The sequence below is a fragment of the Pseudoalteromonas sp. NC201 genome, assembly GCF_002850255.1.
Lineage (GTDB): Bacteria > Pseudomonadota > Gammaproteobacteria > Enterobacterales > Alteromonadaceae > Pseudoalteromonas.
In genome coordinates, this window is record NZ_CP022522.1 from 1,455,686 (window position 1) to 1,513,356 (window position 57,671).

At 43.9% G+C, this 57,671-nt stretch carries 55 protein-coding genes (1 of these 55 cut by a window edge); 43 read left to right on the forward strand and 12 right to left on the reverse strand.

Going from position 1 to position 57,671, the window contains the following annotated elements; all coding sequences use genetic code 11:
* Window positions 1-9: 9 nt before the first annotated feature.
* From PNC201_RS05925 to PNC201_RS06065, 29 genes are all read left to right on the forward strand, one after another.
* Window positions 10-1,110 (forward strand): sensor histidine kinase, encoded by a 1,101-nt coding sequence (locus PNC201_RS05925; protein WP_095728221.1) that lies wholly within the window; start codon window positions 10-12, stop codon window positions 1,108-1,110.
* Window positions 1,107-2,486: a sigma-54-dependent transcriptional regulator gene (locus tag PNC201_RS05930; protein WP_102056484.1), complete on the forward strand. Its 1,380-nt coding sequence runs from the start codon at window positions 1,107-1,109 to the stop codon at window positions 2,484-2,486. Before PNC201_RS05925 ends, PNC201_RS05930 begins: the two co-directional genes overlap by 4 nt.
* A gap of 257 nt (window positions 2,487-2,743) precedes the next feature.
* Window positions 2,744-3,076 carry a flagellar hook-basal body complex protein FliE gene (gene fliE, locus PNC201_RS05935; protein WP_010369155.1) on the forward strand — a complete coding sequence of 111 codons (333 nt, stop codon included), beginning with the start codon at window positions 2,744-2,746 and terminating at the stop codon, window positions 3,074-3,076.
* 20 nt (window positions 3,077-3,096) lie between these two features.
* A complete protein-coding gene (gene fliF, locus PNC201_RS05940) occupies window positions 3,097-4,815 on the forward strand; it encodes a flagellar basal-body MS-ring/collar protein FliF (protein WP_086003757.1) in 1,719 nt (572 codons plus the stop codon).
* The gene (gene fliG / locus PNC201_RS05945; RefSeq protein ID WP_095728224.1) at window positions 4,808-5,848 is read left to right on the forward strand and encodes a flagellar motor switch protein FliG; all 1,041 of its coding nucleotides are present in this window, start codon (window positions 4,808-4,810) and stop codon (window positions 5,846-5,848) included. The genes fliF and fliG overlap by 8 nt, the downstream gene beginning before the upstream one ends.
* A 3-nt stretch (window positions 5,849-5,851) precedes the next feature.
* A complete protein-coding gene (fliH, locus tag PNC201_RS05950) occupies window positions 5,852-6,667 on the forward strand; it encodes a flagellar assembly protein FliH (protein ID WP_102056485.1) in 816 nt (271 codons plus the stop codon).
* A 72-nt stretch (window positions 6,668-6,739) separates the two neighbouring features.
* Window positions 6,740-8,071 (forward strand): flagellar protein export ATPase FliI, encoded by a 1,332-nt coding sequence (fliI, locus tag PNC201_RS05955; protein ID WP_102056486.1) that lies wholly within the window; start codon window positions 6,740-6,742, stop codon window positions 8,069-8,071.
* Window positions 8,071-8,517, forward strand: a complete 447-nt coding sequence (gene fliJ / locus PNC201_RS05960; RefSeq protein WP_010606358.1) for a flagellar export protein FliJ — start codon at window positions 8,071-8,073, stop codon at window positions 8,515-8,517. Before fliI ends, fliJ begins: the two co-directional genes overlap by 1 nt.
* Before the next feature lie 142 nt (window positions 8,518-8,659).
* Window positions 8,660-10,747, forward strand: coding sequence for a flagellar hook-length control protein FliK (locus PNC201_RS05965; RefSeq protein WP_102056487.1), 2,088 nt, complete (start codon window positions 8,660-8,662; stop codon window positions 10,745-10,747).
* A 43-nt stretch (window positions 10,748-10,790) separates the two neighbouring features.
* Complete coding sequence (gene fliL / locus PNC201_RS05970) at window positions 10,791-11,315, forward strand: flagellar basal body-associated protein FliL (RefSeq protein ID WP_010606360.1); 525 nt, start codon at window positions 10,791-10,793, stop codon at window positions 11,313-11,315.
* 10 nt (window positions 11,316-11,325) lie between these two features.
* Window positions 11,326-12,420 carry a flagellar motor switch protein FliM gene (gene fliM / locus PNC201_RS05975; RefSeq protein WP_010606361.1) on the forward strand — a complete coding sequence of 365 codons (1,095 nt, stop codon included), beginning with the start codon at window positions 11,326-11,328 and terminating at the stop codon, window positions 12,418-12,420.
* A 72-nt stretch (window positions 12,421-12,492) separates the two neighbouring features.
* Window positions 12,493-12,891: a flagellar motor switch protein FliN gene (gene fliN / locus PNC201_RS05980; protein WP_010369124.1), complete on the forward strand. Its 399-nt coding sequence runs from the start codon at window positions 12,493-12,495 to the stop codon at window positions 12,889-12,891.
* On the forward strand, window positions 12,891-13,349 hold the full coding sequence (gene fliO, locus PNC201_RS05985; RefSeq protein WP_102056488.1) for a flagellar biosynthetic protein FliO: 459 nt from the start codon (window positions 12,891-12,893) through the stop codon (window positions 13,347-13,349). The genes fliN and fliO overlap by 1 nt, the downstream gene beginning before the upstream one ends.
* Window positions 13,342-14,079 (forward strand): flagellar type III secretion system pore protein FliP, encoded by a 738-nt coding sequence (fliP, locus tag PNC201_RS05990; protein WP_010606364.1) that lies wholly within the window; start codon window positions 13,342-13,344, stop codon window positions 14,077-14,079. Before fliO ends, fliP begins: the two co-directional genes overlap by 8 nt.
* Before the next feature lies 1 nt (window position 14,080).
* Window positions 14,081-14,350: a flagellar biosynthesis protein FliQ gene (gene fliQ / locus PNC201_RS05995; RefSeq protein WP_010369116.1), complete on the forward strand. Its 270-nt coding sequence runs from the start codon at window positions 14,081-14,083 to the stop codon at window positions 14,348-14,350.
* Between the two features lie 2 nt (window positions 14,351-14,352).
* The gene (gene fliR, locus PNC201_RS06000; protein ID WP_010606365.1) at window positions 14,353-15,132 is read left to right on the forward strand and encodes a flagellar biosynthetic protein FliR; all 780 of its coding nucleotides are present in this window, start codon (window positions 14,353-14,355) and stop codon (window positions 15,130-15,132) included.
* Window positions 15,133-15,141: 9 nt separating this feature from the next.
* The gene (flhB, locus tag PNC201_RS06005; protein ID WP_010606366.1) at window positions 15,142-16,272 is read left to right on the forward strand and encodes a flagellar biosynthesis protein FlhB; all 1,131 of its coding nucleotides are present in this window, start codon (window positions 15,142-15,144) and stop codon (window positions 16,270-16,272) included.
* Between the two features lie 83 nt (window positions 16,273-16,355).
* Window positions 16,356-18,458, forward strand: a complete 2,103-nt coding sequence (gene flhA / locus PNC201_RS06010) for a flagellar biosynthesis protein FlhA (protein WP_102056489.1) — start codon at window positions 16,356-16,358, stop codon at window positions 18,456-18,458.
* Window positions 18,459-18,477: 19 nt separating this feature from the next.
* Entirely contained in the window at window positions 18,478-19,953 is a 1,476-nt protein-coding gene (gene flhF / locus PNC201_RS06015; protein WP_102056490.1) for a flagellar biosynthesis protein FlhF, read from the forward strand.
* On the forward strand, window positions 19,946-20,806 hold the full coding sequence (locus PNC201_RS06020; protein ID WP_010606369.1) for a MinD/ParA family protein: 861 nt from the start codon (window positions 19,946-19,948) through the stop codon (window positions 20,804-20,806). The genes flhF and PNC201_RS06020 overlap by 8 nt, the downstream gene beginning before the upstream one ends.
* 2 nt (window positions 20,807-20,808) lie before the next feature.
* A complete protein-coding gene (locus PNC201_RS06025) occupies window positions 20,809-21,543 on the forward strand; it encodes an RNA polymerase sigma factor FliA (RefSeq protein ID WP_010369105.1) in 735 nt (244 codons plus the stop codon).
* A gap of 42 nt (window positions 21,544-21,585) precedes the next feature.
* A complete protein-coding gene (gene cheY / locus PNC201_RS06030; protein WP_010369104.1) occupies window positions 21,586-21,969 on the forward strand; it encodes a chemotaxis response regulator CheY in 384 nt (127 codons plus the stop codon).
* A 20-nt stretch (window positions 21,970-21,989) separates the two neighbouring features.
* Window positions 21,990-22,766, forward strand: a complete 777-nt coding sequence (locus PNC201_RS06035) for a protein phosphatase CheZ (RefSeq protein ID WP_010606370.1) — start codon at window positions 21,990-21,992, stop codon at window positions 22,764-22,766.
* A gap of 13 nt (window positions 22,767-22,779) precedes the next feature.
* Window positions 22,780-25,005 (forward strand): chemotaxis protein CheA, encoded by a 2,226-nt coding sequence (locus tag PNC201_RS06040; protein ID WP_010606371.1) that lies wholly within the window; start codon window positions 22,780-22,782, stop codon window positions 25,003-25,005.
* A gap of 74 nt (window positions 25,006-25,079) precedes the next feature.
* Window positions 25,080-26,222, forward strand: a complete 1,143-nt coding sequence (locus tag PNC201_RS06045; RefSeq protein ID WP_010606372.1) for a protein-glutamate methylesterase/protein-glutamine glutaminase — start codon at window positions 25,080-25,082, stop codon at window positions 26,220-26,222.
* Window positions 26,223-26,352: 130 nt separating this feature from the next.
* The gene (locus PNC201_RS06050; RefSeq protein ID WP_010606373.1) at window positions 26,353-27,123 is read left to right on the forward strand and encodes a ParA family protein; all 771 of its coding nucleotides are present in this window, start codon (window positions 26,353-26,355) and stop codon (window positions 27,121-27,123) included.
* Window positions 27,124-27,131: 8 nt separating this feature from the next.
* The gene (locus PNC201_RS06055; protein WP_102056491.1) at window positions 27,132-27,893 is read left to right on the forward strand and encodes a chemotaxis protein CheW; all 762 of its coding nucleotides are present in this window, start codon (window positions 27,132-27,134) and stop codon (window positions 27,891-27,893) included.
* A 24-nt stretch (window positions 27,894-27,917) separates the two neighbouring features.
* Complete coding sequence (locus PNC201_RS06060) at window positions 27,918-28,415, forward strand: chemotaxis protein CheW (RefSeq protein WP_102056492.1); 498 nt, start codon at window positions 27,918-27,920, stop codon at window positions 28,413-28,415.
* Entirely contained in the window at window positions 28,416-28,847 is a 432-nt protein-coding gene (locus PNC201_RS06065) for a DUF2802 domain-containing protein (RefSeq protein WP_102056493.1), read from the forward strand.
* A 290-nt stretch (window positions 28,848-29,137) separates the two neighbouring features.
* On the opposite strand, the gene PNC201_RS06075 is transcribed toward PNC201_RS06065, so the two are convergent.
* A complete protein-coding gene (locus tag PNC201_RS06075) occupies window positions 29,138-29,434 on the reverse strand; it encodes an EscU/YscU/HrcU family type III secretion system export apparatus switch protein (RefSeq protein ID WP_010369096.1) in 297 nt (98 codons plus the stop codon).
* Between the two features lie 4 nt (window positions 29,435-29,438).
* A complete protein-coding gene (fliK, locus tag PNC201_RS06080; RefSeq protein WP_102056494.1) occupies window positions 29,439-31,892 on the reverse strand; it encodes a flagellar hook-length control protein FliK in 2,454 nt (817 codons plus the stop codon).
* A 103-nt stretch (window positions 31,893-31,995) separates the two neighbouring features.
* On the opposite strand from fliK, the gene ccmA reads away from it, so the two are divergent.
* From ccmA to PNC201_RS06130, 10 genes are read left to right on the forward strand one after another with little or no spacing between them, the layout of a single operon-like run.
* The gene (gene ccmA, locus PNC201_RS06085) at window positions 31,996-32,619 is read left to right on the forward strand and encodes a cytochrome c biogenesis heme-transporting ATPase CcmA (RefSeq protein WP_081489968.1); all 624 of its coding nucleotides are present in this window, start codon (window positions 31,996-31,998) and stop codon (window positions 32,617-32,619) included.
* Complete coding sequence (gene ccmB / locus PNC201_RS06090; RefSeq protein WP_102056495.1) at window positions 32,619-33,305, forward strand: heme exporter protein CcmB; 687 nt, start codon at window positions 32,619-32,621, stop codon at window positions 33,303-33,305. Before ccmA ends, ccmB begins: the two co-directional genes overlap by 1 nt.
* A 1-nt stretch (window position 33,306) precedes the next feature.
* Entirely contained in the window at window positions 33,307-34,044 is a 738-nt protein-coding gene (locus PNC201_RS06095) for a heme ABC transporter permease (protein ID WP_010369087.1), read from the forward strand.
* A 2-nt stretch (window positions 34,045-34,046) separates the two neighbouring features.
* The gene (ccmD, locus tag PNC201_RS06100) at window positions 34,047-34,250 is read left to right on the forward strand and encodes a heme exporter protein CcmD (protein WP_010606378.1); all 204 of its coding nucleotides are present in this window, start codon (window positions 34,047-34,049) and stop codon (window positions 34,248-34,250) included.
* Window positions 34,247-34,726 carry a cytochrome c maturation protein CcmE gene (gene ccmE, locus PNC201_RS06105; RefSeq protein ID WP_010606379.1) on the forward strand — a complete coding sequence of 160 codons (480 nt, stop codon included), beginning with the start codon at window positions 34,247-34,249 and terminating at the stop codon, window positions 34,724-34,726. The genes ccmD and ccmE overlap by 4 nt, the downstream gene beginning before the upstream one ends.
* A gap of 1 nt (window position 34,727) precedes the next feature.
* On the forward strand, window positions 34,728-36,686 hold the full coding sequence (locus PNC201_RS06110; RefSeq protein WP_010606380.1) for a heme lyase CcmF/NrfE family subunit: 1,959 nt from the start codon (window positions 34,728-34,730) through the stop codon (window positions 36,684-36,686).
* 1 nt (window position 36,687) lies between these two features.
* Window positions 36,688-37,260, forward strand: a complete 573-nt coding sequence (locus PNC201_RS06115) for a redoxin family protein (protein WP_102056496.1) — start codon at window positions 36,688-36,690, stop codon at window positions 37,258-37,260.
* Window positions 37,257-37,721 carry a cytochrome c-type biogenesis protein gene (locus PNC201_RS06120; protein WP_102056497.1) on the forward strand — a complete coding sequence of 155 codons (465 nt, stop codon included), beginning with the start codon at window positions 37,257-37,259 and terminating at the stop codon, window positions 37,719-37,721. Before PNC201_RS06115 ends, PNC201_RS06120 begins: the two co-directional genes overlap by 4 nt.
* A gap of 26 nt (window positions 37,722-37,747) precedes the next feature.
* Window positions 37,748-39,001 carry a c-type cytochrome biogenesis protein CcmI gene (gene ccmI / locus PNC201_RS06125; protein WP_211200860.1) on the forward strand — a complete coding sequence of 418 codons (1,254 nt, stop codon included), beginning with the start codon at window positions 37,748-37,750 and terminating at the stop codon, window positions 38,999-39,001.
* On the forward strand, window positions 39,002-39,733 hold the full coding sequence (locus PNC201_RS06130) for an MlaA family lipoprotein (protein ID WP_102056499.1): 732 nt from the start codon (window positions 39,002-39,004) through the stop codon (window positions 39,731-39,733). It abuts the gene before it with no gap.
* A gap of 47 nt (window positions 39,734-39,780) precedes the next feature.
* Here PNC201_RS06130 and PNC201_RS06135 read toward each other — a convergent pair whose 3' ends face one another.
* Together PNC201_RS06135 and PNC201_RS06140 are read right to left on the reverse strand one after the other, a co-directional pair.
* Window positions 39,781-41,799, reverse strand: a complete 2,019-nt coding sequence (locus PNC201_RS06135) for a TonB-dependent copper receptor (protein ID WP_102056500.1) — start codon at window positions 41,797-41,799, stop codon at window positions 39,781-39,783.
* Between the two features lie 89 nt (window positions 41,800-41,888).
* Window positions 41,889-43,109: an EAL and HDOD domain-containing protein gene (locus PNC201_RS06140; protein WP_010606386.1), complete on the reverse strand. Its 1,221-nt coding sequence runs from the start codon at window positions 43,107-43,109 to the stop codon at window positions 41,889-41,891.
* Window positions 43,110-43,428: 319 nt separating this feature from the next.
* Here PNC201_RS06140 and putP point away from each other — a divergent pair, with 319 nt between their 5' ends.
* Window positions 43,429-44,910, forward strand: a complete 1,482-nt coding sequence (putP, locus tag PNC201_RS06145; RefSeq protein WP_102056501.1) for a sodium/proline symporter PutP — start codon at window positions 43,429-43,431, stop codon at window positions 44,908-44,910.
* Between the two features lie 85 nt (window positions 44,911-44,995).
* Here putP and bcp read toward each other — a convergent pair whose 3' ends face one another.
* Both bcp and PNC201_RS06155 read right to left on the reverse strand, forming a co-directional pair.
* Window positions 44,996-45,469 (reverse strand): thioredoxin-dependent thiol peroxidase, encoded by a 474-nt coding sequence (bcp, locus tag PNC201_RS06150; RefSeq protein WP_102056502.1) that lies wholly within the window; start codon window positions 45,467-45,469, stop codon window positions 44,996-44,998.
* Window positions 45,470-45,478: 9 nt separating this feature from the next.
* On the reverse strand, window positions 45,479-46,012 hold the full coding sequence (locus PNC201_RS06155; protein WP_010606389.1) for a glycine cleavage system protein R: 534 nt from the start codon (window positions 46,010-46,012) through the stop codon (window positions 45,479-45,481).
* A gap of 332 nt (window positions 46,013-46,344) precedes the next feature.
* Between PNC201_RS06155 and bamC the strand changes: the two genes are divergently transcribed.
* Together bamC and PNC201_RS06165 are read left to right on the forward strand one after the other, a co-directional pair.
* Complete coding sequence (gene bamC / locus PNC201_RS06160) at window positions 46,345-47,403, forward strand: outer membrane protein assembly factor BamC (RefSeq protein ID WP_102056503.1); 1,059 nt, start codon at window positions 46,345-46,347, stop codon at window positions 47,401-47,403.
* A 65-nt stretch (window positions 47,404-47,468) separates the two neighbouring features.
* The gene (locus PNC201_RS06165; protein ID WP_010606391.1) at window positions 47,469-48,839 is read left to right on the forward strand and encodes a YjiH family protein; all 1,371 of its coding nucleotides are present in this window, start codon (window positions 47,469-47,471) and stop codon (window positions 48,837-48,839) included.
* Window positions 48,840-49,286: 447 nt separating this feature from the next.
* Here the strand turns inward: PNC201_RS06165 and PNC201_RS06170 are convergent, their stop codons facing one another.
* The 6 genes from PNC201_RS06170 to pabB all read right to left on the reverse strand — a co-directional run bounded on the left by PNC201_RS06170 (window position 49,287) and on the right by pabB (window position 56,203).
* The gene (locus PNC201_RS06170) at window positions 49,287-49,811 is read right to left on the reverse strand and encodes a hypothetical protein (RefSeq protein ID WP_010606392.1); all 525 of its coding nucleotides are present in this window, start codon (window positions 49,809-49,811) and stop codon (window positions 49,287-49,289) included.
* A 14-nt stretch (window positions 49,812-49,825) separates the two neighbouring features.
* Entirely contained in the window at window positions 49,826-52,168 is a 2,343-nt protein-coding gene (locus tag PNC201_RS06175; protein ID WP_102056504.1) for a S8 family serine peptidase, read from the reverse strand.
* Between the two features lie 229 nt (window positions 52,169-52,397).
* Window positions 52,398-52,628 carry a hypothetical protein gene (locus tag PNC201_RS06180; protein ID WP_102056505.1) on the reverse strand — a complete coding sequence of 77 codons (231 nt, stop codon included), beginning with the start codon at window positions 52,626-52,628 and terminating at the stop codon, window positions 52,398-52,400.
* A gap of 130 nt (window positions 52,629-52,758) precedes the next feature.
* Window positions 52,759-54,135, reverse strand: coding sequence for an L-serine ammonia-lyase (locus tag PNC201_RS06185; protein ID WP_010606395.1), 1,377 nt, complete (start codon window positions 54,133-54,135; stop codon window positions 52,759-52,761).
* 168 nt (window positions 54,136-54,303) lie between these two features.
* A complete protein-coding gene (locus tag PNC201_RS06190; RefSeq protein WP_102056506.1) occupies window positions 54,304-54,864 on the reverse strand; it encodes a CoA pyrophosphatase in 561 nt (186 codons plus the stop codon).
* Window positions 54,854-56,203: an aminodeoxychorismate synthase component I gene (gene pabB, locus PNC201_RS06195; protein WP_102056507.1), complete on the reverse strand. Its 1,350-nt coding sequence runs from the start codon at window positions 56,201-56,203 to the stop codon at window positions 54,854-54,856. Before pabB ends, PNC201_RS06190 begins: the two co-directional genes overlap by 11 nt.
* Before the next feature lie 164 nt (window positions 56,204-56,367).
* Here pabB and PNC201_RS06200 point away from each other — a divergent pair, with 164 nt between their 5' ends.
* Window positions 56,368-57,671, forward strand: the 5' portion of a protein-coding gene (locus tag PNC201_RS06200; RefSeq protein ID WP_102056508.1) for a fumarate hydratase. Its footprint extends 223 nt past the window's final position; only the first 1,304 of its 1,527 coding nucleotides appear in the window; it begins with the start codon at window positions 56,368-56,370; its stop codon lies beyond the right edge, outside the window.

Genomic DNA, 57,671 nt, shown 5'->3' on the forward strand with positions numbered 1-57,671 from the left:
AGCGGAAAAATGGCATTAGCACATGTTATTAATCCACAATTTGTACCAACGACGAATCGCTACAATCCCTGTTTGCTGCAAGAAGCCTACGTTGGTGAATTGAGCGACCTTAGACAGCAGGCGAGTTGGTTAAGTCATCTAGTTGATACTATGCCTGCAGGTGTTGTGGTACTTGATGGTCAAGGTATGATTGCCAAGGCGAATCAAATCGCGATGGATATGTTGGGTGAACCACTCGAAGGTGAAAAGTGGTTTAGCGTTATTCAGCGTTCATTTCGACCACAGCAGGACGATGGTCATGAAGTCTCTCTTAAAGATGGCAGAAGAATTAAGTTAGATATAACCGCGCTAACACCGGAACCTGGGCAACTCATTTTGATGACAGATCTTACCGAAACGCGCCGACTCCAAAGTCGTGTTGCGCATATGCAAAGGTTAAGTGCGTTGGGAAAAATGGTTGCTTCATTGGCGCATCAAGTGCGTACGCCGTTATCGGCTGCGATGTTATATGGTGCAAATCTAGGTGCGGCTAATCTTCCTTCGGCTTCTCGAGAAAAGTTTCACGATAAGTTGATGTCTCGGTTAAAAGACTTAGAAAGCCAAGTTAATGACATGCTGCTGTTTGCTAAAAGCGGTGAACAACAAGTGGTTGAGCGAGTGTCAATGCAACAGTTATTGAGTGAAGTCAAAGCGGGTGCTGACGCTATGGTTGAGCTTAACCAAGCAAAGTTGGAAGCATTTTTACCCGAGCCAGATATCGAAATATTAGGTAATCGTACTGCGCTTGCAAGTGCGATCCAAAACCTGATCCACAACAGTATTCAAATAATTGGCAGTGCGGCACACATTGAACTTAATGCAGAGCGCGAGCCGTGTGGCGAGTATGTACGTATCTCAGTTGTTGATAATGGACCTGGCATCGATGAAACCTTAGTAGACAAGTTGTTTGAACCATTTTTTACAACTAAGTCGCAGGGGACTGGGCTAGGACTTGCGGTGGTTAATTCGGTCGCTAACGCGCACAAAGGATTTGCGCAGGCAGACAATGTTGAAGGTAAGGGCGCACGTTTTAGTTTGGTACTACCACTAATTGAGGCGGAGGAACTATGAGTAACAGAGTTTTAGTTGTTGAAGATGATGCTGGTTTAAGAGAAGCACTCATTGATACATTGCAGCTTTCAAATATCGAGTGCGTAGAAGCAAGTTGTGCGGAACAAGCCGTTTTATTGCTAAAGCAAGAAGCCTTTTCTTTGGTTGTGAGTGACGTGCAAATGGGTGCCATGAGTGGGCTTGACTTGTTAAAGACCATTAAACTCAACTATCCCGAATTACCGGTATTGATGATGACAGCATACGCGACCATTGATGATGCGGTTGAAGCGATGAGATTGGGTGCCATCGACTATATGGCTAAGCCATTTGCGCCTGAAGTATTGCTCAATATGGTTGGACGTTATCTACCTGAGAAGGAAAAAGAGACAGACGGCCCCATTGTTGCCGATCCAAAGAGTATTAAACTACTTGAACTGGCTGCAAAAGTAGCTAAGTCGGATGCCAGCGTTATGGTACTTGGACCGAGCGGTTCAGGTAAAGAAGTGTTGGCTCGCTATATTCACGATAAATCCGACAGAGCAGATGAGCCCTTTATCGCAATTAACTGCGCTGCAATCCCAGAAAATATGCTCGAAGCGACCCTGTTTGGTTACGAAAAGGGGGCATTTACAGGTGCCATTCAGGCGTGTCCTGGAAAATTTGAGCAAGCACAAAAGGGAACGATTTTGCTTGATGAGATCACAGAGATGGATTTGGGATTACAAGCAAAATTACTTCGCGTGTTACAAGAGCGCGAGGTAGAGCGTTTAGGTAGCAGAAAAACCATTTCACTGGACGTCAGAGTGTTGGCAACCAGTAACCGCGATTTAAAAGAAGCGGTGGAGGATGGGGTATTTAGAGAAGATTTATATTATCGCCTCAATGTTTTCCCACTAGAGTGGTTGCCACTGAAGGACAGAGCGGGTGATATCGCAGTGTTAGCCGAGCATTTGTTGGTAAGACATACGCAAAAAGCAGGCAAGCCAACACCTATATTAAGCAGCGGTGCAAAGCGCAAGCTCAGTTCACACAGTTGGCCTGGAAACGTAAGAGAGCTAGACAACGTTATTCAACGTGCCCTGATTTTGTTCCAAGGTAATGAAATTCAAGAAGATGATATTTTTATCGAAAATTTCTCACCGATGGCTTTGATTGAGTCTGCACCACTTGTAAATCATGAAGCATCAGCTTTAATGGAGCGCTCTCAAGGTGAGGATGAAATCATTAGCTATAAAGATGAGTTACAGGATAAAGAACACCAAATTATTTTAGATACGCTAGCAAAGTTTAATGGTAAACGTAAAGAGGTGGCGGAGGTGTTAGGTATGAGTCCTCGCACACTTCGCTATAAGCTGGCAAAAATGCGAGATTTAGGGATTGCACTACCCGCTTAACCTAAGTTAGCTGAGCTTAAAAACAATGAGTTAGCTCATTGCTTATCCAAACCTCAGGTTAAGCTTTATCTGTTAATTCGAATTTAATTAGGTGCCTATAAAGATCAGCAGATCTTAGGCGCCTAGTTTTCACTTCTATGCACTGCCAATTTTTCGACATGCTAAAAATATTTCAACATACTGAAAATTAACGATTTTAAGTTGGCACGTTTTCTGCTTTATTACAGGTAACTAAGAGTTATTTTGAGTAAAGCATCATGAAAGTACAATCATCAGCGCTATTTCAAGAAATGCAGGCAATGGCTGCAGAAGCGACGAGAAACACACAGCCATCAGTGCAGCCGGTTAAGACGGCGGCATCTTCGTCGGCTCAGTTTGGCGATTTACTCTCAGACGCACTTAATACGGTTCATGGCTTACAACAAGAAGCGAAACAAAAAGTCACCGCTGTTGAAATGGGTGACAGAAGCGTTTCTCTAGCAGAAGCCATGATAGCGAAACAAAAATCGTCGGTCGCTTTTGAGGCAACAGTGCAAGTTCGTAATAAACTTGTTGAGGCCTATAAAGAAATCATGAGCATGCCAGTTTAATTGAGTGACTGTGGAGAGTAATCGTGGCTACTAATCAATCAACAGATCTTACGCTTTCCGATGCAGCGCTGAATAATGACAGCGGATCGGATGAGCAACAAGAGCAAAAATCAGGCTACTTCAGTGCGCTAAGCGGTGTTGATATGTTGCGCCAGGTTACTCTGGTTATTGCCCTTGCTATTTGTTTAGCAATCGCAATCTTTATTATCATTTGGGCGCGCCAACCAGATATGCGCCCACTTGGTAAATACCCAACAGAAGAACTCGTCGAAACGTTAGACTTTTTAGACCAACAGAAAATTGAATACCAATTAGATGGTAATATCATTTTAGTCGCTGAGTCGGACTATCAAGACATAAAACTACGCATGGCGCGTGACGGTTTTACCCAGTCTCCGAGTTCTGGCACTGATATTCTGATGCAAGATATGGGTTTTGGTGTTAGCCAACGTCTTGAAAGAGAGCGCTTAAAACATAGCCGTGAGCAACAACTTGCGAGAACAATTGAAGAGTTACAAGACGTAAATCGTGCAAAAGTGTTACTTGCAATTCCAAAAGAAAACGTCTTTGCACGTCGCGAGAAAAAGCCCTCTGCAACCGTAGTTATTACCCTTAAACGTGGCAAAACGCTTGGCGGCGAAGAAGTTGATTCAATCGTAGACATTGTGGCATCAGCGGTACAAGGCCTAGAGCCTTCACGCGTGACTGTCACCGATCAAAACGGTCGTCTACTCAACTCTGGTTCTCAAGACTCTTTAGCTGCGCGCTCGAGAAAAGAGTATGAAATCGAACGTAAGCGTGAACAAGAATATCTAGAAAAAATTGATAGCATCCTGATCCCAACTGTAGGTCTTGGTAACTTTACCGCGCAGGTCGACTTAACGATGGACTTCAGCGCAGTTGAAGAAACGCAAAAACGTTATAACCCAGATTTACCTGCGGTTCGCAGCGAAACAACGTATGAAGAAAATAATATTGGTGGTTTAGCTGTCGGTATTCCGGGTGCGCTGACTAATCAGCCTCCAGTGAACTCAAATATCCCAGAGGTTGCTGGGCAAGGCGGCAATGGTCAAAGTGCAACACCAAGCAGTAATCAAAAAGAAGCAACCCGTAACTATGAATTAGACACCACTATTAGCCATAAACGTCAGCAAACAGGTGTTATTCGCCGGATCAGTGTGAGTGTGGCCGTTGACTACCTCGCAAAACCTGATGCTGAAGGTAACATGGCAATGGCGCCGCGTACGCAAGAAGAGCTAAATAACATCCGTCGTTTGCTACAAGGTGGTGTGGGCTTTGATATGCAGCGAGGTGATGCACTAGAGGTAGTGACTGTGCCATTCGTGCGTGAAGACCTCACTGAAATGCAAGAGATACCACTTTGGGAGCAAGATTGGTTCCAAAAGACAATCCGTCTTGCAGCAGGTACCTTAGTGATCATTGTGCTAATCTTAGCGGTAGTAAGACCTATGCTTAAGCGTCTAATTTACCCAGATGATACGCTTGAAGATTTTGATGAAGATGCGTTGACCAGTGGTGTAGATTTAGGTGACAGTACACTCGATATGCTAAATAACGAATTCGATGAGTCTGCGGTTGGCTTCTCTTCTGACGGTAGATTACAATTGCCAGACTTACATGGCGACGAGGACTTACTCAAAGCAGTACGTGCCTTAGTTGCTAACGAACCAGAACTCTCATCACAAGTTGTGAAAGCGTGGTTGACAGAAGATGACTGATCAAGAACAAAAACAATTGCCCGCAGCCTTTGACGTTGACAAGCTAGATGGCGTCGACAAGGCTGCCATCTTACTGCTTAGTTTGACTGAAGAAGATGCGGCTCAGATTTTGAAACACTTAGAGCCGAAGCAAGTGCAAAAGGTCGGTATGGCGATGGCCTCCATGGATGACCTATCTCAGGCTAAAATTGCAGCTGTGCACAATTTGTTTATCGAACAAATTCAAAGTTTTAGTACAATTGGTTTCCAATCGGAAGATTTTATTAAGAAGGCGCTAACCGCAGCACTTGGTGAAGACAAAGCGGCAAGCCTTATTGACCAAATCGTTATGGGCTCTGGTGCAAAAGGGTTGGATTCGTTGAAGTGGATGGACTCGAAGCAAGTTGCCAATATTATCCGCAACGAGCACCCGCAGATCCAAACGATTGTATTGTCTTATCTCGAGCCTGAGCAATCCGCCGAAATTTTGTCTCAGTTTCCTGAGAAAGTACGCTTAGATTTAACTATGCGTATTGCAAACTTAGAAGAAGTACAACCGGCGGCACTACAAGAACTCAACGAGATCATGGAGAAACAGTTCGCAGGTCAAGCTGGTGCACAAGCGGCGAAGATGGGTGGCTTAAAAGCCGCTGCGGATATCATGAACTACCTAGACACCAATGTCGAAGGCCAGTTGATGGATTCAATCCGAGAACATGACGAAGAAATGTCGCAACAAATTCAAGACCTCATGTTCGTGTTTGAAAACTTGATGGATGTAGAAGACAGAGGGATCCAAGCCATACTGCGTGAAGTGCAGCAAGACGTACTGATGAAAGCAATTAAAGGCGCGGACGAATCTTTAAAAGAAAAGATTATGAAGAATATGTCCAAACGTGCTGCTGAGATGATGCAAGATGACCTTGAGGCTATGCCTCCAGTGCGGATCAGTGAAGTCGAAGCTGCACAAAAAGAGATTCTGGCAACGGCTAGACGTTTGGCTGACTCAGGTGAAATTATGCTTGGTGGCGGCGGTGGTGAGGAGTTCCTATAAACCATGGTCGATAAAAAGTTGTATAAAGGCCGCCCAGTCAGCACCGAAGCACTGGATGAGTTATTAGAAAACTGGCCCATTCCAGATGTTACGGATAAGCCCGAAAAATACCGAGGTCGTTCTACGGCCTTCGGTACGCCGTTGGAAGAGTTGTATACTAAGAGAGAGGTGAGCGCAGAACCTGAGCCGCAAGAGCCTGAATTCCCTACTTTGACCATTGAAGAATTAGAGCAGATCCGTCAGGATGCCTACGACGAAGGAATAAAGCAAGGCCACGAACAAGGCTATATTGAAGGCTTTGACAAAGGAGTTTCTGAAGGTAAAGAAGCCGGTTATAAAGAAGGCGTAGAAATAGGTAAAGAAAAGGGGCTTGAGGAAGCACAACCTCTCATTGAAGAAAGGATGAAAGCGCTATCCACTATTTTAGATGGCATGCAAACGCCACTGAAAAAGGTTGATGATGAGTGTGAAAAGCAGCTGGTTGTACTCGTCAATTTATTGGCAGAGCAGGTTATTTTTAAAGAGCTCAAGACCACGCCTGAGCTCATTTTAAACGCGTTGAAAAAAGCGATGGACGCGCTGCCTGTCAAAGATCAATCAGTACGCATCCATTTGCACCCCGAAGATTTAGCTTTAGTGCAAGCCATGTACGGCGAGGAACATATACAATCACAGCATTGGCAGTTACTTCCAGAGCCGACGTTGGACAGAGGTGGCTGCGAGGTGAAAACACCACAGTCATCCATTGATATGACGCTTAAAAACCGTATTAGCGAAGTGTTGGAATCATTTTTGCAGGATAGCGGTATAAACCAATAATACTGCACTGTTATCAAGATAAGCGAAGCAATCAAATCAAGATAACGATGCCTTCCTAAGGTAATTGCGAACATGTCGACATCTGCTGCTATGAGCGAGCGCATCAGTAAGTATCAGAAATTTATCAAACCATATGGGGTTGCGGTTGCTGGCAGCCTCACCCGTGTGGTTGGCCTCACCCTTGAAGCTAGGGGGCTAAGTGCTCCCGTCGGCAGTCAATGTAAAATCGAGACGCTGGGCGGTTTTATTGATGCAGAAGTTATCGGTTTCAATCAAGAAACGCTTTATCTTATGCCAAACGACCATATTACAGGCGTCCTTCCTGGAGCGCGAGTGATCCCAAAAGTTAAGGATGCTGGATTACCTGTCGGAATGGGTCTACTTGGCCGCGTGGTTGACGGACTTGGTAGGCCACTAGATGGCCTTGGTGCCATTGACGCTGAGAAACACCTGAAATTTGCCGCAGCGCAAATCAACCCACTTGCAAGGCGTCCAATCGACTCACCAATGGATGTAGGCGTGCGTGCGATAAATTCGATCGTGACAGTGGGTCAAGGCCAACGTATGGGGCTGTTTGCAGGGAGTGGTGTGGGTAAATCGGTACTGCTTGGCATGATGACACGAGGCAGTGAAGCGGATGTTATTGTCGTTGGCTTGGTCGGTGAGCGCGGTCGTGAGGTGAAAGAATTTATCGATGAGATTTTGGGAGTCGAGGGTAGACGCCGCTCCGTAGTGGTTGCCGCTCCCGCCGATGCCTCACCGCTGATGCGCTTAAAAGGCTGTGAGAGTGCTGTGACTATTGCGGAGTATTTTCGCGATCAAGGGTTAAATGTACTGTTGTTACTGGATTCGGTGACGCGCTATGCCATGGCACAACGTGAGATAGCGCTTGCTGTAGGCGAGCCGCCAGCCACAAAAGGGTATCCGCCTTCCGTGTTTGCAAAGCTCCCAGCGTTGGTTGAGCGCGCAGGTAATGGTGGTGAGGGACAAGGCTCAATTACCGCATTTTTTACGGTATTGAGTGAAGGTGATGATATGCAAGACCCTATTGCCGATGCCGCGCGAGCTATTTTGGATGGTCATATTGTGTTATCACGAGAGCTTGCCGATAGTGGTCATTACCCAGCGATAGATATTGAAAAGTCCATTAGTCGAGTCATGCCGCAAGTGGTATCAGAGGCACACATGCAGCAAGCCAGAGTGCTCAAGCAAGTCTATTCAATGTACCAGCAAAATAAAGACATGATCACCTTAGGTGCTTATCAACGCGGCAGTGACCAGATGCTAGATCAGGCGATAAACATGATGCCTGCTGTGAATAACTTCCTTCAGCAAGGCATGAAAGACGTGATCAATTATGACGAGTGTTTACAAGGCCTCGCTAAGCTACTAGGACAAGCATAATGGCAAATAACAAACTGACTTTATTGCTTAAGCTAGAAAAAGACAAAGAAGATAGCCTTCGAGCGAATTTTGTTCAAGCGCAGCAGCACTTAGCAACAAACCAACAACGGTTATCGGGACTAAACGATTTCCGTCTGGAATACAGCATGCAGCTTCATAGTAAAGCACAAGTTGGTCTGTCTAGTGGCGGTTTCAATCAATACCATAACTTTATTAATAAGATTGAGCAGGCTATTGATCAGCAAGCAAAAACGGTCAACACAGCCAAGCAGGTGGTTGAACAACGCCGCAAGCTATGGCTAGCACAGCAGGCTAAAACGAAGGCAATTGAAAAGCTTATCGAGAAGCAAGCCCTCGCGAAGCAAACTCGTCTTGCCAAAGCAGAGCAAAAGATGCTTGATGAGTTTGCAACGAATCAGTTTGTACGAAGAGAGCGTGCTTGGTAAGTTGGCTCGAAATATGCTTCGTAATAATTAGCGTTTTATTATTTAGGTAGTTCACTCGTAAAAGTCACTAATATTCATAGTGTTGGTTTTTAACGGTGTATTACAACGGCAGGACATTGCCACTTTATGAGGTAGCTTTAAGATGAATCTAATGCTTGCATCCATGCTGCAACGAGGCAGTAACGAGGTTGATATTAAAGAAAAATCCCAAGATATGGATGCTGAGGGTTCTGAGGGGGGCTCTGGGTTTAGTGCTTTAATGGCTGAGTTAGCGGAACAAGAGAGTGCAAGCAAGCAGGTAATAGAATCTGCAGATCCAGTAACCTCAGATCTGGATACGCCAATAGATAGCGAAGTCGCATCAGATGATGCTCCGCAGTCTGATAGTAAAGCACAAGCCTCTTCTTCTAAGCTGCAAGGGGAAGTACCAACTTCTACTGTTAGCTACACAGACAAAGGTCAGGTAGTTGCGGACAAACCGCTTCCTGATCCCCCGGATAATGACTTATATGCTCAGATCAACGCTGCAAAACAGCAGAGTACTTCATTGAGCCAAACCCCAACAGCAATTGCGCAATCAGTCAAAGAAGCATTGGGCAATGCTTCTGCGGCTGATGAAGAGGTTGTATCTAGCGATAGCGCACTATCTCAGGAGCAGCTACAAGACGAAGCCAGTCCACTCATTCGAGGGGGGAAAGGCCAAACTGAAAACGCCGGCACTAAGACAACCTCGTTATTACAGCAGGCAACTTCTTTGGACAGCCAAGACTCAGAAGGTGAGGTTGCTAAACCTTCGTTATTGAATGACAGTTCAGAAGCTAAAGAACAAACATTACAGCCTAAGTTGCAAAAGGATACTAGCACTCAAGCCTTGGTTACCAATACAAACATAGAAAAACGGGATCCAAGCGCTAATAAGCCAGTCGAGTCTCAAGTTGAAAGTGAGTCTGAAACCGCGCAACAGAAAGAACTCTTAGCCGCTAAGAAATCAGAGCTTGCTCAATCTGTTTCCTCATCTGAAGCTAAGCAATCAGAAACAAAGCAAATCATTTCTGAGGCGAGTACACAAACCGCGAAAGACAAAAACGCAGTAAGTACAAAAAACACTACAGATGTGCAAACCATGGTAGAAAAGTTGACCGTACAGCAACAACAAGAATTAAAAGCCGTGATGGCTGGTAAGCTGGATATTTATGATGCGTCACCAAGTGTACAAAAAGCCGTAGCTCAATTAATTGGTAAAGGTGTTGATATCGAAAATGTACAGCAATTTAAAGCATTTGTGCCATCCTCTGTCGTAACACAAACTTCAACAAACACCCCGCAAGAAGCTGCTACGGATGTTAAAGATACTACCCAAGCGTCTTTTAATGTAAATAGCGCGCAAGAAAAGCCTAACAATAGTGAGCAGCAGGCCGTGGTAGTTAAAGAGGGTGAACGTGCTGAAAAAAATATAGCTGTGAATAAATTGACTAGCGATGAAAAGTTAGCAGTAGAGAAGCAAAGTTCAGAAAAACAGAACTTAGAAAAGCAAATAAGTGAAAAGGTAGTTGATAAAGAAAATAGTAAGCTGATGCAAGCGGAAGCAAGCATCGCGAAAGAGGCGGTTAAAAATGAGCGTCAATCGGCTAATACTGCAGCAGCGATACCAAATCAAGTTAAGCCTGAAGCAAGTCCTGTAAGTATATCGCAAGACACTAGCTCACTAAACCAAACACTGAAAGAAGTTCAGCAAATTCAACAGTCTCAGCCAACAAACCAAAGCACAACACAGACAAAGCAAGCGACAGATGCTAATCTTCAACAGGCGATTAACATAGCACGTCAAGATGCCGCTAAAGAGCTGCATCAACGGGTAGGGTTGATGCTTAACCTTAACAATAAGGAAGCTGAGATTCGCTTAGACCCGCCAGAGCTTGGGGCGATGCAAATTCGAATAAAAAGCGATGCAGAGCAGGCTCAAGTGAATATTGTGGTGCAAAATCAGCAAGCTAAAGAATTGCTAGAGCAATCACTGCCAAGACTAAGAGAAATGTTAGCTGAGCAGGGTATTGAACTGGGTGACAGCCAAATATCACATCAGCAAGGTGGAAATACTGAATCAGAGTCGCAAACTGCTGGTGGCAATACGAGTGGACAGCAAACTCTAGGTGATGAATCGGGGGTTTCTGACAATCCACAACCATCACAAAAGAGAAATACTGATTCTGCAATAGATTACTATGCCTAACACCTGCTATTATTGTAATTAATAAAGATCATAAGGGCTTGCTATGGCTGAAGAAACCGACTTAGAAATAGAAGAAACGGGTGGTTCCAAGAAAAAGCTGATTATCATTATTGTCGCTGCGGTATTGGTGCTCGGCGGTGTCGCAGGATTTTTCTTATTTTCAGGCTCAGATGCGCCAGAAGAATCCTTAGCAGAAGAAACGACAGCAAGCGAAGTTAAAGCGGAGCAAGGTAGCGCTGCGCAAATGGGGAGTGCACTGTACGTTGCCATGCCCCGTCCCTTTGTTTTCAATGTACCTGGTGCAAGTCGCGATAGAATTGTGCAAATTAAAGTTCAGCTGCTGGTTCGCGGTGATGTTAATGAAGAAGTAGCAAAGAAGCATATTCCCTTGATTGAAGGTACTTTACTTAGCGTGTTTTCAACGACTACCGCTGATGAGTTAAGCACAAGTGCAGGTAAAGAAACTTTGCGCTTAACGGCGCTAGATAAAGTCCAAGCTGCGATGGAAGGGGTTGAAGGTAGCAAAGTAATCGAGCGTGTGTTGTTTACTGGCTTTGTAATGCAATAAGGTAGTATTTGTGAGCGATTTATTATCCCAAGACGAAATTGATGCGCTACTCCATGGTGTAGATGAAGTCGAAGAAGACGAAATCGGTGATAGTGGTGACGGCGAAGGCGCTGGTGCCTTACAGTATGACTTTTCGTCTCAAGATAGGATTGTGCGTGGGCGGATGCCGACGCTTGAAATCGTTAATGAACGATTTGCCCGCCATATGCGGATAAGCCTTTTCAACATGATGCGCCGCACCGCTGAAGTGTCTATCAATGGTGTGCAAATGCTTAAGTTTGGCGAGTATATTCATACTCTATTCGTTCCTACCAGCTTGAATATGGTGCGCTTTAGGCCACTAAAAGGTACTGGCCTGATAACCATGGAAGCCCGGTTGGTTTTTATCCTTGTAGACAACTTTTTTGGTGGAGATGGTCGTTATCATGCCAAGATCGAGGGGCGTGAGTTTACACCAACAGAACGTCGTATCGTACAGATGCTACTTAAGATCATCTTTGAAGATTATAAAGAAGCCTGGGCACCGGTTATGGATGTGTCGTTTGAATATCTTGACTCCGAGGTTAACCCCGCGATGGCGAATATTGTATCGCCAACTGAAGTGGTAGTGATTAGCTCTTTTCATATTGAATTAGATGGTGGAGGGGGCGATTTCCATATTTCATTGCCTTACTCTATGTTGGAACCTATTCGAGAGTTACTCGATGCCGGTGTTCAATCAGATACTGAAGATACCGATCTGCGTTGGAGTAAAGCGCTTCGTGATGAGATTATGGATGTTGAAGTTGAGATTTCTTCCCAGTTACTGGAAGTTGACTTATCACTTGAGCAAATAATGAAACTTCAAGCTGGTGATGTTATTCCTGTGGAAATGCCAGAGCATGTCACCGTATTTGTAGAAGAGCTGCCAACCTTCAGAGCTAAAATGGGTCGTTCTCGTGACAATGTTGCTTTACAGATCAGTGAAAAAATTAAACGGCCAGAATCAGTGAAGTCTGAGCTTCATGTGTTTACCAAAGGTGGTAAAAAACTCGATTCAGATGCTGAGCTGGCAGAATTAGAAGAAGATCTGCATCTTTCCGAAGGTGTGGATTTAGATTGGTAGTCGTGAGGTTGTATAAGCAACGTCATGAGACTAATTATGGACAACAAATTAACTTAATCAGGTAGTAATCCAATGAGCGATGATCAAGATACTATGGACGAATGGGCGGCAGCACTAGCTGAAGCCGAAGGTGCCGAAGGTGGCAGTGAGCCAGAAGTTGCAGAGTTAGATGAACTCAAAGATTCAGCGCCTGCATTATCGTCAGATGAAAAACGTAAACTCGATACCATTTTAGACATTCCAGTTACCATTTCGATGGAAGTTGGCCGCTCTAAAATTAATATTCGTAACTTATTACAGCTAAATCAGGGCTCTGTTGTTGAGCTGGATCGAGTAGCTGGTGAACCACTAGATGTACTTGTTAACGGTACGTTGATTGCACACGGTGAAGTAGTTGTAGTAAACGACAAGTTTGGTATTCGCTTAACGGACGTTATTAGTCAGGTTGAGCGTATTAAAAAGCTACGTTAATGCGCTGGGGTTGGTGTGTAGCTTTGTGTGGCTCCGCTTCATACGCGAGTGCTGCCGTTGCAACGACTTCAGGAGTAGTACCTAAGTCTTCTGTAGGGGCAGGTACTGCGGGGTTAAGCTCGGAACTACTCTCCATGGGATTGTCCTTGGTGTTGGTGATCGTACTTATTCTGGGGTTAGCATTTGTGCTGAAGCGTTTAAATCCCAACATCGTAAACCAAAAGGACTTTAAGGTGATCCGCAGTATATCGCTCGGTACGAAAGAACGCTTGCTGGTTGTAGAGTTGGATGATAAACAGCATTTACTCGGAGTAACACCAAATAATATCAATTATTTATATCAGCTAGAAACACCACTGGATGATGTTAGCCGAACGCCATTTGCAAATGAGCTACAAAAGTTTTTAACGGGAAAAGGGCAAGTAGCCAATAACCAAAATAAGAAAAGCCATGACTAGATTGCTGATACTCTGTTTATTACTGTTTTCTGGGGTAGCTTCTGCAGAAGGGATAGAAGCAATAAACGTTACAACAAACCCTGATGGCTCGCAAGAGTACTCAGTGACACTTCAAGTGCTCGCCATTATGACGGCGCTGAGTTTTATTCCAGCCGCTGTTATCATGATGACTTCGTTTACTCGAATAATTGTTGTACTTGCGATTTTGAGACAAGCGATTGGTCTACAGCAATCGCCATCGAATCAAATTTTACTCGGTTTATCGTTGTTTTTGACGCTATTTATAATGGCACCTATATTTTCGCAGATAAATGATGAAGCGGTGCAGCCATATATAAAAGAAGAAATCACATCAATCCAAGCACTTGAACGTGCCAAAGAACCCATGAAAGCTTTCATGTTGTCACAAACCCGAATTAAAGACCTGGAAACCTTTGCTAAAATAGCGGGCTATGACAAGCTTGATAGCCCTGAGGATACGCCGTTTATCGTTATTATTCCGGCCTTCGTTACATCTGAGCTGCAAACGGCTTTTATTATCGGCTTTATGTTCTTTATTCCATTTTTGATAGTCGACTTAGTTGTAGCCAGTGTCTTGATGGCCATGGGTATGATGATGTTATCGCCAATGATAGTTTCCTTGCCGTTTAAGATTATGCTTTTTGTGCTCGTCGACGGTTGGAGTTTGGTCATGGGGACACTGGCCAGAAGCTTCGGATTGGGGGTGTAATGTGGAACCAGAAGTCTTTGTCGATATCTTAAGTGATGCATTGTTTTTAGTCATCAAGCTGGTGGCGGCGATTGTAGTACCTGGGCTTCTAGTTGGTTTAGTTGTTGCTGTGTTTCAAGCTGCAACATCAATTAACGAGCAAACATTAAGCTTTTTACCGCGTTTAATTATCACGATTCTGGCCCTTATTTTTGGTGGCCATTGGTTAACTCAAGAACTGATGGACTATTTTAACCTCGTGGTTATGCGAATTCCTGAAATCGCAGGTTAGCCATGGAGTTCACCTTTGCGGTAATCATGCAGTGGCTAAGTGATTTTTTACTTCCACTGGTGCGGATAAGCTCAATGATAATGGTAATGGCGGGGCTTGGGGCACAAAGTGTGCCGGCTCGAATTAAGTTTGCGCTCGCTGTGGTTGTTACTTTCGCCGTGGTGCCCGTTTTGCCCAAATCAGAATTTACCGATTTGTTCTCCTTTTCGATGATTTTGGTTGTTATTCAAGAAATGATGACCGGAGTCGCAATTGGTTTTGGCTCTCTATTGCTTTTAAATACTTTTATCATTGCGGGTCAAATCCTTGCTATGCAAACAGGTCTTGGTTTCGCATCTGTTGTTGACCCTGCCAATGGATTAAGTGTCCCAGCAGTTGGTCAGTTCTATTTAATATTAGCGACATTACTGTTTTTTGTTTATAACGGTCACCTGATGATGATACAAATGGTAGTGTATAGCTTCGAAAGCTTTCCCATAGCAGGTAATTGGTGGGTGGTAGATAATTTTTGGAGAATCGTTAATTGGGGGGGCTGGATGTTTTCTACGGCACTGGCTCTTGCATTAGCTCCATTAACGGCAATGTTGGTTATCAATATCTCGTTTGGGATCATGACCAGAGCTGCACCTCAGATGAATATTTTCTCTGTAGGGTTTGCTTTTACGCTGGTTGCAGGTCTTACCATTATTTGGGCGACACTGGGTAACTTCTTAGCACAATTTGAGTTTCAATGGCTCAAAATGACGGAGCTGATGTGCGATCTAATTGGTTGTACGGTTTAGGAGTTTGAAATGGCAGAAGATTCAGGTCAAGAACGCACCGAAGAACCCACCTCCAAGAAGATAAGTGATGCGAGGAGTAAAGGCCAGGTAGCCCGTTCAAAGGAGTTGGGGACTACGTTTGTCTTGTTGTTTTCTGCTATCGCTTTACTGATGTATGGTCCTGGTATAGGGAAGGCGCTTTACAACGTGATGGGGCGAATGTTGTCGCTTAATCGCAATGAAACCTACGATACAACCAAAATGTTTGCTGTGTGGGGGGATATTGGCGCTGAGCTGTTATTCCCAATGGCTATGTTCGTTTTTATTATCGCAATTGCTGGAATAGTGGGGAATACGTTACTCGGTGGCTTTAACTTTTCTTGGCAAGCGGCCGCACCTAAAGCAAGTAAAATGTCACCTATGAAGGGACTGAAGCGAATGTTGGGCCCACAAGCGGCCATTGAGTTATTGAAGTCAGTTCTTAAGTTTGTATTGGTAGCAGGTTTTGCAATCTTGCTTATCAATATGTATTTTAATGAAATATTGCACTTGAGTATTGAACAAATCCCATCGAGTATAGAGCATGCGTTAGAAATCATTGCGTGGATGTTCTTAGCACTTAGTTGCACCATGATCATTATTTCAGCGATTGATGCCCCTTATCAAAGCTACAATCACCATAAACAGCTTAAAATGACGCTACAGGAAGTCAAGGATGAATATAAAAACTCAGAAGGTGATCCGCAAATAAAAGCGCGGATCCGCCGCACGCAAAGAGAAATGTCGCAACGACGTATGATGCAAGATGTACCCGATGCCGATGTTGTTGTGACTAACCCCACTCACTATTCGGTTGCGCTTAAATACGATACTGAACGAGCGGGGGCGCCTATTGTTATTGCAAAAGGGGTTGATGAGCTTGCGATGCAAATTAGAAAAATAGCCAAAGGAAATGAAGTACCGATTGTGGAGTCACCTGTATTGACTCGTTCACTTTATCATACAACCGAAGTCGGTGATCAAATCCCTGAACAATTGTTTACCGCGGTTGCACAGGTACTTGCCTATGTATTTCAGCTAAATCGTTTTCAAAAGGGCAAAGGGAAAAGACCCGTTGCACTTACTCGAGATTTACCAATCCCAGACGACTTGAAGCACTAAAATTGCTCTTATAAAAATAAGCTATTAATTGGAACGCATATTGCATTTGTTGCTATGTGTCAATTTTTTGCTTGTGTTAAGTTATGGAATTTAAAGCGGTTTTACAACAACTCAATCGAGATAAAAAAGAATATGCTAAAGGTGTGGGTACTCCATTGTTGGTGCTTGCAGCACTTGGCATGGTTATTCTGCCGCTACCTCCTTTTTTGCTTGATATTCTATTTTCCTTCAACATTGCATTGGCACTTGTGGTGCTATTGGTGACTGTTTATACCTTGAAGCCACTTGAATTTGGTATGTTTCCGGCGGTACTACTGATCGCGACTATCATGCGATTGGCACTAAACGTAGCGAGTACTCGCGTCGTATTACTTGAAGGTCATAATGGTGGTGATGCGGCAGGTAAGGTGATCGAAGCCTTTGGTAGTGTTGTTATTGGTGGCAACTACGCTGTCGGTTTAGTTGTATTCCTTATCCTTATTATTATTAACTTTGTCGTAATTACCAAAGGTGCGGGCCGTATTTCTGAGGTGTCTGCGCGTTTCACCCTTGATGCTATGCCAGGTAAGCAAATGGCCATTGATGCGGACTTAAATGCCGGTTTTATCTCTGCAGATGACGCCCGGGCTCGCCGTGAAGAAGTGACTCGAGAAGCCGATTTTTACGGTTCAATGGACGGTGCAAGTAAATTCGTTAAAGGTGATGCTATCGCAGGTATCGTGATCCTTGCTATTAATATAATAGGTGGCCTTTTCGTTGGGATGATCCAGCATGATTTAAGCTTTGGTCACGCGATGGAAGTTTATACCATGCTGACGATTGGTGACGGTCTGGTCGCGCAAATTCCTTCTCTTTTACTCTCAATTGGTACTGCAATTGTCGTAACGCGTCAAAATGAATCGCACAACATGGGCGATCAGTTTAAAAACCAACTGGGTAATGAAAAATCGCTGGCTATTGCTTCAGGTATTTTGATCACCATGGGACTCGTTCCTGGCATGCCACATGTTGCCTTCTTAGGGTTAGGTGTATTACTTGGCTATATAGCCTATTACACAAGTCAGCAAAAGAAAAAGGCGGAAATCGAAAAGGCGGAACAAGCTGCCAAAGGACCTGCTACCAAAGGAGGCCATCAACAAGATCAAAAAGAGCTTGGTTGGGATGATGTACAACCTGTTGATGTGATTGGTTTAGAGGTAGGTTATCGCCTAATCCCTCTAGTTGACCAAGCCCAAGGCGGGGAGCTTCTCAGTCGTATTAAAGGGGTGCGTAAAAAGCTATCTCAGGAACTGGGCTTTTTAGTACCGCCGGTACATATTCGCGATAACCTAGAATTAGATCCAAATGCATACAATATTACTTTAATGGGAGTTGGCTCAGGAACCGGTGAGTTGAAGCATGGCGATGAGCTCGCAATTAACCCAGGGCAGGTGTTTGGGCCGATTAAAGGCATAGAGACTAAAGACCCTGCATTTGGCTTAGATGCAGTATGGATTAAACCAGATCAAAAAGATGAAGCGCATTCACTTGGCTATACAGTAGTAGATGCTGCAACTGTGGTGGCAACACACATTAGTCAATTATTGACGAATAATGCGTCACTATTGCTTGGTCATGAAGAAGTTCAAAATCTATTAGACATGCTTGCGAAAAGTCACCCTAGATTAGTTGAAGGCTTAGTGCCTGATATTTTACCACTCACTACCGTAGTAAAAGTACTACAAAATCTGCTTAATGAAGGCGTTGCAATTCGAGATATGCGCTCGATTGTACAAACCTTAGTTGAGTACGGACCACGTAGCCAAGACCCTGATGTATTAACGGCTGCGGTAAGAATTTCATTACGCAGATTGATTGTTCAAGATGCCGTTGGAAGCGAAGAAGAGATTCCTGTCATAACATTGGCGCCTGAGTTGGAACAGATGTTGCATCAGTCACTTCAGAACGCAGGTGATGAGGGGGCAGGTATTGAACCTGGCTTGGCTGAGAGGCTTCAAGAATCATTAAGAGAAGCACATCACAACCAAGAAATGCTAGGGGAGCCGTCCATCTTATTAACCTCAGGTATGTTAAGAAGTGTACTGTCTCGATTTGTTAAACATACAATTCCAGGTCTTCGAGTGATGTCATATCAAGAAGTGCCGGAAGAAAGACAAATTAAGATAGTGAGCTCGGTTGGACAATAGAGGATAAAGGGGCTGTAACATGAAAATTAAACGTTTCTTCGCAAAAGATATGCGTACGGCTTTAAATGAAGTAAAAGAAGAGCTTGGTGCAGATGCTGTCATTATGTCTAACAAAAAGTTAGCAGATGGTGTTGAAATCGTCGCGGCAGTTGATAATGACCGTGCTGCTGCACCTGTTAAGCAAGCTCCAGCTGCCCGTGCGACTGCCTCAAACGAGGCTCCGACCCGCTTTGTCCGTCCAGAGCCTCGCCAAGCACAGCCAGCAAAACAAGCGCAAGTTGCCGATAGCTTAGCGGCATTGCTAGAGCGTCAAGCGCCGCGTCCTCGCTCACCAGAACTTGCTTCTATGTTCTCCCAGTCGGGGATTGATACAGAGCAAATGTTAAGCAGCCAACGTAAAACACAAACTGCTGCGCCGGCGCACCAAGCGAAGCCACAGCAAGCTCGTCGCCAATCTTTTGACTTTGATGATGATGGATTTGAGCAACCACAGCAGTGGAGCGAGTCTGATGAATTAGACAACGGTTTTGGTGATGATTTACCTGAGTTAAATGCCAAGCCTGACGAAATGAGTGCAATGCGCGAAGAAATGAACGCTATTCGTCAATTACTTGAACATCAAGTATCTGGTCTAATGAAACAAGAAATGGCTCGTCGCGATCCAACCCGTGCGTGCCTTGTAGATCGTCTGGAAGGAATGGGCATAGACAAAGACGTTGCAGAGCAAATGGCATGTTTTATCCCTGATGATGTGTCTCGTAAAGAAGCTTGGGACGCGCTGTTGAATATGGTAATTAACCAAATGCACACCACCAACAATGATATTCTTCGTCAAGGTGGCGTATTTGCAATGGTTGGTCCAACAGGTGTTGGCAAAACCACAACGGTTGCAAAATTAGCGGCATTAGGCGCACAAAAATACGGTGCAGATAAAGTGGCGCTAATAACCACCGATACCTATAGAATTGGCGCTTACGAGCAACTAGCTACCTATGGTAGAATCATCGGTTGTCCGGTTAAACAAGTTAAAGATGCAAATGAACTTGCAGAAGTGCTTTATCATTTACGCAATAAGCGTCTAGTATTAATAGATACGGCGGGAATGAGTCAAAGAGATTTGCGCTTAACTGAACAGTTAAATACACTTATGCGTAGCGCGAGAGTAGATATTCGTAGCTATTTAGTGTTGAGTGCGACAGCACAGATGAATGTGTTACAAGAAACAGTAAGACACTTCAAAAAAGTAAATTTAAGTGGCTGTATTTTCACAAAACTTGATGAAAGTCTAAGTTTAGGTGAGATAATTAGCATAGCGATTCAAAATCGCTTGCCAATAGGGTATCTTACCAACGGTCAGCGAGTGCCAGAAGACATTCGCGTAGCAAATGCTCAAAAGCTAGTAAAAAAGGCTGAGCAATTGTATTTAAAAAGAATAAAAGCACAGCACTCTCGACGTGTACCTGTAGCGTCAGAGTCAGTAGGAATGTATGATTAACACAGTTTTAGATCAAGCAAGTGGCCTGCGTAGAATGAGTCAAAATAGCAACCAGGGTGTAAAAGTAATAGCCGTGACCGGTGGTAAAGGTGGGGTGGGTAAAACCAATGTCTCGCTCAATACTGCCATCGCTATGGGCCAACAAGGACAGCGAGTTCTCGTTTTAGATGCGGACTTGGGCTTGGCAAACTGTGATGTGATGTTAGGGCTCCGAGTAGAAAAGAACCTTTCACATGTGTTGTCGGGTGAATGTGAACTAGATGAGATTCTCGTAGAAGGTCCCGCTGGTATCAAAATTGTGCCAGCTACTTCGGGTTCTCAAAGCATGGTGGAGTTGACTCCCGCAGAGCATGCTGGACTTATTCGCGCATTTAGCGAGCTTAACACTCAATTTGATGTTTTAATTGTTGATACCGCAGCTGGTATCTCAGATATGGTTCTGAGCTTCTCTCGAGCTGCACAAGATGTGATGGTTGTTGTGTGTGATGAACCGACTTCTATTACGGATGCTTATGCGTTGATCAAAGTTTTAAGCAGAGAGCATGGCGTTTATCGTTTTAAAATAGTTGCCAATATGGTCCGCAGTATGCGTGAAGGGCAAGAATTATTTGCTAAACTTTCAAAAGTTACAGACCGTTTTCTTGATGTAGCATTGGAATTAGTGGCCACAGTACCATTTGACGAAAACATGCGTAAGTCCTCTCGTAGACAAAGAGCAATCGTGGATTTATTTCCGAGCTCTCCAGCAGCAGTTGCAATTAAAGGACTTGCTGCCAAGGCAGTTAAATGGCCAATTCCTCATCAACCTTCCGGTCATCTAGAATTTTTCATTGAACAACTTGTAAACGGGTGATTATGGCTTCTCCGGTCAACAGAGCTGCGGGATATCAAACTTCTGACCATATCCATAAAGTGGTCGAGAGGCATGCTCCACTTGTCAAAAAAGTGGCATGTCACCTGATCGCTCGGCTTCCGGCAAGTGTGCAGCTCGACGATCTAATTCAATCAGGTATGATTGGATTGATTGAAGCATCTAAAAATTTCGATGCTACTAAAGGCGCTAGTTTCGAGACCTTTGCGGGGATACGCATCCGAGGTGCAATGCTAGATGAAATCCGTCGCGGAGATTGGGCCCCTCGGTCCGTACATAAAAACAGCAGAATGGTAGCCGAAGCTATATCTGAGCTCGAATCTCTCCTTGGCCGCGAACCAAAAGACACTGAAATCGCTGAAAAACTTGATATATCTTTAGATGAGTACCATCATATTTTACATGATGTAAATGCAAGTAAAGTCATCGGCATTGAGGATCTAGGGGTTGATGAAGATGTGATAACCCCAGCAAACAGCGATTTTGCGCTAGACAAACCGTTTAATAACGTTAAAAATGAACGTTTTAACGAGTCTTTAGTAAATGCTATCAAAGCACTACCCGAAAGGGATGCTCTGGTGTTGTCACTTTACTATAACGACGAAATGAATTTAAAAGAGATTGGTGCCATCCTTGATGTCAGTGAATCTCGAGTAAGCCAAATTCACGGTCAGGCAATGATAAAGCTCAAAGCTAAAATCAATGACTGGATAAATTAGAGTACATAAAATAGTTGGGTTCGAACCTCACTGGAGGAAGTTTTGGATAAGAACATGAAGATTCTCGTGGTTGATGATTTCTCTACTATGAGAAGAATAATCAAAAACCTATTAAGAGATTTAGGCTTTACCAATGTTCAAGAAGCTGATGATGGTAGTACAGCACTTCCGATGCTACAAAATCAGGAGTTTGACTTTGTAGTAACTGATTGGAACATGCCGGGCATGCAAGGTATTGATCTGCTTCGTGCAATACGCGCAGATGAAAAGCTTAAGCACATTCCAGTGTTGATGGTTACCGCAGAAGCGAAAAAAGAACAAATTGTTGCAGCAGCGCAAGCTGGGGTGAACGGATATATTGTTAAACCGTTTACTGCAGGTACGCTCAAGACTAAGCTTGAAAAAGTATTTGAGCGACTAGGCTAAACAGCAAGGGGATATGGCCTATGTCTGTAAATGCTGCGCCGCAAATTACACTTGAACAAGCCAAGCAACTTGTTGAGCTACTAGAGCAAGGTGAACAAGAAAAAGCTGACCAGCTGATTTTAGAAGCTGCTAACAAAGAGCAATCGGAGTTATTTGCAGAAGTTGGAAAGCTAACTCGCCAATTACACGAGTCCTTGAAGAACTTTGAGCTGGATACTCGACTCTCAGATCTCACGACAGAGGCTATACCTGACGCCAAGCAGCGTCTTAATTATGTTATGGAAATGACAGAAAGCGCTGCTAATAAAACGATGGACGCGGTCGAAGAAAGCTTACCTCTTGCGCAGAATCTTGCGGATGAGTTAGCACAAATAAAGCCTACTTGGGATCGGTTGATGAGCAGAGATATTCAACTCGGTGAGTTTAAATCTCTGTGTCATGATCTCGACAGCTTTATGCAGACTTCAAAGACACGTACAGACGAATTACAAGGCTTAATGACTAATGTGCTGATGGCGCAAGACTATCAGGATTTGACTGGGCAGGTCATCCGTCGAGTCATTGAGCTTGTGAGAGAAGTAGAAGATAGTCTCATTCACCTTCTAACTGTGTTTGGTACTTCGGATGAAGCGCCTGCAGTTGCAGAAAATGCGAATGAAAACGAAATAAAAACAACTGAGACTATCAGTGATGAATTGTCTGGACCTGAAGGTCCAATTATTGACGCTGAATCGCGAGATGACGTGGTTTCTGGTCAAGACGAAGTCGATGACTTGCTATCTAGTTTAGGCTTCTAGTTGGAGAGTGTGTATGAGCTTTGAAGTCGATGAAGATATCTTGCAGGACTTTCTTGTTGAAGCAGGCGAAATATTAGAACTGTTATCTGAACAGCTTGTTGAACTAGAAAATAATCCCGAAGATAAAGAACTTCTCAATGCGATTTTCCGTGGCTTCCATACTGTTAAAGGTGGAGCAGGCTTCCTCGGTATGACCGAACTGGTTGATGCCTGTCACGGTGCAGAGAACGTGTTTGATGTACTAAGACAAGGGCAGCGAAAAGTAACGTCAGAATTAATGGATGTTATTTTGCAATCTTTGGATACGATCAACGAAATGTTCGCTTGTATTCAAAACCGAGAGGAACCCGAAGCTGCCGATCCTGTGTTGCTTGAAACCCTCCATAAACTCAGCCAACCAGCATCTGAAGACGAAGTCAGTGAAGTGATTGAGGAACCTGTTTCAGAGCCAGAGTCTGTTGTACCAGATTTAAGTGCGGATGATATTCTATTCGATGCGGACGCAGATTCAGGCGATGATAGCGGCTCTAGCATTGATGAGATAACAGAAGAAGAATTTGAAAATCTATTAGATGAGTTACACGGCTCTGGTAATGCGCCTGCTGTCGCACCGGCGGCTAAACCTGAAACGGTGTCAACTGCAGATGACGGCGATATCACCGATGACGAGTTCGATAATCTCTTAGATGAACTCCATGGGGTTGGGAAATTTGGTGGAGCACCAAATGCAGAAGATGCGGCTACTTCTCAAGCCAGTGAGCCTGCGGCTAAAGCAACGTCATCAGGCGCTGCGAGTGTGCCCTCTGGAGATGAAGAAATTACCGATGATGAGTTTGAGGCTTTGCTTGACGAACTTCATGGTAAAGGCAGTGCTCCTAAAGCGGTAGATGAATCGCCGACAGATATCTCAGAAGCTGAGCCAGCTCAACCTGAGCCTGCTAAAGCTGCGCCACCTCCGAAACCTGCTCCAAAGCCTGCGCCTAAAGTTGAAGCTAAACCTGCGACTCCAGCCCCGCAAAAAGAGCCAGAGCCTGCAAAAGCTTCTGCGCCAGCAGCTGCAAAGAAACCTGCTGCGCAAGCTGAGACTACAGTGCGAGTTGATACCAAACGTCTTGATGAAATCATGAATATGGTTGGCGAATTAGTATTGGTGCGTAACCGCTTGGTTAGTTTAGCGAATAACACCAACAGCGAAAGCATGGGTAAAGCTATTTCGAACCTTGATGTAGTGACCGCAGACTTGCAGGGCGCTGTGATGAAAACGCGGATGCAGCCGATCAAAAAGGTATTTGGTCGTTTCCCTCGAGTGGTGAGGGACCTTGCGCGTAGCTTGAAAAAAGAAATCAACCTGGTTTTACAAGGTGAAGAGACAGACTTAGATAAAAACCTTGTTGAGGCGCTCGCAGATCCATTGGTTCACTTAGTGAGAAACTCAGTGGATCACGGTATTGAAATGCCTGATGTGCGCGAAGCATCGGGTAAGCCAAGAATGGGGACTGTCACGTTGTCAGCATCTCAAGAGGGGGATCATATTCTTCTCACCATCCGAGATGATGGCGCCGGTATGGATCCTGAAAAACTCAAGAAAATTGCTATAAATAAAGGCGTTATTGACTCCGATCAAGCAAGCCGATTGTCTGATACTGAAGCCTATAACTTGATCTTTGCACCTGGATTTTCAACAAAAGAACAAATTTCAGATATTTCTGGTCGCGGTGTAGGGATGGACGTTGTTAAAACGAAAATCACTCAATTGAATGGCTCGGTAAACATCCAATCAGAATTGGGTGTTGGTACCGTATTAGAGATAAAAGTGCCGCTTACATTGGCTATTTTGCCTACCTTGATGGTGGTAGTCGGAGAACAAACGTTTGCGTTACCACTTGCCGGTGTGAACGAGATCTTCCATTTAGATTTGACTAAAACGAATGTAGTTGATGGTCAATTGACTATTATAGTGAGAGAAAAGGCGATCCCGTTATTTTATCTTGAGCATTGGTTGGTAAAAGGTGCTAATAGGGGCATGAGAAAGGCTGAAGGCCATGTTGTTATTGCTCAAATCGGTACCAAGCAAGTCGGTTTTGTGGTTGATTCTCTGATAGGCCAAGAGGAAGTCGTAATCAAACCATTAGATGCTTTGTTACAAGGTACACCAGGTATGGCCGGTGCGACCATCACATCTGATGGTGGTATTGCGCTAATCCTTGATGTCCCCAACTTATTAAAACACTACGCCTAATTTTATTAGGCGTAGTTCGAATTCTAGAGCAGCATGTGCTGCTCTGCTGTAGAGCAAATTAAAGAGCGTTGCCAATGGCAGTTAAAGTGTTAGTCGTAGACGACTCCAGTTTTTTTCGTCGTCGAGTCAGTGAAATTTTAGAAAAAGACAGTGAAATCAAAGTTATAGATTTTGCAGTTAATGGAAAGGAGGCGGTTGAAAAGGCCGCTTCATTGCGTCCAGACGTAATTACGATGGACGTGGAAATGCCTGTGCTTGATGGGATCAGTGCGGTGAAGCAGATCATGCAGGCCACACCGACCCCCATCTTAATGTTTTCTTCGCTAACTCGTGAAGGCGCTAGTGCTACGTTAGATGCACTGGATGCGGGCGCAGTTGATTTCTTACCGAAAAAGTTTGAAGACATCGCTCGTAATAGCGAAGACGCAATTAAATCGTTACAAAACAAGGTAAAGGAAATTGGCCGCCGCCGAGTTAGCCGCTTTACTCGCCCTAGTATCGCGACTCCGCCAAAGCGCGTCGAGTCTAGAGCAACTCGCGCTGACACTGGAAGAGCAACGATCCCTCAACCGGATAGAAGTTTTCAGAGACCGGTATCTGGTGGCACATCCAGTGCTGCGGGTGCTAGAGCATCAGGTAAGAAATATGGACTGGTTGCAATTGGTACATCAACAGGTGGACCCGTTGCACTGCAGACAATATTGACGCAGTTGCCAGCAAACTTTCCTCATCCAATTTTACTTATCCAGCATATGCCAGCCGCATTTACACCTGCGTTTGCAGCAAGATTAAATAGTTTATGCCAGATTAAGGTTAAAGAAGCAGAACAGGGTGATAGATTAATGCCAGGCATGGCCTATCTAGCGCCTGGCGGCAAGCAAATGCTGGTTGAAAATCGCGGTGGTAGTAAGACACTAAAAGTGTTTGAAGATGATAGTCCAAGGATCACCTATAAACCCAGCGTTGATGTGACATTTGCAAGTGTTGCAAAAGCCTATGGTGGCGACACGTTAGCGATTGTATTAACGGGGATGGGCGCTGATGGTCGAGATGGAGCTCGTATGCTAAAACAGGTTGGTGCCACCATTTGGGCGCAAGATGAAGCGACTTGTGTCGTTTATGGGATGCCTCAAGCAGTCGCTGGCGCTGGACTTTCGTCTGATAGTATCGCGCTACAAGACTTTGCTGCAAGAATTAATAAAGAAGCTGGTAACTAATAGGCTAAGCCACGATTTGGTTATTTTGCTTGAAGCTTGTAAATATCAAACGTCTAAAAAGAATGAATAACATTGAGTTGGTATAGTATCTATTGAACGCAATCAATAGTGATAAGCAAAGGAATATAGAGTGAAAATTTGGACAGTAGCAAATCAAAAAGGTGGCGTGGGTAAAACCACGACAACGGTGAGCTTAGGAGGCATTCTTGCTGAACAAGGTCATCGGGTTTTGCTTATTGATACCGATCCACATGCTTCACTTACATATTACTTTGGTATTGATTCTGAAGAGTTGGAAGTCAGTGTGTATGATATTTTTGCACGCGGCAGCAGCATGACGAGCGAAGAAATTTTACAGTCTCTTTGCCCTTCGACTATTGAAAATTTGGATATTCTGCCTGCTACTATGGCCATTGCTACGCTTGATCGTAGCATGGGTAATAAAACGGGCATGGGACTTATCTTAAAGAAATCGCTCGAAAAGATAGCGGATCAATATGACTATGCTATTTTAGACTGTCCACCAGTGCTCGGGGTATTGATGGTAAATGCATTAGCAGCGAGTGAGCGAATTTTGGTACCGGTTCAAACTGAATTTTTGGCGTTGAAGGGACTAGATAGAATGATGCGCACGATGGAGCTAATGCAGTCTTCACAGCAGAAACAGTACCAATATACTATTATTCCAACTATGTATGATAAACGGACTAAAGCGTCGTTGGAGGCGTATAAAACGTTGCTGGAAACATACAAAGATGCCGTTTGGCCAGGCGTGGTTCCTGTAGATACCAAGTTTAGGGATGCAAGCCTTGCACAACAAGTCCCTGTACAATTTTGTCCTAAATCACGAGGCGTGTTCGCTTATCGTGCACTATTGGACTATTTGAAGCAGTTAAGCTAGAGAGCATAATGAGTAAGCATTTATTTGCAAATGAGAAGGTGATGAAGCAGTATCTTGGTGCCCTGTTGCAAGAGGAGCCAGAGATTGAACAATGCGAATTATCACCAGTTGCAAAGCTACTTGAACAAGTAAAAGAACCTAAATCAGAACTTGAGGAAATAGAATCCTCAGTCGTAGTTGCAACAGAACCTCTGGAGTCAGTGAGTGAAGTTATTCAAGAACAGCCGAGTAAATTGGCTCATGATCTTGAAGTCACTGAAAATACATCTATTATCAAAGAACAGGCAACGATAGAGTCTGTTTCTGCAAGGGAAGCCTATCAAGAAGGTGAATTTCAGGCATTGTTTTTTGAAGTGGCAGGCTTAACACTGGCGGTTCCGCTGAAATCACTTGGGGGAATACACCAACTGGGCGAAGTCAATCAACTCTTTGGTAAACCTAAATGGTTTAAGGGTGTGATGCTAAATCGTGAAGAAAAACTCAATGTTGTTGATACTGCACGATGGGTGATGCCTGAAAAGTTAACGCCAGAATTAGAAGATACGCTGGATTACCAGTATTTGATTACACTTGGGGATAGTAACTGGGGACTGTTAGCAGAAAAACTAGTCAACAACTTAACCCTCAAGCCTGAAGACATAAAGTGGCGCACAGCAGATGGTAAACGGCCTTGGTTGGCTGGAGTGATTAAAGAGAAAATGTGCGCGCTGATTGATGTAGAGAATTTAAACCGTTTGCTAGAACAAGGCCTCGATAGTCGAGAGCAGTAACTAGTATATTGATGGAGTGAAACCATGAGCCAAGATAGACTACTTTCTGCAGACAAAAATGCTGATAGTAATGATGAAGTATTGCAATGGGTTACTTACAAGCTTGAAGAGGAAACTTACGGTATCAATGTAATGCAAGTACAAGAAGTGCTGCGTTACACCGAAATTGCACCAGTCCCAGGTGCACCAAGCTACGTACTCGGGATCATTAATCTGCGTGGTAACGTTGTAACGGTTATAGACACGCGAGCTAGGTTTGGTCTACAAAGTGCTGAAGTAACGGATAATTCAAGAATTGTGATTATCGAAGCCGAAAAGCAAGTTATTGGTATCTTAGTAGATAGCGTTGCTGAGGTGGTTTACTTACGTAGCTCGGAAATTGACAGCGCGCCAAACATAGGTACCGAAGAGAGCGCTAAGTTTATCCAAGGCGTATCAAATCGAGAAGGCGAGCTGTTGATCTTAGTCGATCTTAATAAGCTATTAAACGATGATGAATGGGATGAGCTGAGTCATATCTAGATGTCTGAAGTAGTAAACGCACAAACCGTTTTACTCGTTATATCAATAACCTCAAGCATACTTGCGTTAGTATGCTTGAGGTTTGTTTTTGTGCTGAGTAAAAAACTACAGAATGCGCAGGGGCAAACAGCGCAACTTTCGAGCTCACTGCAGGGGTCTGAGCAACAAATAGCAATATTACGCAGCGAAGTTGCGGAGTTACGTGCCAGTATCATGAGTATTGGTAAGCGGGTGGTCGCAACCGAGCAAGAGTTAAATGACGTTGCGAATCAGCAAGCAGCACAGAAATATGATGACCCTGACGCTAAAATGTATTCTCGCGCCGTGAAAATGGTGGAGCTTGGTGCTGATATTGAAGAGGTGATGCACGAGTGTGAGTTGCCAAGAGCTGAGGCAGAGCTGCTCATGTCTTTACATAACAAATCAAAATGATTGTCTAGGGCCTGTTGACCTTTCAAGTTTGTTTTTGCAGCAGTTTGATTGGTATTTATACAAGGCAGAGCCTGCGTAGCATAGTTATTCTATGTAAGTTAGGCGATAACACAGAAGAAATTCCAATCAAGCGCTGCCCTTTGGGTTCCCCTGAGTGCGCTTTGTTCTTTGTTGCTCAACTTTTGCCTAGATTACTAGGCGGCAAGTCGAGCGTCGCGATCAAAACACACTCAGGAGAACAAAAATCAAACAGCAAAGGTCAACAGGCCCTAGCAAGTAGGAAATTTTGGCTATGCCTTAATATCTAGCTTGCCACGAAAACCTTCCCAACCAGGTGGAAACTTACCACGCATAATGTAAGAAAAAGCGATGAGTTCAGCAATCACATAGTAGAGTTCCCTTGGGATCTCTTGGTGTAACTCAAGTGCACTGAGTGTTTGTGCTAATGATTCATCCTCATGGATCATGATGTTTTTCTCTTTTGCCAGCGCAATAATTTCCTCTGCTAGTTCGCCATATCCTTTAAAGGTGACCTGAGGTGCGCTACCAGCTTCATATAACAGCCCGATTGCAGATTTTTGTGTCATTTCTTTACACCTTAATGTTGATAATTGCGTGTTCATTAAAGAACTTATCTTGAAAACTGGCTTCTTCCCTAAGGCCTATCTCTGCGACTTGTAGCCCATGAGATGCTAACTTATGTCTGAGCGTTGCCAAATGTGGCTCTGCGAGCTGCTTGACCTGATTGGAGGTGGCTACTAATGCACATTCCAGGGCTTTATCCATCAGCTCGGCTTGGGCATGGATCTGACCTTTTTCTGCAAAATCAAAACAAAGACGAATAAACCACACAGACTTCTCCGGCATACCAGGTTTCGGCGACTTTTTATATTCACCTATTTGTAATTGTGTTTGCTGTTGCTCTTGTCCTACTTTGGTGGGAAAGAGTAGGTTAATAATTAACTGTGCTTCGCTGTCTTGTTTCGCAGAGTTGGTGGTTGTAGTTTGTGATTGTTGCGGTTGTAGTTGGTTATGCAATTGTCCTAATTCGTTTAACAGCTCTTTTGCTTGTGGTTGTTGTAGCGCTTCAGTTGTTTGCTTGGGTGAGGTCAACTTCAGTTGTGGTAGCAGCGCATCCAGTAAAGCTTGTATTTTTTGCGTTGCTTGCTCATTGCTCTGAGTTTGGTTTGCCACCTGACTACCTAATAGCGACACAATTAAACGGTCCAACATTTGTGTAAAGCTCGATTGAGCTAAACTTGTTGGCGTGTTAGCAAAGGTTGCCATGCCCAGTTGGCTTTCTAACTGGTTTTTAACGGTGAGCGCGTTGACTGAACGGTCATCAAGCAAGCGCGAAAATGCTTGATTGACTAATTTCTGCAATTCAGGCGTTTGTTTGAATGTATCTGCTTTGACGAGCTTTTCGATGGTTGCAGAAGCTTGGCGTAACATGTTTGGTGTGTTTTCTTTTTGTTCGGCCTTAGTCATGGGCAGAGTAAGCAGAGCTTCAATTACCCCTTTAGTTTGATTGCTGGTAGGCTGCGGTACTTGAGAAGGCGTAGCGGTTACTTTTGTGCCTTGTGAATGTGTTGTAGATTGCAACTGGAACGTTTTAGCAGAATCTACAGGCGCAGAACTCGCTTTACGATAAAGCGGCCGCTCTAAGACTTGTGTCAGCTGTTCAACTTGCTTATTGCTAAGCGACAGTTTACCCGTGAGAGTGTCCAATAATAAGGACAGGGCTTTTTGTTTCACCTCAAAATCAACCGGTGGCGCTTGATATTTTGGTGTTTCTGCGAGCTGGTGTTGTAAGTAACGAGCAATAGAGCTGGCTAACTTTTCGCTTTGCAAGGGGAAGTGACTTTTTTGCAACGGTAATGGTTGCTTTGCCATCAGCTCTGTAAGATTAAGTTTTATTTGGTTTGTGAGCTGTTGTAGTGGTGTGCTTGGTTTATTCTTATTGTGAGCACTTACTTTCTCACTTTGCATATACAGCACTGAGGTCGAACGACTCAAAACATGACTTTGGCCGTTCTTGACTGGGGAGTTCGCGGGCTGATCAACCTGATTTGTGAGTGGCTTCCCAAAAGGTCTTCCGATCAGTACTTGCAACGCTTTTACTACTGTTGACTTAATTTGTTGCAGATTGACTTCAAGTAACGGTTTGTCATACGCCAGCGTATGTACTGATGCTAAGCGTGACTCAAGCGGTAAGGGGGTTTCCTTATTCACTGCAGTGACTTGTTGCAGCAAAGCGCTAAGCGGCTTTATGGTCTCTACTTTTACTTGTTGTGTCGATTTTGTGATATCAATTCCATTGAAAGCCGTTTTTACTTCGCCTTTTTGCCATGTGGTTGCTGCAGGCCAGTTACTGCTTATTGGCGATAAGGTTATTGAACGGTCATGAATGTTAAGTGTTACTCCACTTGGCTGAGGCTTCACCTCAACACTGCTAAGTTGACTAGAGATAAGTTTTGCAATCATTGACTTAGGTAAAGCCGTACTAAACAGCAAGTCTTTAAATTGATTGACGACCTGCAAGGAAACATTACTTTGTTGGGCACTAAGATGCGCAATAAGTTTGTTTTCACTTGCGAGCAATTGTGCCACGGCTTGCGGAAGCGGTATTTTTAAATCAAGCACCTTGATGTGCAATGTGGCGTCTGGCAACGTGGTTGCTGAAGACTGTACTACTGGGCTTGGCGTGTGCGTCTTTAGCGTCGTTAAAATATCAAAAAGCTGTTTTGTCAGCGTTACTTGCGCTTGTAATTTGGGCGTTTGAAAGGTGACCACCTTGCCAGTTTCATCAATACTAACCTGTGCTTCTGGAAGCTGATTGGGCTGGGTTGGAGGCTTAAGCGCTAGTTGGATAGTTTGCCAGCGGCCATCAATTGCCACATCCATTTTTAGTTTATCGTTACTAATTTGGATATTCTTCGCTGCAAACGGTTGGTTTTTGGCTAAGTCTAATCTCGATACTTCGCTATTATCTGTGCTTATCACAGATGCTGTCGTCGTATTTGTTGTAATTGGCAGCTTATTCATTATTTTAAATCAAATTTTCGCTAATCGGTCGCATCGGATTATTCGTATTACCATACCATTATGTTAGACTAACGCCCAATTTTAGGTAAAGAGAAGCCCAAGTTTGCTAGAGATAGACGCCGTCACTTGTACCAAACAAGATAGATGCTTGTTTGACTCATTAAGTTTTACTCTCCATGCGGGGCAGATCATGCAAATTGAAGGCCCAAATGGTGCCGGAAAAACCTCTTTGTTGAGGATCATTGCTGGGTTCGCCAGAGCGGATGAAGGGCAGATCCGCTACAACAGCACTGATATCCGCGATGATTATGATTCATTCGCTGCCGATTTATTATTTATTGGTCATAAGACAGGTGTCAATCAACAACTTAGTGCCTACGAAAATGTTCAACATTGGCTTATGGTTCACGGCGCTCAGGCAGATGAAGAAGAAGTCTATACACTGCTTGCTAAGCTCGGCTTAATCGGACTTGAAGATGTACCTGTGCGGACATTGTCGGCAGGCCAACAGCGCCGTGTTGCGTTAGTACGTTTGTGGCTGAATCAGGCCAAGCTTTGGGTGTTAGATGAACCATTTACTGCGCTGGATAAAAAAGGGGTCGCCATGTTGCAAACCCAGTTCCAGTCTCATCTCGACAAGGGGGGCGCCATTTTATTGACGACCCACCAAGATCTCACCGCACATTTTGCACAGTTACAAACCTTGGCGTTGGAGTACCGTTTGTAATGCAGACTCAACATTCTTATTGGTTAGCTTTTAAATCGGTTTATGCCAAAGATGTGACCTTGGCCTTTAGACAACGCGCTGAGATAGTCAATCCTTTGTTGTTTTTCCTTATCGTGATCACCTTATTTCCGTTAGCAATTGGGCCTGAACCTGCGCTGCTTACCAGAGTGGCTCCGGGTATTATTTGGGTAGCGGCGCTTTTATCGACTATGTTAGGTCTAGATAAATTATTTAGGGACGATTACAACGACGGCTCATTAGAGCAATTGATTGCTTCACCTTATCCATTATCGCTATCAGTATTAGCAAAAGTAGCAGCGCATTGGACAGTCAGTGGTTTGCCTATGGTGGTGCTTGCGCCGTTGTTCGCGCTGTTAATGAATCTCGAATCGCAGTCTCTCAATGCGACTGTACTGACCTTACTGATAGGTACACCGTTATTAAGTTTTATTGGGGCCATTGGCGCAGGACTCACCGTTGCATTGCAAAAGGGTGGCATTTTAATGAGTTTACTCGTCCTTCCGCTTTATATCCCCGTATTGATTTTTGCAACGTCCGCCATAGATACCAGTAGCATGTCTTTAGCGTATGGTGGTCAGCTTGCAATCCTTGGTGCGATGCTTGCCGTCGCAATTGTTGCCGCACCAATTGCCATATCGTCAGCTTTAAGAGTGAGTGTAAGTTAAAATGTGGAAGTGGTTACATCCTTATGCCAAAGCGGAGCGTGCTTACCAACTGTGTAACACCTTGCTTCCTTACTTTGCCGTGATTGCGGTAGTGGGCTTAATTGTTGGATGGGTTTGGGGGTTAGCCTATGCGCCAGCCGACTACCAACAAAAAGACAGCTATCGTATTATCTTTATTCATGTGCCGTCGGCTATCTGGTCAATGGGTGCATACTCGTCTATGGCTATTGCGGCTATTGTTGCCTTGGTATGGCAAATTCGTAATGCTGAACTGGCGGTTATAGCCATTGCACCTATTGGTGCGGCAATGACTGCGATTGCGTTAATCACTGGTGCTGCTTGGGGTAAACCTATGTGGGGCGCTTGGTGGGTCTGGGATGCAAGATTGACATCAGAGCTTATCCTATTGTTTTTGTACTTCGGTGTTTTGTCTCTATATCATGCCTTTGAAGATAAAAAATCAGGTGGTCGAGCTGCCTGTATTCTTGCCATTGTCGGGGTCGTTAATCTGCCTATTATTCATTTCTCGGTAGAGTGGTGGAATACGCTGCATCAGGGATCAACTATCACCAAATTTGATACTTCAGCGATTGATCCTTCCATGTTGTGGCCTTTGTTGATCAACATAGTGGCGTTTGCTGGTGTGCTTGGCGTGGTTACGCTAATTCGTTTGAAAAATGAAATTTTACGAAGCGAACAACACCGTCCTTGGGTCCGCGAATTAGTGAATAGGGGTTAATCATGCAGTTTGAATCCTTCAGTGAATTTTTAGCCATGGGTGGCTATGGCTTTTATGTTTGGCTCTCATTCGGCTCATGTGCATTAATACTGGCTGGTATGTTAGTCGGCTCTATCTTGGATGGTAAGAAGCTAAAGCAAGCAGTTAAAGCGCAAATGGCAAGAGAAGCACGGATTAAAAAAGCAAAAGAGGAGTCGCAAGCATGAATCCTAGACGCAAAAAGAGATTATTCACCGTTGCTGCCGTAATCTTTGGTATTGGCGCAGCGGTTGGGCTTACGCTTTATGCACTACAAGAAAATATTAATTTGTTTTACACGCCGAGCGAGCTTGTTGAAGGTAAAGGTGAGTTAAAAGAAATCCCGCAAATTGGCCAGAAGCTGCGTATTGGCGGTATGGTTGTGCCAGGTTCAGTGGTGCGTGATGAAACGTCTTTAGATGTGTCATTTAAACTTATCGACACCGGTCCTATGGTTACTATTCGTTACAAAGGCATCCTTCCTGACCTATTCCGTGAAGGCCAAGGTATTGTAGCGCAAGGGACGTTAGTTGAGTCTAATGTAGTTGAAGCGTTTGAAGTACTTGCCAAGCATGATGAAGAGTATATGCCATCAGAAGTGGCTGAAGCCGTGAAAGGCATTAAACACGAAAAGCCAAAATATAATTTAAACAGCGAGAACTAAAATGGTCCCAGAAATAGGTTACTTCGCCTTAGTTCTGGCGATGGCATTGAGCTTATTACTGTGTATTTTCCCATTGTGGGGTGCTTATACGGGTAATTTGAGGCTGATGAAAGCCGCTCCTTCACTGGCCGTTGGTCAGTGTATTCTAGTTGTTTTCTCATTTATGGTACTGATCTACATCACGTTAATGGATGACTTTACGGTTGCGTATGTGGCGCATCATTCGAGCAGTACTTTACCTTGGTATTATAAAATCACCTCAACATGGGGTGGACACGAAGGCGCAATTTTACTGTGGTTGGTAATGCAATCCATGTGGACCATGCTGGTTGCTGTGATGTCAAAGTCGCTACCGTGGGTATTGCGAGCGCGTGTGTTAGGTGTCCTTGGCTTTTTAGGGGTGGGTTTTATGCTCTATACCCTGTGGATGTCGAGCCCGTTTGAGCGTTTGCTTCCTTACTTCCCTGTTGAAGGGCGTGATTTGAATCCATTATTGCAAGACCCAGGTATGATCATTCACCCGCCGCTCCTTTATATGGGTTATGTTGGCTTATCTGTGTCTTTCTCTTTTGCAATTGCTGCGCTTTTAACCGGTAAACTTGATAATACTTGGGCTAAATGGTCTCGTCCTTGGACAATGGCCGCATGGGGCTTTCTTACTCTAGGCATTACAATTGGTAGTTGGTGGGCGTACTCAGAGCTTGGCTGGGGCGGTTGGTGGTTCTGGGATCCGGTGGAAAACGCTTCACTGATGCCTTGGCTTGTTGCAACCGCTTTATTGCATTCACTCGCAGTAACGGAAAAACGTGGTGTGTTTAAGTCTTGGACAGTACTACTTGCTATCACCGCGTTTAGTTTATGTTTACTGGGTACTTTTATCGTTCGCTCAGGCATTATCGTATCGGTGCATGCGTTTGCAACCGATCCTGACCGTGGTTTATATATCCTGTCATTCTTAGCTGTGGTTGTGGGTGGCAGCTTAGCGCTTTACGCACTGCGCGTAGCTCAAGTATATAGCGAAGGGCGTTATCAATTCATTTCGCGTGAAGTGGCGCTGTGGATCAACAATATCTTCTTAGTGGTTGCGACCTTGATTGTATTATTGGGCACGCTATTGCCTATGATCCACAAAGAGTTGGGCTTAGGCTCTATTTCTATTGGCGTACCTTTCTTTAACCAAATGTTTGCGATATTAATCGTGCCGTTCGCGATTTTGCTGGGTTTAGCCCCTATGCTGCGCTGGAAACAAAATAAAATGCCGCCACTAGTGAAAAAATGGGCTGTATTGATTGCGGTGAGTTTAGTGCTCACCGCGACGTGGTTGTACTCGAGCTACGAAGTGGTGGCACCACTAACGTTTGTTGCGACAGCGCTGGCTGTGTGGATAAGTGTGGCTACTGCTGCTGACTTATTTAATAAAGTGACTGTTCACCCAAGTGTTGCGATCGGCTTTAAAAAGCTAGGATTGAGCTATTGGGCAATGGTACTTGGGCACATTGGTATTGCCTTTGTTATCGCGTCGGTGACGCTAACTTCAGCATACTCAGTTGAGCGCTCCGTGAGCATGAAACCCGGTGAAACGGCGATGCTAAACGAGTACGAATATCGCTTTGATGGCGTAAAAGAAATTCGAGGCCCGAACTACGGTGGTCATGCTGGCGTAGTGACGGTATTCAAAAATGGTAAAAAAGTAACCGAGCTGCATGCAGAAAAACGCCGTTATGATGTAGGGATGCAGTTTATGACCGAAGCCGCTATTGATGATGGTTTCTTCCGTGATTTATATTTAGCACTCGGCGAGCCGCTTTCTGCAGGCGCGTGGTCGCTTAGGATCTATCACAAACCATACGTACGCTGGATGTGGCTAGGTGGGCTACTTATCTCTTTTGCCGGCTTCATTGTGCTTGCGGATAAACGCTACCGCAACCGCGTTAAAAAATCATCCCAAGTGGAGGCTTAACATGAACCGCAAGTTATTAGGTTTAGTGCCTTTTTTGATATTTATTTTCCTTTGTGTGTTTTTGTACCAAGGACTATTTGGTAATCCAAGAGAACTTCAGACAGGCCGTTTAGGACACACTATGCCTGAGTTTTCTTTACCCGATCTAATGGATAGTGATAAAACTTGGACCGCCGACTCGCTTAGGGGTGAAGTCTACTTGATGAACGTATGGGGCACTTGGTGCCCAACGTGTATCGCTGAGCTAGGTTATTTAACTGAGCTTAGAGAGCGTGGCGTGAAAATAATAGGCCTGTATTACGAGCAGGCTTATGACCCTGATTTTGGCGACCAGTTTGATATCAATGCACTAAGACAAGATGTCAATAACATGCTGAGTCGTGCTGGTAACCCATACCAATTTAACATTCTTGATTTGGAGCGTACACTAGCACTGGATCTAGGAGTTTCAGGCGCGCCAGAGACTTTTTTGGTAGATAAGCAAGGTAAGATTTTGTTGCATCATACTGGCGACATCAATGAACGCGTGTGGCGCACTAAGTTTGCGGCAATCTATCAGGAGTTAACGCAATGAAATATGTAATTGTTTTGCTTTTAATGATGATTACTGCAGCGGCGCAAGCAACGGAAGATAAGTATAACTTTGCCACGGCGGAACGTGAGCAAACTTTCCGAGAGCTGACTCATGAGCTACGTTGCCCTAAATGCCAGAACCAAAACATTGCAGATTCAGATGCCGTCGTTGCCAAAGACCTGCGTGACAAAGTCATCGCATTGGTTAATGAAGGTCAGTCTAAGCAAGAGGTCATTGATTATATGATCGACCGCTATGGCTATTTCGTTCATTATCAACCACCTGTTACGCCTGCAACAATCGTACTTTGGGTGCTGCCAGTGGCAATCATTATTTTAGGTTTCGGCTTTATTATATTTCGTCAAAAACGCGCTGCGAAAAAACAAGATTGGAATGCCGCAGACGAACAAAAGCTAGCTGAGCTCATTAATCAATATCAACGTCAGGAGCGTGAGCAGTGAGCGAATTCTCGACAGATTTAACTCAAATGTGGTTTTTGTTTCTTCTGCTAGGCATATTTGCCGGTCTGTTTGTGGTTTTTCCGTTTATTAAAAAGGAAAAGCGCGTCACGGTTGATCACGATGCGAACGCCGAGCGTATCGATATTTTTCATCAGCGTTTGGAAGAGTTAAAAGAAGAGCTTGCTAATCAGCGTATCGAAAAAGACAGTTATAATGAATCTGTGGTTGAACTCAAGCGTCGCTTATTGAACGAGTTATCGCCTGAACAATCATTGACGAGTCGTGGTGACAACCGTGTATTAGCGCTGACAGGTATTGCTTTTATGGTGCTGGTGACAGGTGTCTTTTATTACTATACGGGTAGCCACAGGCAAATAGCTAGCTGGCATGAAGCCGTTGAAAAGTTACCTGAGTATGGTGAGCGTGCAGTAATGCAATCTGGAGAGCCGCTAAATGCCAACGAGCTACAAGCATTTGCGCTGGGACTAAGAACTAAACTAGCAACCGCTGGCGACGATGCAGTTGCATGGATGTTACTTGGTCGTGTTGCAATGTCACTTAGTGACTTTGAGATGGCGATGCAGGCATTTGATAAAGCACTCGTGATGCAACCTAATAACAATAATGTTTTGGTGAATTATAGCCAAGCATTATTGATAGAGGGCTCAGAGCCAAGTATGAATCGCGCGGCCAGAATGTTGTCAAAAGTGCTCAAGAATGATCCAACGAATATTGATGCGATTAGCTTGCTGGCGTTAATTGCCTATGAACGTCAAGATTGGAAAGAGTCAAAAGCCGCTTTTGAAGTCTTGTTGTCACAATTAACCAAAGATGATCCGCGTTATGAGATGATCGCAGGGCGGATTGCTGAAATCGAGCAAAAGTTGGGTCAACAAACAGATGAACCAGTAGCTGTAAAAGCTGGTATTGTCGCTACTGTAACCATTTCAGCTGAGTTACAGAACAAGATTCCAAAGGACAGCACGTTGTTCGTTTTTGCAAAAGCGGCTGAAGGCCCAGCCATGCCATTGGCGGTCGCCAAAATTACAAACTTTAACTTGCCAATGACGGTAAACCTAGATGATAGTATGGCAATGATGCCTGAATTAACCTTGTCGAAATTTTCTCAAGTTACGGTCACCGCACGTATTTCTAATGATGGTTCAGTAATGCCTTCAGATGGAGAACTAGAGGGTGCTTCAAGCGTAATTGAACTTCAACAAGGCGAAAATCAGCTCACTGTCGAGATTAGTCGTGTCTTAACAAATACAGGGAAATAAATGCTTAAAGCTGTGCTCACAGGTTTACTTGTGCTGACCGTTGTCGGTTGTGCGCAAGTACCCGAAGAGAAAAAGGATCCACGAGATCCATTTCAATCACTTAACCGTCCACTTTATGACTTCAATATGGATGTGTTGGACGCCTATATCTTACGGCCTGTTGCTAAAGGATATGTTGCGGTGACTCCCGCTCCTGTGCGCAGTAGTGTGGTTAATTTCACCACCAACATCGCCGCGCCGACCGATGCAGTAAACGCGGCATTGCAGGGCAAGCCTGATCATATGGCAATCAATGTTGCTCGCTTTTTAGTTAATTCTACGGTCGGTATTTTTGGCTTGTTTGATGTTGCGAAAACACTTGGCCTTGAGCTTAAAGACGAAGATTTTGGCCAAACCCTTGGGGTGTGGGGCGTTGGTGATGGTGCGTATATTATGATCCCAGGTATGGGACCGACGACCGCGAGAAACTTAACGGGTGATGTAGTCGATAACTTTGTCTTGCCAGAAATTGCACTCACCACGCCACAAACAGTATTAGTGTTTGCGCTGCGTGCGGTTGAGGCAAGAGCGGCTTTGATGTCACAAGAAAAGCTGCTAAATGAGTCGCTTGATCCATACACTTTCTTAAAGGATGTATACTATCAACGTCAATTGTACGAGCTATTTGATGGCAACCCGCCAATGGAAGAAGAGCCGGATGATTTTGACGAGAACTTTTTAGAGAACCTGTAAAAATAAAGGTCGGCAATCGCCGACCTTTTCGTTATCTTTGCGAAAACTTAAAAGCGCCAGTTGAGATTTGCCCAAAGCGTCCTTCCCGGCTCATTGACTCGATCAATTTGGTCAAAGCCACTTACTGCGGCGCCTGAACGACTTAAATGCTCGGCATAGGTTTTATCGAGCACATTATCTACTCCTGCACTGAGTTGTAATGCATCGCTATATTGATAATTGGTGTTGAGTGCAAGTGTACCAAATCCAGTCGTTGCAGCGATATCCTGACCTGCAATATTCCCTTGTCCAATCGCCACTCTATGCTGGTGTTGTACTAATCTTACCAATCCGCCTAGTTGCCACTTATCGCTTAATTGGTAATTGCTTGCAATACGCAGTTGCAAAGGTGGTTGCTGAGCTAATGCGAGATTGTCAGTAAGGTTATTACCCTTTACATAGTTGATACTTCCGGTGAGTTGTAGCGCTTTGCTCGCTTGCCACATTACTTCACCCTCAAAACCGAAGGTTTCCGCGTCAATATTTCTGGTCACTTTTGACGTCATATTCATCTTTTCAAACATATTGTCGACTAATAAATAGTCGTCAATTTGGTTATAGAACACCGAGAAATTGACGTTAATGGCCTTGAACTGTTTTACCAATCCAGCATCTAATTGCAAGGTCTTTTCAGTATCGACATTAAAGGCAGAAATAGACGTTTCACTTCCTCGACTACCACCGACAACTTCCCAGTAATCGGGAAAACGCTCTGTAACGCCGAAACCGACAAAATAGCTGCTGTTTTCAGACTGTGCTTGATAACGGCTAAATCCGCTGAATAACGTATCGTCTCTTGTTTGTAGGGCGGTTGGGTTTGGTTTCATTGACATCATTGCGTTTATCATGGTGCGATGATCTTCACTCTGCCAATCATCAATGCGTAATCCGCTAACCCATTGGCTGGAGCGACCCAATTGATATTCGAACTCGGCAAATACACCGAGCTGTCTAAATTCAGCATCTATTTGGCGCGGCATCGTTTCTACCGGATTGTTGAATTGATCTCGGCTGACTCGATTGCGGTGCTCATTTGCTTGATAATCGACACCGTAGACAAAAGTATGTTGGGCATTGATTTCTGAAGTCAACGTAAGCTTTGCGCCATAAGTTTTACGGTCAGGATTGGAGGAGGTTGGTGTTTTCATCATCATGTTAGCAACAAAAGGACGTAAGCTATGATTGTCCATGATGTGGTCGACGTAGTTATAGTATGCGTTGAATGTTAACTCTTCAATCAGAGATGAAAGGGAGGATAATTTGATATTCAGGCCAATATTTTCTCGGTCGAAGAGGCTACCATCCATCATGCGGTCGGCATAGGCAACTTCACCATCGCTCACCCCGTAAGTGATAGAGTAAAAGGCGTCATCGCTTGGGGTATAGGCAAACTCTGTGTCTATATTCCAGCGCTCGTAAGCCGAGTGAACTTTGGTACCATTGCCATCTTCATAATCATCAGCATCGCTGTAATTTGCAGCGATCCGAGCGTATCCGCGTTCATTACCAGCCTTGATATCACTGTTAACACTGTGGCGGCCTTGGCTCGACAGCACCGCATTGGTAAAGCCAATCACTTCTGACTTAGCTAGGCGTTCATTTTCACGCTCAAATACCACAGTGGCAGCACTGTTGCCTGGCCCATACAACACAGTTTGTGGGCCTTTGATGACTTTTAAGGTGTCGTAGGATTGTGGCGTAATATATGCCGTTGGCGGATCCATGCGGCTACCGCAACCACCCAGCGTTTGACCATTATTGGCGATAATCGCAATTCTAGAGCCTGCCATACCGCGAAACACAGGGTCAGCGCTTGCGCCGCCTTTTTTAATTAGTGAGAACCCGGCGATTGAAGAGAGTAAATCCGCGCCATCTTGTGCTGGTAGTGGTTGGCGTACTGCTTTGGTATCCGTTGTTAGCGTAATTGGTGTTTGCATCGGTGCAATAACAACGATTTTTTCAATTTCATCGGCATGAGTTATGGGGGATAAGGAAACAATAGCAAGAGAGAGTAGGGTGCGTTTCATAAGTTCACTTTGAAGTTGTTTTGGTGAACTTATTTTATCGCTATCAGGTGCTTAGCGGGATGCGACAGATTGTCGCATCCTTTGATAGGTTACTCTATCGCTTTTATTTGAGTGTCACTCCAAACTTGCGACTTTTGATATAGCTCTGCGATATTTTGGCTGGTTACGCCAAGAGATTTTGATATGGTTTCAACACTATCCCAATCACCTTTTTCCAGAGATTCTGCAAGGTCTAGATAGATACCAAAAGCACTCGGTTTCTTCAGTAAAGTTGATTTAATTTCTTGAGATAAGGGTAACTTCGTCAATAAACTGGCCATATCGTCATCAAGAATGGCGTCCATCAGTGACATCATACCAACCAAAAATGTACTCCCAGTATCGGAGACTTTGTTGGCCTTAGTTGCTATTGCTTCCATAAAGTGTGCACGCAATAATGAGAGTGAAAGCAGTTCTTTGGGCTTTTCTGTATTAAGCTGTGAAGCAAACAATAATGAGATCAGACGCTTAAGCTCATCACTACCGAGTACAACCAAGGCTTGTTTAATCGTCGATATCTCTGCTCGGCGTTTAAATACGGCACTATTTGCATAACGAAGAAGTTTGTAGCTTAGGTTTACATCACGCTCGAAGACCTGAGTGATCCTAGCAAGGTCGGGCTCAACGCTTGAAGTCTCATAAAGCAATTCAGCCATGGCTAATTCCGAGGGGGCTAGTGCTTTGGTTTTGACCATCTCGGGTTTGGCAAAAAAGAAGCCTTGAAAATATTTGAATCCAAGCGACTTGGCGAGTTCAAACTGCTCGTAGGTTTCTACTTTTTCTGCCACTAAATCAATGTTAGGAAAATCCTGTATCGCGCCTTTAATGGCATGAATTTGGTCAAGGTTAGTCGCCAAAAAGTCGACTTTTATTTGGTCGATATAAGGAAAAAAATGGCGCCACACATTTTGGTGATGGTAATCGTCAAGCGCTAGTGTATAACCTTGCTCTTTTAGCTCTTTGACACAGGCTAAGAGCCGTTTGCCCGGTTGTACTGTTTCTAATATTTCTACAACAACTTGCTCGGGGGCGAGCATTTGTACATAACCTTTAGCAAGTGTTTCTAGGGTGAAGTTAATGTAGGCTGGCTGTTGATTGGTTAAATCATCTAGGCCAAAGGTAAACTGGCTGCCCTCAACTAACCGGCTTGTCGCTTCATCGCCGTCAATTTCGGGAAATACGTTACTTAATCCATCACGAAATAAAAGTTCGTAGCCAATCAATTCCCTTTGGACATCAAAAATTGGCTGACGAGCCGCGTAAAAGTACATAGATACTACCGTCCAAACAAAATGCTATTGGCTTTAATATAAGGTAAAAGCGCAGTCAGGTCACGCTGGGAAATTGAGTTTACAGAATATGGGTAAATACAGAGCATAGGGTGAATGATAATTAACCAGTTGAATTAGGTACAAATAAAATACTATTTTGGTCAATAGTCTCAGGTGGTTGGGTGTATGGTTTGTGCGTGTTATAGTGAGGTCTTTATGTTTTTGGCTTTTATTCAAAGTGAGTTAGAAATCGAATAATTAAGTGATAGAAAAAGCTCACATTTGGAGAAGAGCCCAACTAACAATTTAGGAGGCTAATTTGGAGATTGGTACGATAATCTCTCTCGCACTGTATTTTATTGCGATGCTGGGAATTGGGTTATATGCATATAAAAAGTCGACCAGTGATGTGTCTGGCTACATGTTGGGTGGCCGTAGTCTGCCACCAAGTGTAGCAGCTCTTTCAGCAGGTGCATCCGACATGAGTGGTTGGATCTTGATGGGTCTACCTGGCGCAATGTTCCTCTATGGTTTTAGCAGTACATGGATTGCAATTGGCCTTGTGATTGGTGCTTGGCTCAACTATTTATTGGTCGCTCCGCGCCTGCGTGTTTACACAGAGTATGCAAATGATGCGATCACCATTCCTGACTATTTTGCCAATCGTTTCGAAGATAAAGGAAATGCGTTAAGAATAGTCTCTGCGTTAGTGATCATTGTTTTCTTCACGCTATATACCTCTTCTGGCGTGGTTGCCGGTGGCAAGCTGTTCGAAAGTTCATTTGGCATGAGTTATGAGAGCGGCTTATATATCACAACTAGTGTTGTTGTGCTTTATACTTTATTCGGTGGCTTTTTAGCGGTAAGTCTGACTGACTTTGTCCAAGGCTGTATCATGTTTATCGCTTTGATTTTAGTGCCTGTAGTTACCTTCTCATTACTCGATAATCCACTTTCTCAAACACTGAACGAGTTAAATCCGTCGATGTTAACTTGGGTGGGATCAGCTGGCGCAATAGGCATTATTTCTGCAATGTCTTGGGGTCTTGGATATTTTGGTCAACCCCATATTATCGTGCGCTTTATGTCTGTTCGAAGTGTTAAAGATATGCCAACAGCGCGCCGTATAGGTATGAGCTGGATGATAGTCGCAGCTCTCGGTGCCGTGGGCACTGGTTTGTTTGGTGCTGCTTATGCACATGAGCAGGGGATTGTTGTAGACGATGCTGAGACCATTTTCTTGATTTTATCCCAGTTATTGTTTCACCCATTGATTGCGGGATTCTTACTTGCAGCTATTCTTGCCGCAATTATGAGTACCATTTCTTCGCAGTTATTAGTGAGTTCGAGCTCGTTAACTGAAGACTTTTATAAGATATTCTTGAACAAAAATGCTTCGGATAAAGAACTTGTGCTTGTTGGTCGTATCAGTGTACTAGTTGTAGCGCTTGCTGCCATTTATCTTGCGTACGACAGAGATAGCTCGATTCTAGATCTTGTGAGTAATGCTTGGGCTGGTTTTGGTGCGGCATTTGGCCCGCTAGTATTGATAAGCTTATTCTGGTCTCGTATGAACTTTGCTGGAGCACTCGCCGGCATGGTATCTGGTGCGGTGACTGTGTTGGTATGGATCTACGGTCCGTTTACTTATAATGGCGAGCCGCTTAGTGCGACATTATATGAAATTGTCCCAGGATTTATTGTTGCGACAGTCGCTATCTTTGCTGTTAGCCTACTGACCAAGGAACCAAGTAAAGAGATCACTACCTTATTTAATAAAGTAGAAAACGCGCTTGATTAAAGTCGGTTGAAGCGGACAAAAAACGGAGCATTCAGCTCCGTTTTTTATTTCTCAAATATACGTATATACGGCTTAACGAGTCACTTTAAGCGTGTTCTTTCAAGTGGTTAATCACGACTTCATGGTGGTCTTTGGTTTTAAACTTATTGAACACGTGCTTGATGGTACCGTCTTGACCGACTAAGAAAGATAGGCGATGAATACCGTCATACTCTTTACCCATGAATTTCTTTAAGCCCCACACACCAAACTCATCGGCTACCGTGTGGTCTTCATCCGAAAGTAAGTCAAAGTTAAGCTCTTTTTTGTTTTCAAAGTTCTTTAACTTTTTCACAGCATCTGGACTAATGCCAACGGCTACGGTGTTTAATTCAGCCAGTTCAGTTTTGTGGTCACGCAGATTTTCAGCTTGAACGGTACAGCCTGGGGTCAATGCTTTAGGGTAAAAATAGACTAAAACTTGATGTGACTTTAATAAAGTAGCAAGCTCAACGGTCTCGTCGTTTTGGTTTTGCAGTGAGAATAATGGTGCTTTATCACCGACTTTCAAAGTATTCATAGTAAATCCTTAGCGAATGCGTCTGAATATATAGTCTACGTTTAAGGAGTGTGAAAGATCTTCGAACTGAACTTTAAAGTTATCGATATCCACATCTACAGGAATATTAAACTCGAGCTCGCAGCGCATATGTAGCTCGTCTTCTTGCTCAAAGGTATCTGACTTCAGTGAACAAATATTCACCCCTTGCGCTGCGAAATAGCGTGTTACTTTACTTAACGTACCAGGAGTATCTAACCCTTCATATTCCAAAGTATAACCTGCACTGTATTCGCCTTGTTGATGGCTTGCGGTGCGTTTCATCATCGTTAAAAGGCCAAGCTCCATCCCTTTGGCAGGTAAAGTGTGCTCGACACGACTGATAGACGCCATGTCACCGGCAAGTAGCATGATAAAGGTAAACTCATTGCCCAATATTGCAATTCGACTGTCAATAATATTACAGTTGCAGTCACTCACAAGCTGTGTCAATTCGCCAACAATACCAGATCTGTCTTCTCCAATGGCGGTTAAGACAAGTTGATGGTTTGCATGCATGGTCATTTTGGAACCTCTGATTTCACGTAATGCGCTCAAGGTTAATAATTAACGCGAAATACTACCATATCTGAGTTTTAGCGCTAGCGGGTTGTAATAAAAAATAGAATTGTGCTTGCTGGACATGGTTGCTTGTTTTTCTAATGTATGACAAGTAACATAGGGCAAAATTTTGGCTATGAAATACGTGTTCCCAATATATTTGATGGGACATTCGATGTCATAGCACTAACAATTCAGAGATTGTCAATTTTTGGCAACTTTGTGTGAACCAATTCGGCAATCCTAAATCATAACTTTGATTCGAATAATAATAGGGTTTGCTAAGGAGTAAATGAGTGCAGTATTGGATCCCAAAATCACTGGTTCTTGGAATTGCCGTGAGTCTAAGCGGCTGTAGTATTTTCACAAATGATGCACATCATGAAAGAAATTATCGTGCAAATGCTCCGGTGAAAGCCCCTGAAGGCTTGTCTCAACCTTACCGAGATCCTGAGTTTGCCATGCCAGTTGGTCAATACGAGAACACGGCCGAGCCGGTAAGTTATCGTGCACCGCAGCAAGTATTGACGGTTGCGCAAGGTAGTTGGGTCGAGCAGGGTGAAGACGCCGCAAGGATTTATTTTGATAAAAATGATGGGATAGAGGATTTACCAGCATTTATTTGGCGCGCCGTGGACGGCGTCGTCGCAATGCATAACGCTGGGTTTGAAAGTGATAACAAGGCACAAGGGACAGTGACGACAACTTGGTATTCACTGATCCAACCAAAAGACGGCTGGTTTTGGGAAGAAAGTGTAGAGCCGTCTAAGCAAAAATTTAAATTTACCCTTGAACAGAAAGAGCACCAGCGTACCGCATCAATTCGTGCAGAGTTGATAGATTATCAAGGCGATGACGAGTTAACTGCGCTTCAAAAGAACCACTTAGAGGTACGAGCGCTTAATGAAGTTGTGACCGAATTTGACTATCAATATCGTTTACTACAAGTTGAAATGCGTAAGCGCCAAGGTGTACTGGCACTTGAACTTGGGTTTGACAAGAATGGTGATTCGGCGCTGCTGACTGAAAAAGGTCAAGAAGCGGTACTTGATCGCTTCTCTAACTTCCTAGAAAGAAGTAACTTTACGGTTGTTCGTGTCGATAGGGAAAAGCAGGAAGTTTTGGTTCGTTACGAAGCGCCTGAAAGCAGTGTTTGGGATTCTATTTGGGGTGAAGAAGCGGTTGTATTACCGATTGATAATGGTGATTACACGATAAAGATCGCTCAAGCGCAGGACACGCGTACTTCCATTACCTGGAAGGATAGCGAGGGGAATGTACTTGATGCAAACACCATGAATAACCTGCATCAAGCCTTGATCACTTTGCTAAGGCAAAAAGGTCTAACGATTTAATAAATATAATAATTTAAAAACGAAAAGAGCTTCGGCTCTTTTCTTTGTTTTTGTGGAAGTAAAAAATGACAGAGAGCACTATGACACCACGCTCCACTTTACAAACGTGGTTTGCGTTTATCGTACCGTCATTGATTGGTATTTTTTTGTTTATGACGCCAGTAGCGGTCGGGGAGGCAATGACTATCCCGATTGCAGTGATGGCAAAATGGTTGCAAGCGCAACTAGCCCCTTTTATGAAAGACATGATCGTTGCAATAGTATGTATTACTGGGATCATGAGTCTGGTGGTTAAACTCCTAAGACCCCAAGCGCTATTAAAAATAACCATAATAAGACACCTATTCGATGTAAGCTGGATTTGGTTAATAACCCGACTAGTTGGTATGGTGTTTATTGTGCTTACCTTCAATGGTGTTGGTCCAGAAGCGATCCATTCGGAAAATACAGGGGCGTTAGTGCTCAATGATCTTTTGCCCGTGCTATTTTGTGTATTCATTTTAGCCGGACTATTGCTGCCACTCCTGCTTAACTTTGGCTTGCTTGAGATGGTTGGTACGCTTCTGACCAAAGTGATGCGCCCTTTATTCGGGGTGCCAGGACGTAGTGCAGTAAACTGTGTTGCATCTTGGCTTGGTGATGGCAGTGTCGGTATTTTGATGACCGCTCGCCAATACGAAGATAAGCATTACACACAACGAGAAGCGGCAATCATTGGTACTACATTCTCTGCGGTTTCAATCACTTTTTGCTTAGTCGTTATTGGCCAAGTCAAACTTGAACACCTGTTTGCTCCATTTTATCTTACCGTATGCGCAGCTGGCTTTGTTGCCGCGATTATTGTGCCGCGTTTACCACCGCTCAGATTTAAAAAAGATATTTATGTTGATGGTAGTGATCATAATGAAGATTCTGAAGCTGTGCCTAAAGGGAAGGGGTTGTTTAGCCACTCCCTAGATATAGCGCTTACCAAGGCTAAAACGGCTCCTGGGGTGAAAGGAACACTAGAAGAAGGCCTGCACAACGCATTAGATATGGTGTTTGCTGTGTTACCTGTAGTGATGGCTGTAGGTACTTTTGCGTTGATTATTGCTGAGCATACGCCAGTATTTCAATATTTAGGCACACCTTTCGTTCCTTACCTCGAGCTACTCAATGTGGCAGAGGCAGAAAAGGCCGCGCAGACAATAGTTGTCGGCTTTGCGGATATGTTTATTCCGTCAATTCTTGCCGCAGGTTCCATTGAAAGCGATACCACCCGATTTATCGTTGCTGCCATGAGCGTAACTCAGCTTATTTATATGTCAGAAGTTGGCGCGTTGCTGCTTGGCAGCAAAATCCCGGTGAACTTATGGGAGCTATTCCTAATCTTTATCTTGAGAACACTTGTTACTCTGCCTGTCATCGTCTTCATGGCCAAGTGGTTAGTTGGCTAAAACAGGACACTCAGTAACAGAGTATACTGATAACCCACAATATTTACCCGCCTAAATATTGTGGGTCAGTTGACTAACTTCATACAGATATTCATTATTCTATTTCTCCCCATAACCAATTGGTACTAAAAATAAGCTATTAAATTCCCTCCTCGAGCAATCATCGCTAAAGCTATAGCCTAAGGCACGGGGCCTAAATTGGTATAACTTAAGTTTCAGCCAATGCTTGTATTTTTAATAGGCAATTTTATAAAGAATAGTAAGTATACGAGTTTAGGTTAGTTATAAAATAATGGATTTCAAAATACGGAGGTCACTTTTGATCTAGCCATATCTGAGGTTTTAGGGGGTAGCAGAAAATATAGTCATCAGTGTATTAGGCTTTTGAAGCGTAAAAAAGCCCCATTCTAAATGAGGCTTGAGAAAAATTAGTGTTTGACAGGAAAATTATCTAGATGTGTATAAAGTACCTAACACTTCAATTCTAGCTTCAACTACCTTTCCTGATTGCTTCAGTTCAGCAAGTTTACCTAGTAAATCTTGGTTGCTGTTTACACTAACAACAGCAATTCGGCCACCGTCATACGTATTTTCAACAGCAACGCCGTACTCACTTGCTAATTCGCGTGCAGACGCATTGTCTTTCATAAGCAGGTTGATGTTACCAGATACTGGAGCAATCTCACCATTGAATATATTTTTAACTAAAGAGCCTTTAGTAAATAACTGGCTGATAGACGTCGACTTGACTAGCGCTTTTTCACCTTTTTGGCTAATTACAGCACTAGGATCTGCAATGGCTAACGGAACTAATGCATAGTCAGACATAATCTTATAAGCACCAAAATCAGGCTTTTCAAAATTTGCCACTTTGTTTGCTTTCTCCAGTTTAGGAGTCAAGTTGTCTCGAGCCTCTGCTTGAGTTAAGAATAGTGAAGTTGTAATTAATGCCGCGATTTTTAACTTGTTCATAGTATACACTCCAATTACTCAGCAGATTGATGGCCAAAGATACGTACAGCTGCACCCATCAGTTTTGATGGCGTTGAATTGTTTACGTATCCATCGTAGACAATATCACCTGTGCTAGTCGTCGCAAACGACTTGTTTGACACGTCGAACAAGCGAATTGTCCACTCTCCTTTAGCTGACTCACCATAGAAGCTGTTTGATAAAAATACGCCATTTTTTAGGATATAGCCAACCTGGAAGCCAGCACCGCTAAAATCATATGCAGGGCGTATCAGTGCTTGTCTAGATGATAATAAAACGCTTCTCGTACCGCTCGGAGAGATAACTTCAATTGCCAAGTCAGAACCAGCTGTAGACTGTATAACAGCTTCATCATTTTGAATTCCCATACCAAACTCATCGTTAAATACATCCAGTTTGAATTGGATAGCTTCAACGTTGATGTCCTCTGAGACAGTCACTTTGTAAGTGGCACCAACTTCACTGTTATCAGGGATTGCCATCTCTAGAGAATCTTGACCCATTACGGAGCCTTGGCCAATCCAATCTGTAATAACTTCTTCACCAAGTTTAGTTGAGTAAGACTTGGCCATTTTAACTGCTGCACCGGCATCTACACGGCCAAAACCATAAAGGTTATTATGGCTATAGCCAGCTGCGTTTTCTACCCAGCCATCATGCGCGATAAATTCACCAGCGCCTACTGGCACCGTTACTGGCGCATTTTCGGCGTCATTTTTGGTGCTTGTTGACACAATGATATGACGTACATCTCTCCAAGTCAGCTCACTGTTCGCTGATAGGATCAGAGAGATCACGCCTGAAGCGTTTGGTGCTGCAGAAGAGGTTCCATTCATGGTTGAACGGTAATTACAGTTAGGGTTTTCTGGATGTCCAGGGTAATCGAATGGGTATTGGCTTGCAGCGAACTCCTCTCCATAAGCTCCTGTCCAACTGGCGATTGCGCGACCAGTATAACCAGAACTACCACTTAAACATGTCATTGGATCAGTCGTAACCATTGCAGGAGCCCAACGGCCATATTCCCCAGCAGGAGCTGCTGCTAACAGGTTTGCCCCAGCGCTTGAGTAACTAGTATGTTTACCATTTGAGTTAACGGCACCAATAGAGAAATAGTAAGGGTGCCCTTGGCTACTTTCACTGTTGCTATTGTAGCAGGTTAATCCTAAGTCATTTGCACCATTGTCATCACAAAATGAGCCTTCTAAGTCTTCACTTACAAAACTATTACCACTTGATTTTACGTTAGTAGCACCTTTGCCTGAACGAAGCTTCCTGTTTGGATAAGATTCAATTGCTTCATCAAGTTCCGAATAACTAAATTGAACAGGGTAGGTAAGGCCATAGCTGCGGTTGAATACAGAAATAGACTCACTTTCTGTTATCCCAGAGCCAGGAAAGCCATGAACTAAAAGATCTTGCTTCGGTGTCTTGTCACCGCTAGCTAGTAAATTCATTCCGATAAGACCAGTATCAGGCGAAACACCACGGCCGCCTAGGCCGTTCCAGCCTTTAGATGCAATCAGACCTGCAACACTAGTCCCGTGGTCACCATTAGTCGCTGTGCTCGTAGGGTCAGTTTTATCAAGCGCATTGTCAAGTAGGTTAAGAGAGCGGTTTGGCAAAACGTTAGGAGCCAAATCTTCATGTCTAATTTCTAGGCCTGAGTCAACGACAACGGCTGTCACACCTTCGCCCGTTACACCCTGGGCAAATGCTGCTGGTACATTCATATCTTCACCAGCGACTAAGATGTTTGATTCTGCATCCGCAAATTCACTATTCCAGTACTCAATCGCTTGTTCTTCAGTCATAATGCCACGACCGACGTAAAGGTCGACCAAGCCTTTTTTCATCGCATCACTCAGTGCGTAAGCCTTTTGACCCGTATTATTTAGGTGCCATTGCTGGTAAGCAAGAGGGTCAGTTAGTGATGCTGGGATCTCAATACTACCGTTGGCTGACTTTCCTTTTGCAGTAACAGTGTACTTAATAGTTGCCGCTTCGCCAGATATTGGCAAGTAATCAAAAGCGGTTAGACTTTTTAGCGTTAAAATACCATGAGGAAAAGTGTAAACATTATCTACAGGCGAAATCTCTGTCTCACCGTCAAATATTGTAATTGATAGATTGTCACTATCTGCGTCGGAGGCTTGAATTGAGCCCGAAATGGTCTGCCAATGTTTTACATTTTCTAGCTGGGTAACACCAGCCTGAGGTGCATGATCTAGCTCTTGAGCTGAACTATTATTGTTGTTATCGCTTCCACCACAAGCTGATAGTGCTACTACTATCGCTGCGGATAAAGCGGTGTATTTGAATTTATTGTTATTCATATTATTTACCTTTGTACACTTTGCAGTAACGAATGTACTCAAGTAAATTAATGTTAGCAATTATATAATTTTAAGTTTTGTAAATAAAGTGTAATCAAAGGTGTTTTTTTATCATTTAATTCAATTGGTTATCTTCTTTGAAAACAAATGTAAACAGTAACAAGAGATGAAAAAATTAACCAGAAAGGACTCCTTTCCTTTGCCTAGTAGCGTTATTAGCCGTATTCTTTTATAAGTTATTTATATCTTTTTTAACTTGATAACCTTCATCGGTAACAATTTGCTCCAGTGTTGCCACTCTTGCTTTTAATGCAGTAATCTCTGAGTGTAGCTCATCATGCACCTTTGTTCTTTGTGCGTCTATTTTTTTAAATTCCAAGCGGCGTTTATAGATTTCGCTAATTATTCCTCCACCAACACTAATAAGTACAATCAAAAAAACCATTGTAGTGCCTGACATAGCCAATTTACTCCTTTTTGTTGATAAGTAATATCATGACGAATTCATTGTAGTGACGATAAAAAATGGCATCATGATTTACCATCATGATGCCATTAAGTCATCTGTAAAGTGAACTGACAATTGTCAACTAGCACTCAATAATGTTTACCGCCAATCCACCGCGCGCGGTTTCCTTGTATTTAGTTTTCATATCGTTACCGGTATCAAGCATCGTTTTAATCACTTTATCTAGTGATACTTTTTGATCGCCCGTTCCGCGCAAAGCAAGACGAGAAGCATTAATGGCTTTAATAGAACCCATTGCATTGCGCTCAATACACGGAACTTGCACAAGCCCACCGACAGGATCGCAGGTTAGGCCTAGATTATGCTCCATACCAATCTCAGCGGCGTTCTCAACGTGTACTACGTTACCACCCATGATTTCGGTAAGAGCGCCAGCAGCCATTGAACACGCAACACCTACTTCACCTTGGCATCCAACTTCAGCGCCAGATATAGAGGCATTCTTCTTATATAAGATCCCAATCGCCGCTGCGGTAAGTAGATAACGTGTGGCAATCTCTATATCCACTTCTTTGATAAAAGTGTGATAGTACATTAACACCGCTGGAAGAATACCGGCTGCACCATTGGTTGGTGCGGTTACTACGCGGCCGCCCGCTGCATTTTCTTCATTAACTGCAAGTGCAAACAAATCCACCCAATCCATTGCGCGCAGTGGATCTTGGTGCGTTTCTACACTGAGTTTTAAATACAGGCTAGGTGCACGACGACGAACCTTTAAACCGCCCGGTAAAATACCTTCGGTTTTCATACCACGTTCAATACAAGCTTTCATTACTTGCCAGATGTGGAATAGCGTTTCTTTGATTTCAGATTCTTTACGTAGCGTTTTCTCGTTGGCCATCATTAACGAAGACACACTGAGACCAGACTCTTTACACATTTCCAGTAGTTCGGCGGCTGAATTGAATGGGTAAGGTGCCGGGTTTTCTGTTCTGATATCTAGCGCAGCTTGCTTTTCAGCTTCAAAATTCTGATCGGTAACGATAAAGCCACCACCAATCGAATAGTAAATTTGGCTATGAGCAAGCTCTTCGCCTTTATACGCTTTGATTTCCATCGCATTGGAGTGCTTAGGCAGCGTTTTTCGACGGTGAAAAACAATCGCGCCTTGCTTAGGAAATTTTACTTTATGTTGCTTGTCGAGATAGATAACCTGTTCATTTTCTATGGTTTCTAAGATCTCTGGTACTAGATCTGCATCTATGGTCTCAGGATCGTAACCCGCAAGTCCCAAAATAACAGCTTTGCCAGAGCCGTGGCCAATACCTGTTTGGCCTAAAGAACCGAACAGTTCCACTTTCACCGAAGTGATATCATCAACGATGCCTTGTGCCTGAAGGTCTTGTACGAATAACCTAGAAGCACGCATTGGTCCCACTGTATGAGAGGAAGAAGGTCCAATACCGATACTAAACATATCGAATGCACTGATCATAAATTTTACTCACATTGCCTTTAAAACGGACGCCATCATAACGTGTCTACTTAGGGAAGTAACCCATAATCGGCAAAAGTATATGCCAGTTTTGCAGTAAGCATGATAGAAAGGTCTCTAATCTGCAAGGTGGAGGTGGATTTTAAAAAAGGTCTTACCAGTTAAGGGCTAAAATAGGGCGGTGAACTGTTTGACGATTTTTGCCGTTGCGCCCCACAGTAAGCCATGTGGTGTCATAAATCCGTCGAGTGAAACGGGTTTGCCTTTATTGGTAAAATGGAAGGTTCGCCAATTCTTGGCCGTGCTTAATTGGTTTAATGGCACTGTAAAGGTTTGTTGTACTTCGTCGCTTTGATTCACCCAAGTCGCATCTTGTTGTACAGAAGCAACAACGGGGGTGATTTGGTAACCGGTGAGCGTTTGCATAAACGGCAATATGCCCAGTACTTGAGACTCAGAGATTGTCAGACCTATCTCTTCTTCGGTTTCGCGCAGTGCTGTGTTGATGATATTGCTATCTTGTTGTTCGACTTTGCCGCCAGGAAAGCAAATTTGACTCGGGTGGCTCGGCAATTCGCTGCTGCGTTTGCAAAACAACAGGTGGGCTCGAGCGTTTACATCAACAATGGGAATAAGCACCGCACTTTGCTTTAGAGTATGCAGTGAGGTTGGTGTTTGCGCCATGATGGGCGCCAACATAAATTGCGATATTACCTGATCAATCTTCATTTAATACCGGGAGAATTTTATTCACTTTGTGGTAAGTCTCTTCAAATTCCAACTGTACTTGAGAGTCTCTGACTATACCACCACCTGCCCAGCAATGTATCTTATTTTGATGACAAACTAGGGTTCTGATAGTGATAGAGGTATCCATATTACCACAGGCGCTAAGGTAGCCGATTGAGCCGCAATAAACGCTGCGTCTGTGCGGCTCTAGCTCTTCGATGATCTCCATGGCGCGGATCTTAGGTGCACCTGTTATGGAGCCACCGGGGAAGGCGGCTTCGAGTTGATCAACAGCACATTTTCCTTCTGCCAGTTTAGACGTTACCGTGCTTACTAGATGGTGAACCGCAGGAAAACTTTCGATTGCGAAGAGTGATGGAACCGCGACAGAACCTGGCTTGGCCACTTTACCCAAGTCGTTACGTAGTAGGTCTACTATCATGACATTCTCGGCTCGGTCTTTGCTGCTGTTTCTCAGTTTCTCAGCTTGCGCTTTATCGGCGTCAGTATTTGGTAATCTTGGCAAGGTGCCTTTGATCGGCTTAGTTTCTACAATATTGTTTTTAACTTGGATGAAGCGCTCTGGTGACACAGAAACAATAGCACTATTGCCTAAGTTAAAAAATGCTGAGAAAGGCGCTTGGTTGTGGTTTCGAAGCTTTTTATACGCGAGCCACGGAGTTCCTTCAAAGTTAGCACTGAATCGCTGTGCTAGGTTTATTTGATAACAGTCGCCACTTAACAAATAAGATTGAATGCGCTCAAAGTTTTGCTCGTATTGTGCTCTAGTCATGTTTGACTGCCACTGTGACGTCAGCCTAAATGGCTCGAACGCTGAGGTGTCCTCGAGCCGCTGCAAATACATCTCTAGCCTTTGTGTATTAGGTTGCGACACATAAAACCAAGCTTTGTGTACTTTGTCATAAATTAACGCGTCTGGATACAAGCCAACACAGGCGTCGGGTAGCTTAATATCATGTTCCGCACAATGTGGTATGTGTTCAATATAACGGCCGAGATCATAGCCAAAATAACCAAGCCAACCGCCGTTAAAAGGTAAATCATAAGGAGCACTGCAATTACTATACTGGGTAAGCTTATCTTTCATCACAGTGAATATAGATTCACTCTGCAGCTTGCCGTCTAAAAATACATTTCCGTCTTTAGCTTCAAGTAAATTAATTGGTGCAATCGCAATGATATCGTAGCGGCTATTGATGTGATCAGAATCGCTTGAATCTAACAGGATAGCCTGAGATTCGTTTGCAAAGTGTTCAAATAATTCTAGTGCATTGTGCCTAATGTCTAATTTCGTACAGTTTATTCGCTCGTTTATCATTTACTTGACCTGCAAAGCTAGCCCCAAACGGGCGGGGAGGTTATCATAGTTACCTGCTATTCCATAGTTTAAGGTATTGAAATTGACTTTCTGACGCTGAATAACAACAATTGCCAGCGAAAGTTTCAATACCAAAAAATACCGTCGAAAATTGAGGAACCGTCATGAGTACAATCCGTCAGCAAGACTTTATTGATAGCATTGAAGATGCGCTTCAATATATCTCATTTTACCACCCACTTGATTTTGTCCAAGCATTAGAAAAAGCCTACGAAAAAGAAGAAAGTAAGGCCGCGAAAGATGCAATTGCACAGATCTTAATTAACTCACGCATGTCAGCAGAAGGTAAGCGCCCGCTGTGTCAAGACACTGGGATAGTAACCTGCTTTGTTAAAGTCGGTATGGACGTTAAGTGGGATAAAACTGACTTGACGGTACAACAAATGGTAGATGAGGGAACTCGTCGTGCCTATATGAACCCAGATAACCCGCTACGTGCATCAATCGTTGCCGATCCGGCAGGTAGCCGTAAAAACACCAAAGACAATACGCCTTCGGTAGTACACATTGACTTAGTACCTGGTGCTGAAGTTGAAGTGATGATTGCAGCGAAGGGGGGCGGCTCTGAAAACAAAACTAAAATGGTGATGCTAAATCCATCAGATGATGTTGCAGAGTGGGTAGAAAAAACATTACCGACAATGGGGGCTGGTTGGTGTCCTCCGGGCATGCTAGGTATAGGTATCGGTGGTACAGCAGAGAAAGCGGCTGTACTGGCAAAAGAATCCTTAATGGATCCGGTTGATATCCATGAGCTGATGGAACGCGGTGCCGAAACTGCAGAAGAAAAACTGCGTCTAGAAATTTTTGAACGTGCAAATAAGCTAGGCATTGGCGCACAAGGCCTTGGTGGTTTAACAACCGTTGTTGACGTTAAAATCAAAACAGCACCAACACACGCAGCGTCTAAGCCAGTGGTAATGATCCCTAACTGTGCCGCTACACGCCACGTACATTTCACACTAGATGGTTCAGGTCCTGCAGATCTAAAAGCACCAAAGCTCGAAGATTGGCCAGAAGTGACTTGGGAAGTAGGTGAAGATACGCGTCGTGTCAATTTAGATACTTTGATCAAAGCAGATATCCAAGAATGGAAAATGGGTGAAACTGTCCTGCTTTCTGGCAAGATCTTAACTGGTCGAGATGCAGCGCATAAACGTCTGCAAGAAATGATGAATTCTGGTCAAGGCTTGCCAGAAGGTGTCGATTTCACTAATAAGTTCATCTATTACGTGGGTCCTGTGGATGCTGTTGGCGATGAAGTCGTGGGACCTGCAGGTCCTACCACATCTACACGTATGGATAAGTTTACTGATCTAATGTTAGAGAAAACGGGTCTTATCGGCATGATCGGTAAAGCCGAGCGCGGTCCAGCAACTGTCGAGTCAATCAAACAGAATAAAGCCGT

Excerpts from the sequence above, each read along its gene's own strand:
- PNC201_RS05925 (WP_095728221.1), top strand. The coding sequence starts at position 10 with ATGGCATTAGCACATGTTATTAATCCACAATTTGTACCAACGACGAAT.
- PNC201_RS05930 (WP_102056484.1), top strand. The coding sequence starts at position 1,107 with ATGAGTAACAGAGTTTTAGTTGTTGAAGATGATGCTGGTTTAAGAGAA.
- fliE (WP_010369155.1), top strand. The coding sequence starts at position 2,744 with ATGAAAGTACAATCATCAGCGCTATTTCAAGAAATGCAGGCAATGGCT.
- fliG (WP_095728224.1), top strand. The coding sequence starts at position 4,808 with ATGACTGATCAAGAACAAAAACAATTGCCCGCAGCCTTTGACGTTGAC.
- fliH (WP_102056485.1), top strand. The coding sequence starts at position 5,852 with ATGGTCGATAAAAAGTTGTATAAAGGCCGCCCAGTCAGCACCGAAGCA.
- fliI (WP_102056486.1), top strand. The coding sequence starts at position 6,740 with ATGTCGACATCTGCTGCTATGAGCGAGCGCATCAGTAAGTATCAGAAA.
- fliJ (WP_010606358.1), top strand. The coding sequence starts at position 8,071 with ATGGCAAATAACAAACTGACTTTATTGCTTAAGCTAGAAAAAGACAAA.
- PNC201_RS05965 (WP_102056487.1), top strand. The coding sequence starts at position 8,660 with ATGAATCTAATGCTTGCATCCATGCTGCAACGAGGCAGTAACGAGGTT.
- fliL (WP_010606360.1), top strand. The coding sequence starts at position 10,791 with ATGGCTGAAGAAACCGACTTAGAAATAGAAGAAACGGGTGGTTCCAAG.
- fliN (WP_010369124.1), top strand. The coding sequence starts at position 12,493 with ATGAGCGATGATCAAGATACTATGGACGAATGGGCGGCAGCACTAGCT.
- fliO (WP_102056488.1), top strand. The coding sequence starts at position 12,891 with ATGCGCTGGGGTTGGTGTGTAGCTTTGTGTGGCTCCGCTTCATACGCG.
- fliP (WP_010606364.1), top strand. The coding sequence starts at position 13,342 with ATGACTAGATTGCTGATACTCTGTTTATTACTGTTTTCTGGGGTAGCT.
- fliR (WP_010606365.1), top strand. The coding sequence starts at position 14,353 with ATGGAGTTCACCTTTGCGGTAATCATGCAGTGGCTAAGTGATTTTTTA.
- flhB (WP_010606366.1), top strand. The coding sequence starts at position 15,142 with ATGGCAGAAGATTCAGGTCAAGAACGCACCGAAGAACCCACCTCCAAG.
- flhA (WP_102056489.1), top strand. The coding sequence starts at position 16,356 with ATGGAATTTAAAGCGGTTTTACAACAACTCAATCGAGATAAAAAAGAA.
- flhF (WP_102056490.1), top strand. The coding sequence starts at position 18,478 with ATGAAAATTAAACGTTTCTTCGCAAAAGATATGCGTACGGCTTTAAAT.
- PNC201_RS06020 (WP_010606369.1), top strand. The coding sequence starts at position 19,946 with ATGATTAACACAGTTTTAGATCAAGCAAGTGGCCTGCGTAGAATGAGT.
- PNC201_RS06025 (WP_010369105.1), top strand. The coding sequence starts at position 20,809 with ATGGCTTCTCCGGTCAACAGAGCTGCGGGATATCAAACTTCTGACCAT.
- PNC201_RS06035 (WP_010606370.1), top strand. The coding sequence starts at position 21,990 with ATGTCTGTAAATGCTGCGCCGCAAATTACACTTGAACAAGCCAAGCAA.
- PNC201_RS06040 (WP_010606371.1), top strand. The coding sequence starts at position 22,780 with ATGAGCTTTGAAGTCGATGAAGATATCTTGCAGGACTTTCTTGTTGAA.
- PNC201_RS06045 (WP_010606372.1), top strand. The coding sequence starts at position 25,080 with ATGGCAGTTAAAGTGTTAGTCGTAGACGACTCCAGTTTTTTTCGTCGT.
- PNC201_RS06055 (WP_102056491.1), top strand. The coding sequence starts at position 27,132 with ATGAGTAAGCATTTATTTGCAAATGAGAAGGTGATGAAGCAGTATCTT.
- PNC201_RS06060 (WP_102056492.1), top strand. The coding sequence starts at position 27,918 with ATGAGCCAAGATAGACTACTTTCTGCAGACAAAAATGCTGATAGTAAT.
- PNC201_RS06065 (WP_102056493.1), top strand. The coding sequence starts at position 28,416 with ATGTCTGAAGTAGTAAACGCACAAACCGTTTTACTCGTTATATCAATA.
- PNC201_RS06075 (WP_010369096.1), bottom strand. The coding sequence starts at position 29,434 with ATGACACAAAAATCTGCAATCGGGCTGTTATATGAAGCTGGTAGCGCA.
- fliK (WP_102056494.1), bottom strand. The coding sequence starts at position 31,892 with ATGAATAAGCTGCCAATTACAACAAATACGACGACAGCATCTGTGATA.
- ccmB (WP_102056495.1), top strand. The coding sequence starts at position 32,619 with ATGCAGACTCAACATTCTTATTGGTTAGCTTTTAAATCGGTTTATGCC.
- PNC201_RS06095 (WP_010369087.1), top strand. The coding sequence starts at position 33,307 with ATGTGGAAGTGGTTACATCCTTATGCCAAAGCGGAGCGTGCTTACCAA.
- ccmD (WP_010606378.1), top strand. The coding sequence starts at position 34,047 with ATGCAGTTTGAATCCTTCAGTGAATTTTTAGCCATGGGTGGCTATGGC.
- ccmE (WP_010606379.1), top strand. The coding sequence starts at position 34,247 with ATGAATCCTAGACGCAAAAAGAGATTATTCACCGTTGCTGCCGTAATC.
- PNC201_RS06110 (WP_010606380.1), top strand. The coding sequence starts at position 34,728 with ATGGTCCCAGAAATAGGTTACTTCGCCTTAGTTCTGGCGATGGCATTG.
- PNC201_RS06115 (WP_102056496.1), top strand. The coding sequence starts at position 36,688 with ATGAACCGCAAGTTATTAGGTTTAGTGCCTTTTTTGATATTTATTTTC.
- PNC201_RS06120 (WP_102056497.1), top strand. The coding sequence starts at position 37,257 with ATGAAATATGTAATTGTTTTGCTTTTAATGATGATTACTGCAGCGGCG.
- ccmI (WP_211200860.1), top strand. The coding sequence starts at position 37,748 with ATGTGGTTTTTGTTTCTTCTGCTAGGCATATTTGCCGGTCTGTTTGTG.
- PNC201_RS06130 (WP_102056499.1), top strand. The coding sequence starts at position 39,002 with ATGCTTAAAGCTGTGCTCACAGGTTTACTTGTGCTGACCGTTGTCGGT.
- PNC201_RS06135 (WP_102056500.1), bottom strand. The coding sequence starts at position 41,799 with ATGAAACGCACCCTACTCTCTCTTGCTATTGTTTCCTTATCCCCCATA.
- PNC201_RS06140 (WP_010606386.1), bottom strand. The coding sequence starts at position 43,109 with ATGTACTTTTACGCGGCTCGTCAGCCAATTTTTGATGTCCAAAGGGAA.
- bcp (WP_102056502.1), bottom strand. The coding sequence starts at position 45,469 with ATGAATACTTTGAAAGTCGGTGATAAAGCACCATTATTCTCACTGCAA.
- PNC201_RS06155 (WP_010606389.1), bottom strand. The coding sequence starts at position 46,012 with ATGACCATGCATGCAAACCATCAACTTGTCTTAACCGCCATTGGAGAA.
- PNC201_RS06165 (WP_010606391.1), top strand. The coding sequence starts at position 47,469 with ATGACAGAGAGCACTATGACACCACGCTCCACTTTACAAACGTGGTTT.
- PNC201_RS06170 (WP_010606392.1), bottom strand. The coding sequence starts at position 49,811 with ATGAACAAGTTAAAAATCGCGGCATTAATTACAACTTCACTATTCTTA.
- PNC201_RS06175 (WP_102056504.1), bottom strand. The coding sequence starts at position 52,168 with ATGAATAACAATAAATTCAAATACACCGCTTTATCCGCAGCGATAGTA.
- PNC201_RS06180 (WP_102056505.1), bottom strand. The coding sequence starts at position 52,628 with ATGTCAGGCACTACAATGGTTTTTTTGATTGTACTTATTAGTGTTGGT.
- PNC201_RS06185 (WP_010606395.1), bottom strand. The coding sequence starts at position 54,135 with ATGATCAGTGCATTCGATATGTTTAGTATCGGTATTGGACCTTCTTCC.
- PNC201_RS06190 (WP_102056506.1), bottom strand. The coding sequence starts at position 54,864 with ATGAAGATTGATCAGGTAATATCGCAATTTATGTTGGCGCCCATCATG.
- pabB (WP_102056507.1), bottom strand. The coding sequence starts at position 56,203 with ATGATAAACGAGCGAATAAACTGTACGAAATTAGACATTAGGCACAAT.